Source organism: Brucella sp. H1_1004, assembly GCF_047308065.1.
Taxonomy (GTDB): Bacteria; Pseudomonadota; Alphaproteobacteria; order Rhizobiales; family Rhizobiaceae; genus Brucella; species Brucella pseudogrignonensis_B.
Genome location: NZ_JAYKZA010000002.1, coordinates 1,325,132 through 1,382,802, shown reverse-complemented (window position 1 = coordinate 1,382,802; position 57,671 = coordinate 1,325,132). Strand labels below are relative to the sequence as shown.

Here is a 57,671-nt window from a genome sequence, read left to right as displayed (position 1 = left end):
ATCAAAAATTTATCAGCAGCAATTCTGGAATAAGATTGATGGTGACAATCTACCATCCGGTGTTGATTACGCTGTTTTCGATTTTGCTGTTAATTCAGGGCCGGGTCGTGCAGCGAAGACACTGCAAGCGAGGGTCAATCAGCATGAGGATGGCGTCATAGGCGCTCAAACAATTGAGGCCATCTCTGCGCGTTCACCCGTGGAGGTCATCAACGCACTTTGTGATGCACGGGCCTCTTGGCTCAAAGGCCTGTCTACGGCATCAACATTCGGAAAAGGCTGGCTGGCCCGAGTGGAACGTGTGCGATCACGAGCACTTGCAATGGCTTTGACGCTGCCATTCGTCGAGCCAATGGAACCAAAAATCCAAGGGCTTCCGAAAGCACGTCAGCAAGACACTGCTGTGACGACAGCTCTTAAACATCCACCCGCGCTTAGCGCCTTAGCAAGTGTAACATCAGGCCTCGCAGCCATCGTGTCAGACCACCATTTTGTGCGATATGCGCTGGCGATTATGATGATTGGGTTTTGTATAATTGGGCTTTGGCATTTGGTTCAGAGGGTAAGAGGTGAACCTTAGCCGAGGCAACTTTGCTACTATTTCAAAATTTTGTAATCCGCTTTATGTTGCGCTTCGCATAGCAGACACCTTATATGCGCGATCAAAGCTCTGGCTATTGTGAAAGCAATATGACTTTCCCTATCGCCGGAAACACGCTAGATACGCGCAGATACTCAGACGCATGCCTGTTGAGGCATCGCAGGAATAAAGGAATCGAAACTTGTCCTCTACTTTTGACAAAGTCGCCGACATCATCGCAGAAACCAGCGAAATCGACCGTGACACCATCACGCCGGATAGCCACACTATTGATGATCTTGGTATCGACAGCCTCGACTTCCTCGACATCGTATTTGCGATCGACAAAGAATTCGGCATCAAAATTCCGCTTGAACAGTGGACGCAGGAAGTGAACGAAGGCAAGGCACCGACCGAAGAATACTTCGTACTCAAAAACCTTTGCGCCAAGATCGACGAGCTGGTTGCAGCCAAAAAAGGCTGAACCGCCACGAAAGCTGACGGTATGAGAGGGTGAACATCCGTGTTCGCCCTGATTCCGTTTCTGGATCAGCATTTACGGGTAGACCGAACCATGCAGAGCAATAAAGTCGTCATCACTGGTATTGGCATCATCTCATCGCTGGGCGAAGGGCTAGATGCGCATTGGAACGCTTTTTCAAAGGCTGGTTCTGAACCCCGCCTCGAAAAAGAAGCCTTTGCGCCTTACACAGTTCATCCGCTGGGCGAAGTCGATTGGGGTTTACAGATCCCCAAGCGTGGCGACCAGCGCCAGATGGAGACATGGCAGCGGCTTGGCACCTATGCGGCAGGTCTCGCGCTCGACGATGCTGGCATGAAGGACGACGAAGCGCTCTGCGCCAGCATGGATATGATTGTGGGCGCTGGTGGCGGCGAACGCGATATCACCGTCGATATGCAGATTCTCGAGGAAGGACGCACCAGTAACAATCGCGGTGTGATGCTCAATGAGAAACTTTCGACCGAGCTGCGCCCTACCCTGTTTCTGGCCCAGCTTTCCAATTTGCTCGCTGGTAATATCTCCATCGTACACAAGGTGACTGGCTCATCGCGTACTTTCATGGGCGAAGAAGGTTCGGGCATTTCAGCGATTGAAACCGCGGCAGCGCGTATTCGCTCAGGTCAGAGCACACATGCGCTGGTTGGCGGATCATATAATTCCGAACATTTCGACATGATTCTTGGTCATGAGCTTGGTGGATTGCTCAAGCATGACGGCTGGACATCGCTTTGGGACCGTGAAGGCTCAGCAGGTGGCGGCATGATTTCCGGCTCAGGCGGCGTATTCCTTGTGCTTGAAAGCGCAGAACATGCACAAAAGCGCGGTGCGCGCGCCTATGCAGAAATCGCGAATATCGAAAGCGCGCAGGTTCGCCGCGATGCAGCCGATCTCGCAAAGACGGTGCGTGAACTCGTTCTCGCTGCCAATGGCGGGAAAGAGCCTGTATATGTAGTTTCGGGTGCCTCTGGCGCACATGAAGCGACGGCTGCCGAAAAAGCTGCTCTTGAAGATATTTCCGCAGCCTATCGCGGCATTTCCGGTCTGACCGGTCATTTACGCGAGGCACAGTTCCCGCTCGCACTCGCACTCGCAGCCATTTCCGTCTGGAAAGGCGAAGCTTTTGCGCCGTGCAACGCCTCGGAAAAGGCTGTTGACGGGACTGTAAGCGAGGCCATTGTCACGACCATCGGCGCAACACGCGCTGAAGGTGCCGCAAAGCTGGTGAGAGCATAAGATGACCAAATATACAGACCATCTCGGCCGTCCAATCGTTGCCATCACAGGTGCTGGCGTTGTGTCTTCGCTCGGACAGGGCAAGAAGGACAACTGGGCGGCGCTTACCAGCGGACGTTCTGGCATTCATGAAATCACCCGTTTTCCAACTGATAGCCTGAAAACACGCTTCTCTGGCACAGTCGATTTTCTGCCTGAAAGCAATGTCGGCTCTTCCGCTCTGTCTGAGGCGCTCGCGCGTCTTGCAGGTGAAGAAGCGCTTGCACAGTCCGGCTTTTCGGTCAGCGATTTTGGTGGTCCGCTTTTCCTCGCCGCCCCTCCGGTTGAACTCGACTGGAAAAGCCGCTTTGCGCTCGATGCAAGCATCAAGGATGAAGGCCCGGCCAGCTATCAGCTTCTGCTGGAAGCATGCCGTCGTGCGCGTCAGCAAGAACTCTTCAATACAACGCAGTTTGGCTATATCGCTGAACGGCTGTCGGAAGCCTTCGGCACACGCGGCCTGCCAGTAACGCTGTCAACGGCCTGTGCCTCTGGCGCAACGGCTATCCAGCTCGGTGTTGAAGCCATTCGCCGTGGCGAAAGCGACCGCGTTCTGTCGATTGGTACGGACGGTTCTGTATCGGCTGAATCGCTCATCCGCTTTTCACTACTCTCAGCGCTTTCAACGCAAAACGACAAGCCTGAAAAGGCTTCCAAACCCTTCTCAAAGGATCGCGATGGTTTTGCGATGGCTGAGGGTTCAGGCGCGCTGGTCATGGAATCGCTTGAAAGCGCCATCGCACGCGGTGCAAAGGTGCTCGGCATTCTCGCTGGTTGTGGTGAAAAGGCTGACGATTTCCATCGCACCCGCTCAAAGCCAGACGCGTCACCTGCGATTGGCACGGTGCGCGCAGCACTTGCCGATGCTGGCCTGACCGAAGATCAGCTTTCCTATGTCAATGCACATGGCACTTCGACGCCTGAAAATGACAAGATGGAATATCTTGCGCTTTCGACCGTATTTGGTGAGCAGCTTTCTTCGATCCCGGTTTCGTCCAACAAGTCGATGATTGGTCACACATTGACCGCAGCCGGTGCGATTGAAGCCGTGTTCTCGCTGCTAACGATTGAAACTGGCACTCTGCCTCCAACGATCAATTACGACCATGCGGACCCGGCAATTCCGCTGGATGTTGTGCCGAATGTGAAGCGCGAGCAACAAGTTTCTACAGTGATTTCCAACTCATTTGGTTTTGGTGGACAGAACACAAGCCTTGTCTTAACGGCAAATCCGAATTAATCGGACACAGACCTATAAACTCTTCGGTAATCCCGGTTAGCGAAATGCTCTCCGGGATTATGTCTTGAAAAGGATAATTTCATGCGCGCCTTGCAACTTCTCGACGATCGTCGTCTCGAAATGACCGACATTGCTCCGCCAGCTGCTCCCGGCAATGGCGAAGTGACAGTCCGGATCAAGGCCGTTGCACTCAACCATATCGACGTATGGGGCTGGCGCGGCATGGCATTTGCCAAGCGCAAAATGCCACTGGTGATCGGTGCGGAAGCTTCTGGCGTTGTCGATGCAATCGGCCCGGGCGTATCCAATGTTCTGCCGGGTCAGCTTGTTTCGATCTATGGTGCTCGCACCTGTGGTCTCTGCAAAGCCTGCCGTGAAGGTCGCGATAATCTCTGTGAACACGTCGGCGGCGTTCATGGCTTCCATCTTGATGGCTTTGCGTGTGAGGCTGTCAATCTGCCAGCTCGCTTGCTGGTTCCAGCACCTCCCGGCGTTGACGCAATTGGTGCAGCGGTTGCTCCTGTTACTTTTGGTACAGTCGAGCATATGCTGTTTGACAATGCGAAACTTCAGCCGGGCGAAACTGTTCTGGTTCAAGCCGGTGGTTCGGGTATCGGTACGGCCGCTATCCAGCTTGCCAAGAAAATGGGCTGCACGGTCATCACCACGGTTGGTTCTGACGACAAGATCGAAAAGGCCAAGGCACTCGGTGCCGATCATGTCATCAACTATCGTGTTGACCGCTTTGAAGGTGTTGTGCGTAAACTCACCAAGAAGAAGGGCGTTGACGTTGTGTTTGAGCATGTTGGCGCCGACACATGGGCCGGCTCGATGCTTTGCATGAAGCGCGGCGCGCGTCTCGTCACCTGTGGTTCGACTTCGGGTGTTTCAACCAACATGAACCTGATGCAGCTTTTCCAGCAGCAGCTTAAAATCCTCGGCTCTTTTGGTTGCCGCATGGAAAACATGGCTGACGCGATGCAGAAAATGGCGCAGGGCGTTGTTCATCCGGTCATCGATACTATCGTGGGCTTTGATGACATCGGCACTGCCTTGAAGCGCATGGAAGGCCGCGACGTGTTCGGTAAGATCGTGTTGCAGATCGACTAAGCATTCGATGTTCAAGTTCAAGCTTCTTCTCTTCAAATGGTCGCGTAAGCTCAAGCAGTTCAACTATTGGCTTTGGGCGCAGGCTGTGTTCGTGACGCTGGCGCTGTTGCGTCTGCTGCCAGCCAAAAGCGCGATCCGATTTTCGGCATGGTTTGCGCGCAAGGTCGGGCCACTTACTCCACGGCACAAAGTTGCAACCAACAATCTGCGTCATGCCTATCCAGAGAAGAGCGACGCCGAAATTGAAGCAATCGCCATAGAGATGTGGGATTCGATGGCGCGTCTTTTCGCGGAATATATTTTCCTTGATGCGATCTTCGATTTCGATCCACACGCGACGGAACCGGGCCTGATCGAAGTTGACGGCATTCCGATTTTCGAGCGCTTGCGTGATGAAACAAAGCCGCATATCTTCTTCACTGCACATACTGGAAATTTCGAGCTTCTGCCGATTTGTGCCGGTACGTTTGGCCTTGATGTAACTGCCCTCTTCCGCCCGCCGAACAATCCCTATATTGCGAAAACCGTTCTCAAAGCACGCAAGACCAATATGGGTCACCTGGTGCCTTCCAAGGCCGGAGCTGCATGGTCGCTGGCACGCGTTCTGGATAATGGTGGCAATGTTGGCATGCTGGTGGATCAGAAGTTCCAGCGCGGCGTGCCTTCAACCTTCTTTGATCGTCCGGTAAAGACCAATCCTCTGCTCGCCAAGCTTGCGCGTCAGTATGATTGCGATGTTTATCCGGCGCGCTGCATTCGCCTTCCCGGTGGTCGCTATCGGCTTGAGCTGAAAGAGCGCATGGAATTGCCGCGCGACGAAAAAGGCGAGATCGACATTGCCGCAACCGCGCAGCTTCTCAACGACACCGTTGAGGAATGGGTGCGCGAATATCCGGGCCAGTGGATGTGGTTCCACAAGCGCTGGGGTTAAACTCAATATCTGCGTTCGGTCAAAACTGGCCGGGCGCATTTTTATTTTATGATGTGAAAACATCCTGCCAGGGAGACAAACATGCGTCCTATCGCAATCGCCCCGTCCATTCTGTCCGCAGACTTTGCGCGTCTGGGTGAAGAAGTCGATGCCGTGCTCGAAGCCGGTGCTGACTGGGTTCATATCGACGTTATGGACGGCCATTTCGTGCCAAACATCACGTTTGGCCCGCAGGTCGTCAAAGCAATTCGTCCACGCACTCAGGCTTTCTTTGACACCCATCTGATGATTGCCCCATGCGATCTGTATCTGGAAGCTTTCGCCGATGCAGGCTGTGACCTGATAACGGTTCATGCAGAAGCTGGCGCACACACGCACCGTTCGCTGCAGAACATTCGCGCACTCGGCAAAAAATCCGGTCTGGCACTTAACCCGGCGACACCTGTTGAAGCACTGACCAACGTCATTGATGATGTTGATCTCGTGCTCGTCATGACAGTCAATCCGGGCTTTGGTGGCCAGAAATTCATCGCACCTATGCTTGATAAGATCAAACGCGTGCGCGAGATGATTGGCGACCGCCCGATTGACATTGAAGTGGATGGTGGCATTACGCCAGAAACTGCAGGTCTCGTTGTCGCCGCCGGTGCCAATATTCTCGTTGCGGGTTCTGCTGTTTACAAAGGCAACTCTGTTGAGAGCTATGCCGCCAACATCAAAGCTATTCGCGAAGCAGCAGAAGCTGCGCGATAATAGACTTTTTTCTAAGCATGTCTTTATCGGAAAACCGGTATCCACTTTTCCACGACATGCTTTTGTGCGTTGAGCAGAGCCTCAGGCTCTGCTAAACACCGCGCATTCCCTTTACCCAAGACCTGCAGCCCGGCAGACGGGCCGCCAAAACAGGATATGCCCATGATCCCGCGCTATTCCCGGCCAGAAATGGTCGCCATCTGGTCTCCCGAAACCAAGTTCCGCATCTGGTTTGAAATTGAGGCCTATGCATGTGAGGCGCTTGCCGAACTCGGCGTCATTCCAAAGGAAGCCGCAAAGACCATTTGGGAAAAGGGTGACGCTGCGAAATTCGACGTCGCGCGCATCGATGAAATCGAAGCTGTTACCAAGCATGACGTTATCGCGTTCCTGACCCATCTTGCCGAATTTATCGGCCCTGACAGCCGTTTCGTGCATCAGGGCATGACCTCGTCGGATGTGCTTGATACCACGCTCAATGTGCAGCTCGTTCGCGCCGCTGATCTGCTTCTTGCTGGTTTGGACCGCGTGCTTGCAGCGCTCAAAACACGTGCATTTGAACACAAGGACACAGTTCGCATTGGCCGCAGTCATGGCATCCATGCTGAACCAACCACAATGGGCCTGACCTTTGCGCGTTTCTACGCCGAAATGCTACGCAACCGCGCGCGTCTCATCGCAGCACGTGCAGAAATCGCAACCGGTGCCGTATCCGGTGCTGTTGGCACGTTCGCCAATATCGACCCACGCGTTGAAGAATATGTCTGCGAAAAGCTTGGTCTGGAAGCAGAGCCAGTTTCAACGCAGGTCATCCCGCGCGACCGCCATGCCATGTTCTTTGCGACGCTCGGCGTTATCGCTTCGTCGATTGAAAATGTTGCAATCGAAATCCGTCACATGCAGCGCACAGAAGTTCTGGAAGCAGAAGAATTCTTCTCGCCCGGACAGAAGGGCTCGTCGGCAATGCCACACAAGCGCAACCCTGTTTTGACCGAAAACCTGACCGGCCTCGCCCGTCTGGTTCGTATGTCGGTTGTGCCTGCAATGGAAAACGTCGCTCTCTGGCATGAACGCGACATTTCGCATTCAAGCGTTGAGCGCGCAATTGGACCAGACACCACCATCACGCTCGATTTCGCGCTTAACCGTCTTGCTGGCGTTGTCGAAAAGCTGGTTATTTACCCGGAAAATATGCTCAAGAACATGAACAAGTTCCGTGGTCTGGTGCATTCGCAGCGCGTTCTGCTGGCGCTTACACAGGCTGGTGTTTCGCGTGAAGATTCCTACCGCCTCGTGCAGCGCAATGCGATGAAGGTCTGGGAACAGGGTGCAGACTTCCTCGAAGAACTGCTGGCTGATCAGGAAGTGCGTGCTGCGCTTTCAGAAGAGCAGATCCGCGAGAAGTTCGACCTCGGCTATCACACGAAGCATGTGGATACGATTTTCAAGCGCGTCTTCGGTTGAGATTTAGGCTCTGGCGTTGATAAAATGAGTCCGAAAAAAGCCCCGTGTTTCTGTAAACATGGGGCTTTTTATTATTTCGGATTAGGCGCTCTTTTTGATCGTATTGATCACATTACCCCATGGGTCTTCAAAGACGTGGTTATTACCGCCACGCGTGTCTTCCATTTCAACCCATGCAAGGCCAGTTCGGTCCTTGTCACGCAAGCCAGCGCCTGAACTCTGCCACGCGTTAGCACCGATATGGTGGTGATAACCGCCGGTCGATAAGAACACAGCCTTATCGCCATAGGTCTGCACGGTATTAAAGCCCAGTTCCTTGTTCCAGAAAGCTTCCGCATCTTTGGCATTGCCAACGCGCAAGTGAACATGGCCGACTACCGTATTCTGCGGCGCGCCAGTCCACTCGCCACCTTCGCGCTTTCCGGTTTCGAGCAGATCGCCAACATCAAGCGCTTCTGTGCCCATGACCACGCGATCACCATTCCACTGCCATGTCTTATGTGGGCGATCAGAATAGATTTCGATGCCATTGCCTTCAGGATCGGTCAGATAAATCGCTTCGCTGACATTGTGGTCAGATGCACCAGCAACGGGTAGCTGCTTGTCGATGGCACGGCGCGACCAGCGCGCGAGATCTCCACGAGTCGGTAGCAAGAAAGCCGTGTGATAAAGACCAGCGCTGCGTGGATCATCTGCTTTAGCGGCAGAAAACTGCTCGATTTCCATTAGTTCGCGATCACCAGCGCCAAGCACAATCGAAGCGCCACGGCGGGTCATTTCGCGCAAGCCCACCACATCGCGATAATACTCAGCCAGCGTCTCCGCATCGCGCGCCTTCAAACCAATGCGCGCCACCCGGACAGGTGTCGTCATTGCAAAAGGTAAAGGAGCAGCTTTGGCTGACTGCTCGCCAGCAACTTTGTTTAATGTCTCGGTCATTTCATTCTCCTTCGACGGCGTCTCAGCGCGCGCGGAAAGCATACTGCTCATCACGGCAGCCCCTGCAGAACCCAATATCTTTCTTCTGCTCATGGCCATGGCCGGGTATCCTCTCCGTTGTTTTCTTCCCGCTAAAGATCACAATTTAGAGAGCATTCCACAAGACAGCGTTCAGCGAACAAGCTGTTCATCATTTGGATCATCTGCGTTGCGACATCAGCGCTATAGCCTAGCTTGAAGATGAGTTGAAACGGCTCTAAATAGGGATCATGAAAGTCAAAGATTCCGATATTCTCATCATTCCCGGTTACACCAATTCCGGCCCTGATCACTGGCAGACCCGCTGGGAGAGCAAGCTCTCGACGGCGCGACGTGTTGAACAGGCCGAATGGTCGAAGCCCGTCAAAGACGATTGGGTAGCGGAGCTGGTTAAAGCCGCTAATGAAGCGACAAAGCCAATCGTGCTTGTTGCGCATTCGCTTGGCGTTGCAACGGCACTCCATGCCATTCCGCACATTCAGCATAAGGTTGCGGGTGCATTCTTTGTTGCCCCGCCTGACGTCTCGAATGACAAAATCAGACCCAAGCACCTGATGACATTTGGCCCTTATCCGCGCGAACGTCTGCCGTTTCCAACCATTGCCGTTGTCAGTCGCAACGATCCGTTCTCAAGCTTTGAGGCCGCAGAAGAAGTGGTGAAGGATTGGGGGGCATTGCTGATTGATGCTGGTGATGCGGGGCATATCAACTCAGAATCAGGTCATGGGCCGTGGCCAGAAGGTTCTATGGTATTTGCTGAGTTTATGACTAAACTTGAACCGCCGAAATCACATTAAAACAATATGTTAGATAAGTTTCTGATGAAATAGATTCAGATCAGCTTAAGAAACGGCAGATAAAATATCTGCCGCTTTATTTTTTAAGCGCGAATTGCATCAACGAGCGTTTTGGCACCAAGGCGCATATAGCCGCCGTCACTAGCGAGAGTTAAAAACTGAAAGCCGAGCGGCATGTAGCGGCGTGCAAATTCTGCTGTCGGCGAGTAGATTCCAGCGAATTTACCTGCGGCAGCTGCCTTGCGTGCAATCTTGGTGATCGGCTCAATGATGGCGTCTGAATCCGGGTTGGCTTCGCGGCCGTTGCTCCATGCAATCGAGAAATCCGCAGGGCCAACAAAAACGCCATCAATGCCGCGGACATCGAGAATCGCATCCAGCGCATCATAGGCATCGCGTGTTTCAATCATCGCGAAAGCCAGCGTTTCCTGATTTGCGGTAACGAGATAATCGTTTGAGCCAGGCGTGCCGTAATCGGCATTGGCGCGGAAAACGCCCCATGAACGCTCGCCAATCGGCGGATACTTCATTGAAGCGGAAAATTTACGCGCATCTTCGACCGAATTGATCATGGGAGCAATGACTGCCTGTGCGCCAAAATCGAGTGCCCGGCTCGCCATATCGAAGCGTCCGACAGGAATGCGAACCACTGGTGGTTTGCCCGCATTCAGGATAAGCCCAAGGCTGCGCAGCACACTTTGCTCATCATGCCCGCCATGCTGCATATCAAGCGTTACCGCGTCAAAAGCGCTATGCGCCAACACTTCTACAGTAAGTGGTTCCGGCAATGACGACCATGCCGATAGAACAGTTTCTCCGGCACGAAGACGCGAAGACAATGACATGCTTATTCCCCTGCATTACAAAAACGAAGGGCGGAAACGCTGTCTGTTTATTTTAACGCGCATCTTATCCCGAAAACCGGTTCCCACTTTTCGGGATGCGCTATCAGCATTTCCGCTCTTTATTACCAGTTAGTCTTTCTGAACTTGCTGGATCGCTTCCTCAAGGAAAGCGAACATCTTTTCGCGAATGGTCTCATCCGTAACGCTCACGCTGGCGGCATCAAAATCGGCACGCAACTTGCGGAAAACGTCTTCATCGCCTGCTTCTTCAAAGTCAGCGGCAACAACTTCACGCGCATAGGCGTCTGCATCCGCATCGTGCTTACCGAGAAGCTCTGCTGCCCAAAGGCCAAGAATCTTATTGCGGCGGGCTTCGGCCTTGAAGCGCAGTTCAGCATCGAGTGCGAATTTGCTTTCAAAAGCGTTGCGGCGATCGTCCATGCCAGTGGCCATTCATAGAACTCCCAAGCTGTTAACTTATATGAGATCGTCAACCGTTCTCTTGCCTAAAGCTGGCAAGGGGCGCAAGATTATACAAGAGCCAAAAGTCACTTTCTTGATTTATCTGGCTCTGAAACGCTTAAAACGGGGGAACGGGTACAAAGCAGGATTGTTAAAAGCCCACAATTGCTATACGTAGCCCGCGAGAATAGCGGCAAATGCCGATCATCACATTTTTGGAAATCCGAGAAAAGCCATGAACCGTCGCCGCCGTATTTACGAGGGCAAGGCCAAGATTCTTTATGAAGGCCCTGAACCCGGTACTCTTGTCCAGTTCTTCAAAGATGACGCAACCGCGTTCAACGCGAAGAAGCATGAAGTTGTTGACGGAAAAGGCGTGTTGAACAACCGCATTTCTGAGCACATTTTCACGCAGCTCAACCGTATTGGTATTCCGACTCACTTTATCCGCCGCCTCAACATGCGAGAGCAGCTGATCAAGGAAGTCGAAATCATTCCGCTTGAAGTCGTTGTCCGTAACGTTGCGGCAGGTTCGCTGTCGACGCGCCTCGGCATCGAAGAAGGCACTGTCCTGCCGCGCTCGATCATCGAGTTCTATTACAAGGCAGATGCTCTCAACGACCCAATGGTCACGGAAGAACATATCACTGCTTTTGGCTGGGCCAGCCCTGCGGAAATCGACGACATTATGGCTCTCGCCATCCGCGTCAACGACTTCCTTACAGGCCTGTTCCTTGGCATCGGCATCCAGCTTGTTGATTTCAAGATGGAATGCGGACGTCTGTTTGAAGGCGACATGATGCGTATCGTTGTCGCTGACGAAATTTCGCCAGACTCAGCGCGGCTTTGGGATATCAACACCAATGACAAGCTCGATAAGGACCGCTTCCGCCGCGATATGGGCGGACTGGTTGAGGCCTATCAGGAAGTGGCACGTCGTCTCGGCATCATGAACGAGAACGAAACGCCCCGTCCTTCCGGCCCTACGCTTGTGAAGTAAAATCCGCACAGCCCGGAACGAAAGTTACCGGGCTGTTTTCATTTGGCTAAGTAAATCAGGAACTACTCAGTGATTAAGGCACGCGTCACCGTTACACTCAAAAACGGCGTTCTCGACCCGCAGGGCAAAGCTATTGTCGGCGCGCTCGGCAGCCTGAATTTCGAAGGCGTCAACTCTGTCCGTCAGGGCAAGGTCTTCGATCTCGAAATCGAAGGCTCGGACAAGGCTAAAGCTGAAGCCGAAATCAAAGCCATGTGCGAGAAGCTGCTCGCCAACACGGTTATTGAAGACTACGCAATCGTCATCGCCTGACGCGCTGCGCTCAGCGGGTATTTTTTGCGCGCTTTCAGATCGCACGACGCGCTCTGAAGCCCTCAGATTCAAAGAGACATAAAACGCCATGAAAGCAGCAGTCGTTCTTCTCCCCGGCCTCAACCGTGACCGCGACATGATTGCAGCCGTCACCAAGATTTCCGGTCAGGCACCAATCACCGTCTGGCAGACAGATACATCCATCCCTGATGATGTTGATCTTATTCTGATCCCCGGCGGCTTTTCCTATGGTGACTATCTGCGTTGCGGCGCGATTGCAGCACGTATGCCAATCATGCAGGCTATTCGTGAGAAAGCCGACAAAGGCGTGATGGTTATCGGCGTTTGCAACGGCTTCCAGATTCTCGTCGAAGCAGGAATGTTGCCGGGCGCGCTGATGCGCAATACTTCGCTGAAATTCGTCTGCCGCGAAGTGAAGCTCGAAGTGAGCAACGCCAACACGTCCTTCACCCGCAGCTATCAGCCGGGCCAGATCATTCGTTGCCCAGTCGCGCATCATGACGGCAATTACTTTGCCGATGCGGAAACATTGAAGCGCATCGAAGGTGAAGGTCAGGTTGTATTCCGCTATGCGGAAGGCACCAACCCGAACGGCTCGGTCAACGATATTGCCGGTATTGTCAATGCTCGCGGGAATGTTCTCGGCATGATGCCACATCCTGAAAACCTGATTGAAGGCGCGCATGGCGGCAATGATGGCCGTGCGCTTTTTGCAGGCGCATTGGGAATTGCCGCTTAAAAAGGCATACCCAAATTAATTTTTTAAAACGGCCTTTGTCAGAAAACGAAGGCCGTTTTTTATTACACCTCTAATGACCAATTCCATTTACGCACCAGATGCAAGCGACTAGCGCAACCTGTAGATTCGTGGCAGCTTGGGTATTGCATACTTCCTGCGGCAACCGAATCGGGGAACTATAACGATGCAATTATATTCACGCCCACTCTCCCCCTATTCCGCTTTTGTACGTGGTGTTCTTTATCTCAAGGAACTTCCGTTCAAACCGATCAGCCTTCCTTATCCGTTTCCGGCGGATTTCAGCCATGTGACGCCGCTTAAGCGCGTACCCGTGCTGATCACTGGTTCCGGCGAAAAGCTGTTTGAAGCAGCGGTCATTGCGGAATATCTTGAAGATCATTTCCCAGAAACGCCAATCCTGCCCGGAACCCCGCGCGAGCGTGCATTGATCCGGCTCTTGGCTCGCGTGGCTGAACTCGACGTACTCGGACCAGCCATGAAGTTGATGATTCTTCTCAGCAAGCCTGAAAGAGATGCGGCGTCCATTGATCGTCTTTTTGCCAAGCTGCACACGGGCTTGAGCGTTGTGGAGTCACGTCTAACGGATCATGATTTCGCGCTCTCGGATGCGCCAACCCTCGCCGACGCTTGGCTTGTACCAATTCGCTTCCTAATGGAGCCGCTCAAGAAGCTTTCCGGCAAGAGCGATTTGCTGGATGCTTACCCCAAATTTGACACATATGCGGTGAAAGCAAATCAGGATCCGGTCTTTGAGCTTGTCACGAATGAAATGAGTGACGGGCTAAAGGCATTCATGCCTCAACTCGCCTGAGTTAAAAAATTCAAAAAGCGTATCCGATGAGGATACGCTTTTAACATTCTTTCTATACGTTTTGAGCAAGATGCGCATTAGCTATCATCGTCAAAGCGTCCCCATGGAGTCCTCCTTGAAGAATAAGACCATCGCGCTTGCAGCACTGTCTGCGCTTGCATTTCTTGCGGCCTGTGCACCGAAGCCTTCGCCTCGCCCGGCTTCAGCAAATGTCAGCAAAGCAGCCCTTGCAACAATGGAGCGCATTGCTGTGGGTGCCAATAATTGCTGGTTTAAATCCAAGGATAAAGACTTCCGTGGCTATGCTTTTGCGCCAGAACTGAACTCTTTCACCGGACGCCCACGCATGTTGGTGGTGCCTGCACGTAATCTTGCGGAACGCCCGCTGCTTGTTGTGCAGGCAGAAGGCAATCCAGCGCGGATTGAAGCCTTTGGACCAATGATGCAGCAGGCGCACAGCAGCCGTATCAGCGCCGATATTAATCGCTGGGCATCTGGACAAAAAGACTGCGGCTAGGGCAAGTTATCGAATATGGAAGCGCACTTTACGCGCTTCCATATCGGCAGCACTGCGAGAAAGCCCAATATCCCTGAGCTGCTCGTCGGTCAGGTCCATCAACTGAATACGGCTGCGACGTAACATTGCGCGGTGAGAAAACCACGACGTAAATCTCTGCCAGACAGACCGCGTGTTCGCAGGAACCTCACGCTCAACAGCCTGAATTGTATCAATTGTATCGATTTCGTCGTACTTAATCGGGACGAATGTCATCGCAAAACGCCTTATTGCTGCGTGTATTCTTCGCTTTGCATCAATTCGATGCGCTGAAGCGTAAATACAATTGACTCAAATATCGATACAATGCTTATATTGTAACCATGACAAATTGGCTTCCCGATCTTTCCGGCAAATCTGGCCCGCTCTATCTTCAGCTTGCTGATGCGATTGAAGACGCGATCGCAAACAATTCATTGCCAGCGGGAGAGAAACTGCCACCACAGCGCAATCTCGCCTTCGATCTGAAGGTGACAATTGGTACAATCGGCCGAGCTTATGCGCTTGCGCACGAGCGCGGGCTCGTGACGGGTGAAGTCGGGCGCGGGACATATGTGCTTGGCAAGACTGGCAGCCAAACTGCAACAGCCCCTTATTCAAGCGACGGTATTGCGGGAACGCGCATTCAGGATGCTCCGGCAGACAAGGGGCGCTTTGACACGACTGCTGCGCCAGATGTCGGACAAAATGCTATCCTTGAGTCGCTGATTACATCGGTTATTCGCAAGTATCCGCATGAGGTCGTCAACTACACGCGACATTTCCCACAACATTGGCTCGAGGCCGGTCGGCAATGGCTTAATCAGGAAAATGCTCCTGCCGATGCCAGCAATATTGTCATCACCAATGGCGCACATGCCGGTGCCGTCGCTGCAATCACAGCCTTTACCTCGCCCGGCGATCGTATTGTTTTTGAAGAACTGACTTACACACAGATAAGCCGGTCCGTGAAAATTGCCGGACGACGCGTGGCAATCGCCGCGAGTGACGAATACGGCATGATCCCAGACGAATTCGAGCGGATTTGCAACCAGCAACACCCCACAATGGCATTTCTCATGCCAAGCATTCATAATCCAACGCTTACGACCATGCCATATGAACGCCGGGTGGCTATCGCCAATATCGCAGCACGGCACAATGTCTGGCTTATTGAAGACGACACCTATGGGGTTATGACGCGGTCAAATATCCCCAAAATTGCTGATATTGCGCCCGAACGCACATTTCTTTTGGGCAGCCTTTCAAAGGCTGTAACAGCTGGCTTGCGTTGCGGCTGGGCGGCCTGCCCGCCGCATTGCGCGCAGCGCTTACGTGTAACGCACAAACTCATGACTGGCGGCGTTTCATTTTTGCTAGCAGAAACAACGGCGCAGATGGTGCTTTCCGGTCAGGCAAGCGCTCTGCTGGATAAATGTTCCGCTGAAATTGAATGGCGCGAACAACTGGCCCGCAGAATCTTTGCAGGCTATGACTTTGTATCGTCACCCCACGTTCCAATCCTCTGGCTGAAACTGCCGGAGCCATGGCTAGCCAGCACTTTTAAAGCAGCAGCCTATGAAAACGGCTTACTGATTGATGATGAAGACGAGTTCAAAGCCGGGCGGATTGAGCGTAATTATCATCGCGTTCGCATTGCTTTTTCCTCACCGACAGACCGCAACGACATCGAAAATGGCTTCACAACTTTGCGGCAATTGCTGGAAAATGGTCAGGTGGGCTATGAGGGTAGCATTTGAGCCGGGAAATCGGCATTTTCCTGTCGCGCTTCGGGCAGAGTTAGGTTAAAGAGGCCCCTTGAAACCTTAGGTGTCCGCCCTTCGGCAGAAGTTTCCGGGTACCGCAGCCTGCGACGGGGTCCCTCATCTCGATGACTATTTCCAATAAGCGCGATATCACGCCTGAACTTATCCAAGCTCACGGCCTGAAGCCCGACGAATATCAGCGAATTCTCGACCTGATCGGGCGCGAACCAAGCTTCACCGAACTTGGCATTTTCTCGGCCATGTGGAACGAACATTGTTCCTACAAGTCGTCGAAGAAGTGGCTCCGTACACTTCCTACCACGGGCCCACGCGTCATTCAGGGACCGGGCGAAAATGCCGGTGTCGTGGACATTGGCGATGGCGACTGTGTCGTCTTCAAGATGGAAAGCCACAACCATCCGTCTTACATCGAGCCTTATCAGGGCGCTGCAACTGGTGTTGGCGGCATTCTGCGTGACGTATTCACGATGGGCGCACGTCCGATTGCGGCCATGAATGCACTGCGCTTTGGCGAGCCTGACCATCCAAAGACCCGTCATCTGGTATCTGGTGTTGTTTCCGGTGTTGGCGGTTATGGCAATGCTTTCGGCGTTCCGACCGTTGGCGGCGAAGTGAATTTCGACAAGCGCTACAATGGCAATATCCTCGTCAATGCATTTGCTGCGGGTCTTGCCAAGCATGACGGCATCTTCCTGTCTGAAGCCAAGGGCGTTGGTCTGCCGGTTGTCTATCTTGGCGCCAAGACCGGCCGTGACGGTGTTGGCGGTGCCACAATGGCATCGGCTGAATTCGACGAATCGATTGAAGAAAAGCGCCCGACCGTTCAGGTTGGCGATCCATTTACTGAAAAGTGCCTTCTTGAAGCCTGCCTTGAACTGATGGCTTCTGGTGCAGTTATCGCGATTCAGGACATGGGTGCAGCGGGTCTTACCTGTTCTGCAGTTGAAATGGGTGCCAAGGGCGATCTCGGTATCGAACTCATCCTCGACCATGTTCCGGTTCGCGAAGTGAACATGACAGCTTATGAAATGATGCTGTCAGAAAGCCAGGAGCGTATGCTCATGGTTCTTAAGCCTGAAATGGAAGAAGAAGCACAGGCAATCTTCCGCAAGTGGGGCCTTGATTTCGCAATCGTTGGTAAGACCACGGATGATCTCAGGTTCCGCGTCATTCATCAGGGCGAAGAAGTCGCCAATCTGCCGATCAAGGAACTCGGTGACGAGGCTCCTGAATATGATCGTCCGTGGATGGAACCGGGCAAGCACGCGCCGCTGCCAGCAGCCAATGTGCCGCAGGTTGAAGACTATTCGGATGCGCTGCTCAAGCTGATCGGCTCACCGGATGGCTCATCGCGCCGCTGGGTTTATGAGCAGTATGATACGCTCATTCAGGGCAATTCATTGCAGCTTCCGGGCGGTGATGCAGGTGTAGTCCGCGTTGAAGGCCATGCAACCAAGGCACTCGCTTTCTCGTCGGACGTAACGCCGCGCTATTGCGAAGCGGATCCTTTCGAAGGTGGCAAGCAGGCAGTTGCCGAATGCTGGCGCAACATTACTGCAACCGGTGCTGAGCCACTTGCTTCCACTGACAATCTGAACTTCGGCAATCCTGAAAAGCCGGAAATCATGGGGCAGCTTGTCAAAGCTATCGAAGGTATCGGCGAAGCCTGCCGTGCGCTCGACTTCCCAATCGTTTCGGGCAACGTCTCGCTTTACAACGAAACCAATGGTCAGGCGATCTTGCCAACTCCGACCATTGCAGGCGTTGGCCTCATCCCTGACTGGTCGCAGATGGCCAAAATCGGCGGCATGCAGGATGGCGATACGCTGGTTCTGCTCGGTGGCGACGGCTCACATCTTGGCCAGTCGGTCTATCTGCGCGATCTGTTTGACCGTGCTGACGGCCCTGCTCCGACGGTTGATCTTGCGCTTGAAAAGCGTAACGGCGAATTCGTTCGTTCGGCGATCCGCAATGGTCAGGTCACTGCCTGTCACGATCTTTCCGATGGCGGCCTTGCAGTTGCGATTGCTGAAATGGCAATCAAGTCCGGCAAGGGTGCAACGCTTGATGCAGGCGATGGCCTGCCGCATGCAGTGTTGTTTGGTGAAGATCAGGCGCGTTACGTGGTTGCTGCGACGCCAGAAATGGCAAACCTGATTGCTTTGAATGCAGAAGGCGCAGGAATCGCTTTCCGCAAACTGGGAACAGTAGGCGGTGACCGTCTGAAATTCGGTGCCATTGTTGATGTTGCAGTCAGCGACCTCAACAACGCTTTTGAAGGATGGTTCCCGGGCTTCATGAGTGCCGAGGCTGCCGTCGACAACTAATCGTTTTCGGTTAAAACGGCTATCAAAAGACGCCCGAACAGTAATCCTGCTTCGGGCGTTTGCTTGTCGGCGATTTAAAAGTTAGACAGTTGAAGATTGACGTATCAGGATGATGCGTTACGATTCTATAATATTAAAAAGCCTAAAAACGGCAGGAGACTTTGCATGGCTATGGACGCTCATGAGATCGAAAAACTGATACGCGAAGGTATTCCCGGCGCAAAGGTTACGATCCGCGACCTTGCCGGAGACGGAGATCATTATGCCGCCGAAGTGGTTGCGGAAAGCTTCCGCGGCAAGTCGCGCGTGCAGCAGCACCAGATGGTTTATGATGCGCTGAAGGGCAACATGGGCGGCGTACTTCATGCGCTCGCACTCCAAACCAGCGTGCCTGAGTAAATAAACAATGCAGCCTGTGTTTGTCTGACATATTTGAATACAGGCTGCGGCAAGATGCTACCCCCGATATAGCGCGGTCTCTCGCTAATTTGTCTTGATTTCACCTTGAGAGGGTGATTACCAAAGCTCAGCTTACTATATTGGGGCAGAAGCTCTCCCTACGCGGGCCGGGATTTGAACCGGCATCCTGAAAGGAATTGAAATGACCGGAATCAACGATTTCATCGACAATGAAGTAAAGACCAACGACGTCGTGCTGTTCATGAAAGGCACACCAGGTTTCCCACAGTGTGGTTTCTCCGGTCAGGTCGTGCAGATTCTCGATTATCTCGGCGTGGATTATAAGGGCGTCAACGTTTTGGCTTCCGATGAAATCCGTCAGGGCATCAAGGATTACTCCAACTGGCCAACCGTTCCTCAGCTCTACGTAAAGGGCGAGTTCATTGGCGGTTGCGACATCGTGCGCGAAATGTTCCAGTCGAACGAATTACAGACACTTTTTAGCGATAAAGGTATTGCTACTAAGGCAGCTTAAAGATTAATTACCGTAGTTCGGCTTTTGCCTCAGCATTTTTCGAAAGGCGCCGTAAAATGGCGCCTTTTATATTGCGCGAAATATCACACATAACTGGCTATTTTAATTGTCTGGCCTATTTTCAAAGCTCTGTCTACGGCAACGCCTGCATTTTTACCTGTGCGTTGCTTGATCAAGGAATAAACAATGCCGCTCGATATTCATAAGAGTTCGTCCAACCAACAGACGTCTGTACGTCCGCGTGGCGAATTCATTGCGCTTATTGCAGCAATCATGGCAATCAACGCACTTGCCGTGGACATTATGTTGCCCGGCTTGCCGCAAATCGGTGCGAGCCTTGGTGTTCTTTCCGAAAATCATGCGCAATATGTGATTACCGCATATTTGCTGGGATTTGGCGTATCGCAGCTATTTTACGGTCCATTGAGCGACCGTTTTGGCCGTCGTGCACCTCTTTTTGTCGGTTTGGCAATCTACATTCTGGCGGCAATTGGCGCTGCTTTTGTGACCGATTTTACAACGCTGATCATCCTGCGTGTGCTGCAAGGTCTGGGGGCGGCAGCGACGCGCGTAATTGCGGTTTCGGTTGTACGTGATCGCTTTGCAGGTCGCCAAATGGCAGAAGTCATGTCGCTTGTCATGATGATTTTCATGATCCTGCCGGTGATCGCACCTGCCACGGGTCAGCTAATCATGCTGTTTGGCGAATGGCACCTGATCTTCCTATCGATGGCCATTATGGCGGCGGTTGTTGCAGTCTGGGCTTATATCCGCTTGCCAGAAACCCTGCCCGTTGACCATCGGCGTCCATTGACCGTGAAAAGCATCATCGGTGGTTTTGGCATCGTCTTGTCTAACCGCGTTGCCCTTTTCTACATGCTCGGAACATCGTTCATTCTCGGCGCTCTGTTTGGTTACATCAATTCAGCGCAGCAGATTTTTGTCGATATTTATAAGCTGGGCACAATGTTCCCGCTGGCTTTTGCAGCGGTTGCGATGACACTTGCACTCGCATCTTTCCTTAATTCGCGCCTTGTCGGTCGCTATGGGATGCGTCGCATATCGCAGACAATGCTGCTGGTATTTGTCAGCTTCAGCCTGCTTTGGGTTGTCTTATCTCTGAGTTTTACCGGCCCTGTACCATTCTGGCTGCTCATGATCATCTACATGACGATCATGTTCTCGTTCAGCTTGATAACATCAAACTTCAATTCGCTGGCCATGGAGCCACTTGGTGAAGTCGCAGGCACTGCATCGTCCGTTCTGGGTTTTGCACAGACAGTTATCGGCGCAGCATTGGGTGCTGCAATTGGTCAGGCCTTTGACGGAACAACAACACCCGTTGCAGCGGGTTATTGCGTGCTAGGGTTCATTTCCTTCATCTGCGTGATCATCGCCGAGCGCGGTAAATTATTCAAACCGCACAACAAACCAGTCTGATAAAAAAGCCCACAAAAAATGCCGCATTATAAAATGCGGCATTTTTTAATTTTTCTTTTCAGCATGTCGTTATCGGATCGAAGCGGGATCAGAAATCAGTCCTGTGGACTGATTTCCCCGCGAAGGCGGTTCCCACTTTTCCGCGACATGCTTTAGCGGGCTTCTTTCTATTCTGCAAAGAGCGTTTGATGAATTGCTTTCCAGCTTTCTTTGTCCGGAGCTACCAGCAAACCGCCACCTACATGCGAAGGCAGGTACGGGCTTTCATCCCAGCGGGCGAGATAGCCACCAGCTTCCTGATGAATGAGTGCACCCGGGAGATGATCCCAAGGCATCAACTTGTTGTAGCAAGCGAAATGCGCGCCCCCAGTCGCGATGATGCGATATTCATGCGCCGCACAGCGATAGCCGATCTGCGACAGAAATTTCGTGTGATTGCGTGCGAGGCGCGAGCGGATTGGCTCCTGCGTATATTGCCATGACACAGAACCCGTCATCTGCGAAATATCCGCAGGTGCCGCGACCTTCACAGAACTTGTCGAGCCATTGGCATAACGAATGTGCGCGCCGCCGCCCTTAGAAGCGAGTATCCAGTCCTTGCCGACGGGATCATAGATAATACCGGCAACAGTCTCGCCTTTTACGACAACCGCCAGCATCACGCCAAAAAGTGGAACGCCTGAAGCAAAATTGAAGGTGCCGTCGACGGGATCGATGGTGAATGCGAGGTCTGCTTCACCCAAACCGTTGAGCAAAGTTTCATCATCGGAACAAGCTTCTTCGCCGACGATCAGCGCAGTGGGAAAACGTTCTTTAAGATGCGCAGTGATAAAGCGCTCCGCATTCACATCGGCTTCGGTAACCAAATCAGCAGCGGAAGTCTTTTGACGAATATCGCCCTGGCCCAATTGCCGAAACCGCGGCATGATTTCCGCATTGGCGGCTTCTGCCAAAAGCTCAGCCAGCCAATCAATCTGTTTTTCTTCAAACTGCACGATCAGTCTCCACCTCAGAATTGGTCATCAAACCAGCAAAATCAAACAAATTACGATCAAGCAGATGGCTTGGGCGCACATTGGTCATGGCGCGGATCATCGTATCTTTACGACCCGGCATCCGCTTTTCAATGTCGGAAAGCATCGCCTTCATCGCATTGCGCTGCAAACCTTCCTGACTGCCGCACAGATCGCACGGAATGATCGGAAATTGCATAGCGTTTGCGAATTTTTCCATATCGTCCTCCGCTACGTAGGCAAGCGGGCGGAAAAGCATAAGATCGCCTTCATCGTTCAGAAGCTTTGGCGGCATGGCAGCCAAACGGCCACCATGGAACAGGTTCATGAAGAAGGTTTCGAGAATATCTTCGCGGTGATGGCCAAGTACGATTGCCGAGCAGCCTTCCTCACGCGCGATCCGGTAAAGGTTGCCTCGACGCAGACGTGAGCAGAGCGAGCAGTATGTGCTGTTTTCAGGAAGCTTTTCAGTGACGATCGAATAGGTATCCTTATATTCGATGCGATGCTCGATCCCATAACGGCTCAGGAATTCTGGCAGAATATGCTTCGGGAAATTCGGCTGCCCCTGATCGAGATTGACGGCCAGCAATTCCACCGGCAGCAGACCGCGCCACTTGAGATCAAGCAGCAGTGCCAGAAGCCCATAAGAATCTTTGCCACCAGACAAGCAAACCATCCAGCGCTCCCGAGGCAAACCTTCATTGGGTTTCACCATGGCAAAGTCGTCTATCGCCTGACGTGTCAGTCGCAGCAAGCGCTTGCGCAGCTTATTGAATTCAACCGTTGCCGGAACATCGCGGAAAAGCGGATGGCAACCATCAAGACTGGCATCTTCTGCGATATTAAGATCGATAGCGTTCATGATGCTTCCCGCGAACATGAGAGAAAGTATGTCTACATACAAAAAAGCCGCCCTTGGGGAAACCAAGGGCGGCCATTTATTTGTCGTTCGTAAGCCAGAAGCTCAGAATTAACGCGAATAATATTCGACGACGAGGTTTGGTTCCATCTGAACAGCGTATGGAACGTCGCCGAGAACTGGAACGCGTGCGAAGGTCGCAACCATCTTGTTGTGATCAACTTCAACGTAGTCAGGAACATCGCGTTCTGCGAGCGCAACAGCTTCGAGAACGATCACGAGCTGCTTCGACTTTTCGCGAACTTCAACAACGTCACCAGCCTTGAGGCGGAACGACTGAATGTTGACGCGACGGCCGTTTACATTAACGTGGCCGTGGTTGATGAACTGGCGTGCAGCGAAGATCGTTGGAACGAACTTTGCGCGGTACACAACAGCATCCAGACGCGATTCGAGCAGGCCGATGAGGTTTTCACCGGTATCGCCCTTGCGGCGAGCTGCTTCGTCGTATGTCTTACGGAACTGCTTTTCCGAGATATCGCCGTAGAAGCCCTTGAGCTTCTGCTTTGCGCGGAGCTGTACACCGAAGTCGGAAAGCTTGCCCTTACGGCGCTGACCGTGCTGGCCTGGGCCATATTCACGACGGTTTACAGGGGACTTTGGGCGACCCCAGATATTTTCACCAAGACGGCGGTCAATTTTGTACTTGGAAGATTCGCGCTTGCTCATCACATTTCCTAAAGAGTTAAAGCGCCTTGCGGCGCAGACAGGAAACGCGCCCTCCTCTGCCTCTGATTCAGGGACTGACAGAATGAAGCGCGCAGCTGCGATCTACATTCACGGGACACGTCAAATGAAACGCCGGAACGATTAAGCTCCAGCGATGGCGGCTTTTAGTCATTGGAGTGTCGTCTTGTCAAGACAAAAGCCCACTTTTGAGCCATTTGGCTATATATAACGCTGTGCCATCAAGCGTGAAGGAACGGCAGGCGATGCTTAAACATTAGACAATGCGGCTTGCTGACAAAAGAGGTAAATATGGCCATTTCCTTCGCTTTCCCTCAAAGGGCGTTCATTATTGGAGCTCTCACCGCGGCCATCATACTGCTACCCGGCGAAAGTTTTAGGGAGGCGAAAGCTGAAAGCTTCATTGAAAGAGTATTGAGCGGGAGTAACAAGCACACGCATGCACAAAAACGCTTTACGAAAAAACGTACGAACCGGAAGGCTCAGCCCAAAACCTCTCCCGTAATAAGCGCAGTTCCGATTCCTACCCCGTCGCCTCGACGGGAAGAAGGAAAAGAACCGGTTGAGGCACAGTCTACACCTACGCAAACTGAAACTACGCCTCTGCCAGAAAAAAAACCGGAGAAGCCGGCCGGGATAACCAACCCAGAGAGCGCTAAACCTGAGCCCAAAAAGCCTGAACGCATCTATCAGGTGTCGTGTCCGGCACTGATGACCGAAGATGTGAAAGGGAAACTTCTGCCACCCATTGAAGATGGATCGCAATGCAGTGCACGCTCGCCGCTTTCACTCACAGCAATTGGTAAAGTCGAACCTTTAAAGTTTGCAAATCCCATTACAACCAATTGCGCCATGGCGGTCACACTGGCTCAATGGGCTGGTGACGTCAAAAGTGCCGCTCAAAACGTCTATGGAAATGACATTAAAATAACAGAAATCGGCACCGGGTCAGATTATCAGTGCCGCAACGTCAATGGCGCATCAGAAGGCCGCGTTTCAGAACATGCTTTCGCCAATGCGCTTGATATTATGTCGTTCACATTTTCTGATGGTTCCAAAACCGAACTCGAAAGTGGCTGGAACGGGTCGGAAAAAGAAAAGAAATTCTGGCGTGCTGTGCATGGCGCAAGCTGCAAGCTGTTCATGACAGTTATCGGCCCAGAGGGCGATGCAGCTCACCTAACCAACATGCATCTTGATCAAGGTTGCCACGGCAAATCCTGCCTTGCTCGAATCTGCCAGTGAGTTATTCTGTGCCTACAACGATAAGACATAATTCGTCCCAACGACATTAATAATATTGCCATTATCGATTTTGCTCATCGCATTTTGCGCAGAGCCTTTTAAAGGAACGATCCATGAAATCGACCAGAATAATACTTTTTGCAATTTTAACACTTGGCGTCACAGGTGCCGCCTGTGCTGATACAGTACCGAAGCGCTCCAAGGACTTCACAGGCAATTATCAAACACTGGTGAAAGACCAACAGGCATCACCCCAAATTGCGGGCTGCATTGCATCTGCTTACGATTATGTGAAAAATAGCAAAAAGTATGATCGTCTCGGCTTCACGAAAGACGATATTGCCAACGCAACCACAAACGAAAAATCATCGAAATTCAGTGCTAAAGACGGCCGGAAAGTATCAGCCATTATTTCAGTGCCAGGTGAAGCACGCAACAAAGCTGGAGGCTGGGACGGTATTTCAGTTCGTTGCGGCATTACTTCCGGCAAGCTGAAAGCGATTGAGATTGTGGCGACCAAAGCCATAAAATAGAACTATTGTGGAGCGACTGACTTTTATCAGTCGCTTTTCTTATCATCTACATGTTCCGGAAGACCTTTGTGCTTCGTCTCCGCAAAGTCTTCCAATTCCTTTTCGCTCATGGATTCGTACATCTCTTTGGAAGCGCCGATTAACTCGCTCTTTTTGATTTCACCGCGTTTGGCGGAAAGTGCGGCACCAGCTGCTTTTTGCTGAGCTTTCGATTTGGCTGGCATGTTCCTTCTCCTATATTGGCAAGAAGAACGAAAAACGGCTTATCTGGTTCCCTAAAAGTTCACAGCTTTGTCGAAACGCGAACGGGCATCGCGCATCTGCTCGCGGTTTCTCACGGCCCACTGCCCCAACACATCTATCGGCACCGCCAGCGAATGGCCGAGGTCGGTAAGCGAATACTCGACTTCAGGCGGCGATGTTGGGCGGACGTGACGTGCCACGAGCCCGTCACGCTCAAGCGAACGCAAAGTGACTGTTAGCATCCTTTGAGAAATGCCTTCAATCGAGCGCCGCAAGGCGTTGAAACGCATTGATCCCACCTGCAAATTGAAAACAACCAGAATGCTCCATGTGTCGCCCACGCGGTCCAGCACTTCGCGGATAGGGCATGATCCATACCCGTCTGAATCAGGCCGAAAGGCGGCGGTAGATGATAATAACGGCGCGATGGCATTTGGTTCGTTTGTATTCTTCATTTTGATCTTCAGCTAAGCGCAATGCTTTTTCCCTTGGCGGCCCTGCCCAAAGCGCGGTTACTTCCATGTAACTTGAACATGAATAAGTGCGTTCTTCACAAGACTTTTCAATTCGGCTACTCAGTTACCATAAAGAACCTGATTATGAAATATAACTTTATGGTTACAATTAAAAGGAACATATCATGTCTAAAATCGCATTGATCGGCGCAACAGGTTTTGTAGGCGCTGCCGTCCTCAAAGAAGCCGTTTCACGCGGCCACACTGTTACAGCTCTTGTCCGCAACACTGACAAAGTTGCAAAACTCGACAATGTTACGGCCGTAAAAACTGATATATTCGACACCGACGCTCTTGCGAGCCAGCTGGCTGGTCATGACATTGTCATTTCAGCGTATAATCCAGGTTGGACAGATGCCAATATTCGCGAAAACCACATCAAGGGTAGCCGTTCTATCAATACCGCAGCAAAGAAAGCTGGCGTAAAGCGTCTGATTGCCGTCGGTGGTGCTGGTAGCCTCGAAATCAATGGCCAACAGCTTGTAGATTCGCCTGAGTTTCCGGCAGATTGGAAAGAAGGCGCTTTGGGCGCACGTCAAGCGCTCAACGAACTGCGCGAAGAAAATGAACTCGACTGGACCTTCGTTTCGCCAGCTATCATGCTGGAACCGGGTGAACGAACTGGCAAGTATCGCCTTGGCGCAGATCAGCCTGTCTTTGACGAAAAAGGCGAAAGTAAAATTTCTGTCGATGATCTGGCGGTTGCAATTATCGACGAGGCCGAACAGGGAAAGCATATCGGTAAGCGTTTTACTGCTGCTTATTAAAATCACTGTATACCGGGTGGGCGACTGCCCGGTATCCTCAAGGTAACCCGATCACCTTTCAGTGCGTTCTTAACAAGAGGCATGAAGCAGCTTAACTAAGCTTCAACTGCCAACAGATTGATGGAACGCCATGGAACTCGGTATTTACACATTCGGCGATATTGGGCCTGATCCTGAAACCAATCGCCCCCTTTCGCCACAGCAACGGTTAACAAATCTTATTGAAGAGATTGAACTTGCTGATCAGGTTGGCCTTGATGTGTTCGGGGTCGGTGAGCATCATCGCCCAGACTACGCAGTTTCTGCGCCACCGATTGTGCTGGCTGCAGCAGCGACACGCACAAAAAACATCAAGCTAACGAGTGCTGTGACGGTTCTGTCTTCGGATGATCCTGTTCGGGTCTATCAGCAATTTTCCACGTTAGATCTTCTCTCCAATGGTCGTGCAGAAATCATGGTAGGACGTGGTTCGTTCATCGAGTCATTCCCGCTCTTTGGCTATGATCTCGATGATTACGATACGCTCTTTGCTGAGAAGCTTGATCTTCTTCTCAACATTCGTCAACATGAGCAGGTGAGCTGGACAGGAAAGACGCGTGCGCCGATTGACGGGCGTAGTGTCTATCCCCGCGCCTTGCCAGATTCTTTGCCTATATGGCTCGCAGTTGGTGGAACGCCGGCATCGGTTGGACGTGCGGCACTTCTCGGTCTGCCATTAGCTATTGCCATCATCGGCGGGTATCCGGAGCGTTTTTCACAGCTGACAGATTTCTATCGTGAAGCTGGCCTCAAAGCTGGACACGCGCCAGAACAGCTCAAAGTTGGAATCAACTCCCACGGCTATATCGCTGAAAACTCTCAACAAGCAGGTGATGAGTTCTACACGTCATATGCTTATGTGATGAGCAAACTCGGACATGAGCGCGGTTGGCCGCCAACCACCCGAGAACAATTTGACGCTATGTGCCAACCGCGAGGATCATTGCTCGTCGGAAGCCCGCAGCAGGTTATCGACAAGATCCTCGATCAACAGAGCTATTTTAAACATGATCGATTTTTGTTGCAGACGGCTTTGGGCAATCTGTCTCATAAACATACGATGAAATCGATTGAGCTGTTTGGCACCAAGGTTGCGCCAGAGCTTCGCAAATCGCTAAACCAAAAAGCGTCCGCATAAGTAAAAAGGCCGACCAATCAAAATTGGCCGGCCTTTTTTATTAAACAAGTTCAACGTCTACGACGCCGGGAATTGCTTTCATTGCGCTGGCAATTTGTGGACTGACCCGATAGCGGTGCGGCAGTTCAATCTCGACCTCACGCTGTCCGTCCTCTTTGATCACGATAAAGCTCACCTCCCCGTCGCCGCGCGTATTGAAATGCGGAATAATCGATTTCAGCGATTGAGCTGAACGAAGGTATAGCCGAAGCGCCTTCTGCATCGCACAGGCACGATCTTCCAGCGATTGCACGGTCTGAATGCGCAAGCCAATGCCTTCTGGACGGTTTTCAGCGGACACTGTGATCACTACAGATTTACCGCTCTCCAACAGATCACGATATTGGGCAAGACCTTCGGAGAAAAGTACCGCTTCAAATTGGCCACTGGCATCGGATAATTGGACAATGCCCATCTTGTTGCCCGTACGCGTCTTACGCTCCTGCCGAGTTGTCACCGTTCCGGCAAGACGACCCGCATTCGCGCCGCGCTTCACGGCTGCGGAGAAATCGGCCCAGCTTTGCACGCGCATGCGATCAAGTACCTGACGATATTCATCGAGCGGATGCGCAGAAAGATAGAAACCGACCGCCTGAAATTCGCGATGCAGTTTTTCTGATGGCAACCATGGAGCAGCTTGCGGCAGGATCAACTGTTCTTTCGGTGCGCCCGAAAGACCGAAAATATCGGACTGGCCGCTTGCTGCATTTTCCTGCGTGCGCTGCGCAAAGCCCATGATCCGATCCATGCCAGCGCTCATCGCAGCACGATCACGACCAAAACAATCAAGTGCACCTGCATTAATCAAGCTATCCAAAACGCGACGGTTGACAATTTTCGGATCAATCCGCTCGCAGAAATCTTCCAGGCTTTCAAACGGCTTTTCTGCCCGCACATCGACTATATGATCAACTGCAGCTTCACCGACGCCCTTGATGGCTGCAAGTGAATAGAAAATTTTCTTCTCACCAACTTCAAACGAACGATAGGAGGTCATGACAGAAGGCGTCACAACATCAATTGCCAAACGATTTGCATCACGCCGGAAATCATTGAGCTTATCGGCGTTCGACATATCATAAGTCATAGACGCAGCGAGGAATTCGACTGGATAATGCGCCTTCATATAGGCTGTCTGATAGGACACGATCGCATAGGCGGCAGCATGCGACTTGTTGAAGCCGTAATCGGCGAACTTTGCCAGCAGGTCGAAAATCATATTCGCCTGCGCTTTATCGACACCGCCCTTAATTGCACCATCAACAAAACGGACACGCTGCTTGTCCATTTCCTCACGGATTTTCTTACCCATTGCGCGGCGCAGAAGATCAGCTTCACCGAGCGAATAGCCGGAAAGCACCTGCGCGATCTGCATCACCTGTTCCTGATAAACGATAACGCCTTGCGTTTCTTTGATCAGGTCATCGATTTTCGGGTGAATGGAAGCAATCTCTTCCTCGCCGTTCTTGCGCGCATTGTAGGTCGGGATGTTCTCCATAGGACCCGGACGATAAAGCGCGACGAGCGCGATGATGTCCTCGATGCGATCCGGGCGCATGCCAAGCAGCGCCTTACGCATGCCAGCACTTTCCACCTGAAACACGCCAACAGTTTCGCCGCGTGAAAGCATTTCATAGGTCAGTTCATCATCAAGCGGCAGACGCGACAAATCGATGTCTATGCCTTTACGGGCAACCAGCTTAACCGCTGTTTGGAGAACTGTCAGAGTTTTCAGACCAAGAAAGTCGAACTTGACCAGTCCTGCCTGCTCAACCCATTTCATGTTAAACTGCGTGACCGGCATATCGGAACGCGGATCACGATACATCGGAACGAGTTCTGAGAGCGGTCGGTCGCCGATGACTATACCGGCAGCGTGCGTGGAGGCGTGACGGTAAAGCCCCTCAAGCTTGAGCGCCATATCGAGCAGACGACCGACAACTGGTTCCTTCTCGCGCTCTTCATTGATTTTTGGCTCGGTCTCAATGGCCTGTGCCAGCGATACCGGGTTTGCCGGGTTTTGCGGCACCAGCTTACACAGCCGATCTACCTGTCCGTACGGCATTTCGAGAACGCGGCCCACATCGCGCAATACAGCGCGCGCCTGCAATGTACCGAAAGTAATAATCTGCGCGACCTGATCGCGACCATATTTTCCCTGCACATAACGAATAACTTCTTCGCGACGATCCTGACAAAAATCGATATCGAAGTCGGGCATCGATACGCGGTCGGGATTGAGGAAGCGTTCGAATAGCAGCGAAAAGCGCAACGGATCAACGTCGGTGATTGTCAATGCATAAGCAACAAGCGAACCCGCACCAGAACCACGACCCGGGCCTACCGGAATACCCTGCTGCTTCGCCCATTTGATAAAGTCCGCAACGATCAGGAAGTAACCCGGGAACTTCATGCGGGTGATAATGCCGATCTCATAGTCGAGACGCTCTGCATATTGTTCTTCGGTATAGCCTTCAGCAAGACCGGCTGTTTCCAACCGCATCTTCAGGCCTTCACGCGCCTGACGCGCAAGCTCATTGGCTTCTGCCTCAAGACCTTTTTCGGGATCGTCGGACTCGCCCGTAAAGCGCGGCAGAATAGGGTTGCGGGTTTGTGTAAACCAGCTGCAACGCTCGGCAATTTCAATCGTATTTTCGAGGGCTTCCGGCAAATCCTCAAAAAGCACGGCCATTTCGGCACGGCTTCTCAAATAATGATCAGGCGTCAAACGGCGACGATCATCGTTGGAAAGGATTTGGCCTTCGGCGATCGCAAGAAGCGCATCGTGAGCCTCGAAATCCTCGGCCTTAAGGAAAAACGCTTCATTGGTCGCGACCAAGGGTAGTTCCATTGCATAGGCAAGTTCAACGGTCTTCACTTCAAGCGCACGGTCGTAACCAGCCTGACGCTGCAACTCGACATACAGACGGTCACCAAATGCATTTTTGAGGAAAGCCAGACGGCTTTCTGCGCGATCAGCACGGTCAGCAGCAAATGCACGCCCAATTGGGCCAAGCGGACCACCGGAAAGAACAATGACATCCTCTGAAAGATCAGACAGCCAGCTTGCATCGACATGGACGGGATCACCCGAAGGCGTATCCATAAATGCGCGGCTAACGAGCCTGACTATATTTGCGTAGCCCTCCTCGGTCGAAGCGAGAAAAACCAAAGGCGCCAAATCAAGAACAAGCCTGCGATTCACGCTGCGGCTATTATCATTATGGTCACCAAAAGCGACGTCCAGCTGACAGCCAATGATCGGCTGCAAACCATCCTTTGAAGCCTTCTGAGCAAATTCCAGAGCGCCAAAGAGATTGTTACTGTCCGTTATCGCGATGGCCGGTGCTTCATCGGCAATCGCCTGTTTGATGATCTTGCCGACAGGCAACGCGCCTTCCAGCAAGGAATAAGCAGAGTGCACCCGCAGATGAACGAAACGAGGTGACGACTTACCCGCGCCCGCGCCAATGCTTGCTGTATCACTCATACTTTTCCCCGATCTTTACAGGCCAATGCACTTGCAACACGATCATAGCGAAATCATGTTTTTTAGCACCAGCCAAGTGCAGCTCATGTTTTTAAGACTTTTACATCTTAAGATTGGCACACGTTAACGGGCGACTCTTAACGCCCATCAGCGTAGTTTCGGGGAATACGGTAACGATGTCCAGAGTTGCTTCGTTACTATCAATCGGGTTCACAGAAGAACCCGTTTCACATTTTCAGATTGCACTCACCCAAATAGCGAAAGTCGCAACGAACAGGCTGACGGAGACGAAAGATAAAACGTCGTAGACGAGATCGGTCATATGGATAACTCCTCTTTGTTCACGTATGTTTATTTTTTGTTCCATTTTTGTTCTAAAGTCAACACTGTTATTGAGGCCGACCGCTATTTAAGGTTTATGAAATATAAACAACAAACGCCGGTGGGATGACCACCGGCGTTGTATAAATAACAAGCAGACAAAGCTTTCAGCTGTATCAGAGCGCCGATTATAAGCGCCTAACGATACGACCCTTAGAGGTCTACGACCTTGCCGTCTTTCAAGGTTACACGCCGGTCCATGCGACGAGCCAACTCATGATTATGCGTTGCAATCATCGCGGCCAATCCAGACTGACGAACCAGTGCTTCAAGTGCGCCGAAAACATACGACGATGTTGTCGGATCGAGATTGCCTGTCGGCTCATCAGCCAACAATACGAGCGGCGCATTGGCCACCGCACGCGCAATGGCCACGCGCTGTTGCTCACCACCAGAAAGCTCTGACGGGCGGTGCGAAGCACGCTTACCGATCTTCATGTAATCAAGCAACTGCTGTGCGCGAACGGTTGCGGCCTTCTGTGCCAGGCCACGGATCATCTGCGGCATCATCACGTTTTCCAAAGCGGAAAACTCCGGCAGGAGATGGTGGAACTGATAGACAAAGCCGACATCATTGCGACGAACTGCCGTGCGCTCGTCCTCCGACAAGGATCCGCATGAACGGCCATCAAGAATGACATCGCCACTGTCCGGGCGTTCAAGCAACCCAGCAGTATGAAGCAGTGTTGACTTACCTGCACCCGATGGGGCGACGAGGGCCACCATTTCGCCGCGATGCAGCGTGAAGTTCGCCTCGTTCAGAATAACGAGTTCACGATCAGCTTCTTTATAAGCACGGCTAACATTTTCCAGACGCAGAATGACTTCAGCCGCCATTATTCATACCTCAGTGCTTCGACCGGATCGAGCTTGGCAGCGCGCCATGCTGGCAAAATGGTGGCGATAAAAGAAAGAACCAATGCCATCGCAATGACAGACAATGTTTCACCAACATCCATTTTCGCAGGCAGCGTGCTCAGGAAATAAAGTTCCGGATTGAACAGGGTTGTTCCCGAAAGCCATGAGAAGAACTGGCGAATGCGCTCGACATTGAGGCAAACGACAACACCGAGAACGACACCAGCCAATGTGCCAGTCACACCAATGGCGGCACCTGTCATCAGGAATATACGCATGACGGCGCCACGCGTTGCGCCCATGGTTCGCAGGATCGCGATATCGCGCCCTTTATCCTTCACCAGCATGATAAGACCGGATATGATGTTGAGCGCTGCCACAAGCACAATCAACGTCAGGATCATAAACATGACGTTGCGCTCGACTTGCAAGGCAGAGAAAAACGTTTGATTACGCTGACGCCAATCGACCATAGAAATCTGGCGAGCTGCGACCTCCTCCACAGGCGCGCGCATGGCGTCAACCTTGTCTGGATTATCGACAAAGATTTCTAGCGATTGCACCTTGTCTTCCTGATTGAAGAAAAGCTGCGCCTCGGTCAGCGGCATCATAACAATAGATGCGTCATATTCCGACATGCCGATCTCGAAGATTGCAACAATCGGATAGGCCTTGACGCGCGGATTAACACCAAAGGGCGTCACATCGCCATCAGGGGAGATAACGCGCAGCGTATCGCCGATGGAAAGGCCAAGATTTTCAGCCATACGTGTGCCAATGGCCACGCCACCGCTCTGATCAAACCCCTGCAGGGTGCCCTGCTTGATATTATCGGAAACCAGCTTGAGCTTGGCGAGATCTTCCTCACGAAGACCGCGAACAAGAGCACCGGTTCCAGCACCGATATTGCCCTGCACCAGAGCCTGACCTTCCACCACAGGAATGGCGAATTTCACACCCGAAATGCCATCGATGCGTGTGATCAGGCTTGCATAATCATCGAGCGGCCGATCTATTGGCTGCATAATGAGATGACCGTTGATCCCAAGAATTCTGTTCAGAAGCTCAGCGCGAAAACCGTTCATCACCGCCATAACGATGATGAGCGTAGCCACGCCGAGCATTATCCCAGTGAAGGAAAAACCAGCAATAACCGAAATAAACGTTTCGCGGCGGCGCGCACGCAGATAGCGCCATGCGATCATCCGCTCATAAGCTGAAAATGGGCCCGATGAAGGCGCTTTATTAGGTGCCTTCTGCTTGCCGTCAGATTTTACTGCCGCCGCACTGCTCATATTTAAGCCGTCAATAGGTTGATTGCTGCTTCGATGGTAAGGTTCTGACGTTCACCAGTCTTGCGGTCTTTAACTTCAACTTCGCCAGCAGCAACGCCACGTGGACCAACGATCACCTGATAAGGCAAACCAATCAGATCCATGGTCGCAAACTTGGAACCAGCACGGTTGTCTGTATCGTCCAGCAGCGGATCAAGGCCAGCATTTGTAAAGGCGGTGTAGAGCTGTTCGCTCACGCCATCACAAGCTTCATCGCCTGCCTTCATGTTGATAATGCCCACACCGAATGGCGCAATCGACTTTGGCCAGATGATGCCAGCTTCGTCATGGAAAGCTTCAATCGCAGCGGCGACCAGACGCGATGGCCCAATCCCATAAGAACCCATCGAAACAAAATGGTCTTTGCCATCCGGTCCCTGCACCTTTGCACCCATGGCTTCCGAATATTTTGTGCCAAAATGGAAGATATGACCAACTTCAATACCGCGCGCCGAAACCTGATCATCGGCTTTCACCGCTGACCAATCGGCTTCGTCGTGCATTTCGTCGGTTGCCGCATAAGGCGTCGTCCAGCGATTGACGATGTCCGTAAGCTGCTCGTCATTGCGGAAATCGGTGTCTGCGCCCGGGACGGCCAAATTGAGATAGGCTTTATCGCAATAGACCTGGCTTTCGCCTGTTTCAGCAAGAATGATGAATTCGTGCGAAAGATCACCGCCAATTGGGCCAGTATCAGCGCGCATAGGGATCGCCTGCAGACCAACGCGGGCGAACGTGCGCAGATAAGACACGAACATGCGGTAGTAAGCCATCTTCGCGCCCTTGTAATCGAGGTCGAACGAATAGGCATCTTTCATCAAGAATTCACGTGAGCGCATCACGCCGAAACGCGGACGCACTTCATCGCGGAACTTCCACTGAATATGGTAGAGGTTGAGCGGCAGGTCTTTGTAAGAGCGCACATAAGAACGGAAAATATCCGTGACCATTTCCTCATTAGTCGGTCCGAAGAGCATTTCGCGCTCCTGACGGTCCTGAATGCGTAGCATTTCCTTGCCATATGCATCATAGCGACCGCTTTCACGCCACAGTTCGGCGGACTGGATCGTTGGCATAAGGATTTCATTTGCGCCAGCGCGGTTCTGCTCTTCACGAATGATGTCACAGACCTTGTTGAGCACTTTCAGACCAAGCGGAAGCCATGAATAGATGCCTGCCGACTGCTGACGGATCATGCCCGCGCGCAGCATCAACCTGTGAGAGACAATTTCAGCCTCTTTTGGGGTTTCCTTCAGAATGGGCAAAAAATACTGCGACAGACGCATCGTGACCACCGATCAAGAGAGAGATTACCTGAACAACAACCAAATGCATGGAGAATCAGGCAAAAATTAAGCAAATCTGTCGGTTTCATAACGGGTTATACCGCGGTTGAAAACCCGCCCCTTTACTGTTTGCTAACCAAGTTTTTTTATGGCCCACAACAATCATCCATCGAGCCCTGAAATAGACATCAAAACAGTAGGGTTTAGATTCATATTAAATTTCAATGTTTTATATAGTTGGCATATCATTCGAGTAAAAATTGCGAAGGAAATATGACGTACTGAAAGATTTTTGGTGACAAAAGCTGTGCAGTCCGCTATTTTTTTCATCAATAAGCATGACAGCGGAAATAACCGTTGTTTAACGCGGTCAAAGTCTTGGGAGGATGGATCCAGGCGCGATATGTCGCTGCCGCCGGTAAAATGGAAACGGGTCGAACGCGTATTCGACTAGCAAGGCGAAAGCCTTGCTTTTTTTTTGGCTTTACCAATAGCAAGCGACAACTTCCAAACAGTTCATTGATATTATTATATTTTTTGATTGTGCGTATTTTTTGCGATGACCGTGCCAGCATTACATTATGGTCGTGAAATAGCGTTCCGAATTTCACATCGAAATCCGATATATCGAATCTCTAATTTTAAATAGATTCAAATAGTTATACTGAATTGATCAGTTTTAGATTCACGCAAGATCAAGCGTTTTTCTTATAGAAATGCCCCCTATCAATCTGGCGCCTAAAAATTAGGCACGAGATTAGAATTCAATAAAATGAAGAGGGAGGTTTCTGCTGTTATTTCAGATCGGGAAAGAAATGCGGAATATCATCAAGACCAAAGCCTTGCACCTGCGTCAGATAATAATAGAGGCCGAAAATGGCGGACGCTACGACAGTTGTGCGAAGAAAAGCGCGTCCGATGCGTGGTTTTGCTGGCGCACTGGCGACGGTGCCCAATGTCACATCATTTTCCTCCGCTTGTGTGCGTAGTCCCACGGGCAACAGCGCAAACAATGTGACCCACCAGAATATAAAATACATCGCGATGCCGGAAACGATGGTCATCTCACGCCTCCTCAAGCTCGATCAATGTTCCGTTGAAATCCTTAGGGTGCAGAAAAAGGACCGGCTTTCCATGTGCGCCGATCTTCGGTTCGCCATTACCAAGAACACGCGCGCCTTCCGCCTTCAGGTGATCACGCGCAGCAATGATATCTGAGACCTCGTAGCAAAGATGATGCATCCCGCCCGAAGGGTTCTTTTCAAGGAAACTTGCAATGGGCGACCCCTCGCCCAATGGTTCCAGCAGTTCGATCTTGGTGTTTCCAACATCGATAAAAACCACCGTAACGCCATGATCCGGCAAAGCCTCGGGTGCTGTTACTTTTGCACCCAACTGGCCGCTGTAAAGCGCAGAAGCGACCCGAATATCAGGAACCGCAATTGCAACATGGTTCAGGCGTTCAAGCATCTATTTCCTCCTCCAGAAAACAGATTTACTTTATCCGGTTGATGAACACCGTCACTACCGGCTTTTTGCCCCATGCTTCATTTGTCGCAGCGCGAACAGCACGACGAACGGACTCACGAACCACTTCGAGGTCTTTACGGCGCGCGCGCGGAATGCTGTCGATGGCCTCAATAGCGGCATCAAGCAGAATATCTTCCATGAGATCACCCTGCCCGTCTTCTTCCGGCAAGCCAAAAGCGACCAGATCAGGTTCGTCCATGATCTTGAAATCACGGTCGAGTAGAACGGAAACGGCAACGTGGCCGACATAGGCAAGCTTACGACGCTCAACCATGCCGATTTCGTCTTCGTCACCGATCAGCTTGCCGTCTTTGTAGATACGGCCAACCGGAGCTTCATCGATAATTTCAGCCTTGCCGGGAGCAAGACGCAGCATATCGCCATCGCGCACCTGTGCGATCTCTTCGATGCCTTCCATAGCGCCAAGCGAACCCTGAGCGACAAGATGCGCTGCTTCGCCATGAACAGGCACGAGAATGCGCGGACGCACCCATGAATACATGCGCTTCAATTCACTGCGGCGCGGATGGCCCGAAACATGCACAAGCGCATCATCATCGCTGATCAGCTTGATGCCCTGATCGATCAGCTTGTTCTTGATATCAAGAATGGCCTTCTCGTTGCCCGGAATTGGACGCGATGAGAAAATGACCGTGTCACCAGCTGAAAGCGCAATGCTTCGCATTTCATCACGCGCAAGTTTGGCGAGTGCGGCTCGCGGTTCACCCTGACTGCCCGTGAGGATCATCACGACATTTTCTCGCGGAATATAGCCGTAATCATCTTCGCTCAGGAATTCTGGTAGTCCTTCCATGTAGCCAAGCTCAGCCGCAACAGCGATTGTGCGCTTCATCGAGCGCCCAACCACCAGCACCTGGCGGCCCGCATCGCGTGCGGCTTCGGCGATCGAGCGAATACGACCAACATTGGACGAGAAGGTTGTGATCGCCACGCGACCGCGAGCCTTCTCGATAAGTTCGCGCAGACTTTCGCCCACTTCACGCTCAGAAGGCGATTCACCTTCGCGCATCGCATTGGTGGAGTCACAGACGAGCGCCAGAACGCCCTGATCGCCGATTGCGCGGAAGCGTGCTTCGTCAATCAGCGGCCCCATCGACGGATCGGGGTCCATCTTCCAATCGCCTGTATGAACAACTGTGCCAAGCGGCGTGGTAATCGCCAGCGAAACAGGTTCGGGGATCGAGTGCGTAACGGCAATCGCCTCAAGCTTGAAAGGACCGACTTCGAAAGTCTCGCCCGCCTTGAAAACTGTAATCGGAATTTCAGGGGCGCGAATTTCTGAATGGCACTTGGCTTCAAGCAAGCCAGCAGTAAATGGAGTTGCGTAAACAGGCGCTTTGAGACGCGGCCAAAGATCAAGCAGCGCACCATAGTGGTCTTCATGCGCGTGGGTAATAATAATACCGCGCAGATTATGTTTTTCAGCTTCCAGAAAGCGGATGTCCGGCAGGATAAGATCAGCGCCGGGATGTTCAGGACCAGCAAAGCTCACGCCCATATCAACCACGATCCATTCGCGATTGTTTTCCGGACCATAGCCATACATGGCGAGGTTCATGCCGATTTCGCCGACACCACCCAATGGCAGGAAGACAAATTGCGTCTGTGTTGAGCGGGGCATAATGCCTCCCTGTTATTTAAAGCGCATCTTAATCTGACGCGATCAGATCGGCGCTCCAAAAGGTTTTTCAACACGCATCTTATCCGAAAGCCGTTTCACACCTTTCGGGATGCGCTCCAATTAGAATTTATTATGCCCCTGTTGGACCTACTATCGATAGTTTGCAAGCCCGTAACAGCAGATTGAAAGGCCGATTGTTCACATATATTCGATCAAGAACCAGCTTTGACCGATGCAGCCGTTCCAAAATAGACGTCGCCCGCCGTCACCGGCACGCGTGTTCCATCATCCTCGCGGATGACGAGACGGCAATCCGAATCGATAGTTTCAAACACGCCTTCAACGATCCTGCCATTCAACTGCATAGCTACAGGCTGCCCCAAACCATGGGCGCGCTTCAGCCAAAACTCGCGGATCGTGTTGAGGCCTCGCCCCTGATCCCAGATACGGTGATAGTGGCACCATGCATCGGACAGCGCCAGAAATAGCGTGGCTGCATCCGTATTACCGCCCAATCCATTGATTGAGGTTGCGGCATATGGCAGGCCTTCGGGTGCGGCTACGACATTGGTGCCCATTCCGACCGCTATTCCAAAGCGTCCATCAGACAGCAATGTGGATTCGAGAAGAATGCCGGAAAGCTTTGCACCATCGACCAGAACATCATTCGGCCATTTGAGTGCAACATTGACTTTTGAAGCAACGGCCGGCGGCAAAACCGCGTCAACAGCGTCAGCAAGTGCTAAACCCGCGACAAAACCTAAAGTAGCGGCAGTTTTGGGATCAAAACGATCAACCAGCAGCAGGGTTGCTGCAAGATTACCTTCAGGCGCGGACCATGCACGGCCACGTCGCCCTCGTCCGCTCTCCTGCTTGGGAGAAACGGTCCAGAGGCGCCCAGCATCACCGGCATTAGCCTGTGAAAGCGCCTCTGCATTGGTAGAACCAACAACTGGCAAAAACTCCAGTCGATATCCGTCTGCTAAAGCCGCAGGTGCCAGCGTGAAACGATTGCCATCACCTGCGGCCTTATTCATTGTCATGCTCAGAAGAATGTCTTGGCTGCAGTTTCAGCCAAACCACCGAGCCAGCCGCCGATCAGTCCATAGAACAGAACGAAGGCACCAGAAACGAGCAGTACGAGACGCAGCTCAATTGCTGCCGGAACGAACGTCGTTACCGGCTCATCGAACCACATGATCTTGATCATGCGCAGGTAATAGAACGCGCCCACAACCGATGCCACAATACCGATGATTGCCAGCGGATAAAGACCCACTTCAACGGCTGCAACGAAGGTGTACCACTTACCGAAGAAGCCAGCGAGCGGCGGAATACCAGCAAGCGAGAACAGCATGATCGTCATGATAACGGCCATTACCGGATTGCTGCGCGACAGGCCTGCGAGATCATCGATCTTCTCGACATTGCCTTCCTTGGTCCGCATGGACAGGATGAAGGCAAAGCTACCGAGCGTCATGACAAGATAGATCGCCATGTAAAGAGCAACACCCTTGACGCCGACAACCGTACCGGCAGCCAGACCGACAAGGGCATAGCCCATGTGGCTGATCGACGAGTATGCCATCAGGCGCTTGATATTACGCTGGCCGATGGCGGCAAAGGCACCCAGCACCATCGAAGCGATTGCAACGAAAGTGATGATCTGCTGCCAGTCTTGCGTGACAGGAGCGAATGCACCTTCCACGACACGAACGATCAGAGCCATTGCAGCCATCTTAGGAGCGGCAGCAAAGAACGCGGTTACTGGCGTTGGCGAACCTTCATAGACGTCTGGCGTCCACATATGGAATGGGACAGCAGAAATCTTGAAGCAGAGGCCGGCCAGAATGAAGACCAGACCGAACACCAGACCAAGCTGACGCTCACCACCGGAAACAGCGGTTGCGATTTCGGCAAAGCCGATGTGGCCGGTGTAGCCATAAACAAGGCTGATACCATAGAGCAGCATACCCGACGACAAAGCGCCAAGAACGAAGTATTTCAGACCAGCTTCTGTCGAACGAACGCTGTCACGATTGAAGGCTGCAAGCACGTAGAGTGCGAGCGACTGCAATTCGAGGCCCATATAGAGTGTCAGCATGTTCGATGCCGACACCATGATGAGCATGCCAAGCGTGGACAACACGATCAGTACAGGGAATTCGAACTTGTCGAATTTCTCTTCACGCGCAAAGCCAACCGACATGATCAGCGCCACGATGGAGCCGATCAGTGTCAGCACCTTCATAAAGCGTGCAAACGCATCGTTGACAAAGGCGCCGCCAAAAGCGCTGCCATTGTGGGGGAAGATAACGATCAATGCGAGTGCTGCAATCAAAACAGCAACAGCAAGGCCATTGACGATGGTTGAGGCGCGCTCTCCGGAGAACACGCCGATCATGAGCAATGCCAGTCCGCTCAGCGCGAGGAGAACCTCGGGAGCTGCGAGAGACAGGGAAGCAATCAGGTCGGTTTGCATCAAGCCTACGCCTTTACTTACTGCGCCAGCGTAGCGCTAGCGGCATTTGCCAGCGCTGCGTCATAATTGGTAACCAGTGCATGCACGGCGCTCGCGGTCGCATCGAAGACCGGAACCGGATACACACCGAAGAAGATAGTGAGAGCCACAAGCGGATACAGGATCACCTTCTCACGCGGGGTGAGATCAAGAATGCTCTTGAGGCTTTCCTTGGTCAGCGCACCAAACACCACGTTGCGATAGAGCCAGAGCGCATAGGCTGCCGACAGGATCACACCCGATGTTGCGAACAGCGCTACCCACGTATTGACGCGGAAGACACCGAACAGCGTGAGGAATTCACCGATAAAGCCAGACGTACCCGGAAGACCGACATTCGCCATCGTCAGGATGAGGAAAGCCACGGCATATTTCGGCATCCGGTTTACGAGACCGCCAAAGGCCGAAATTTCACGGGTATGCATGCGATCATAGATCACGCCAACGCAAAGGAAGAGTGCGCCCGAAACAATACCATGTGAGAGCATCTGGAAGATTGCACCCTGCACGCCCTGTTCGTTGGCGGCAAAAATACCCATGGTCACATAGCCCATATGCGCAACCGACGAATAAGCAATCAGCTTCTTGATATCTTCCTGCACCAACGCAACAAGCGAGGTGTAGACGATAGCAATTGCTGAGAGTGCAAAGACGAACGGAGCGAAATCGGCAGAAGCGAGTGGGAACATCGGCAGCGAGAAGCGCAGGAAGCCATAGCCACCGAGCTTTAGAAGAATACCCGCCAGAATGACCGAACCTGCTGTCGGTGCTTCAACGTGCGCATCCGGCAACCATGTATGCACTGGCCACATTGGCATCTTCACGGCAAAGGACGCGAAGAATGCCAGCCATAGCCACGTTTGCATACCTGCTGGGAAGTCGTATTTTAGCAGTTCGACGATGTTAAGCGTACCGGCCTGCCAGTACATTGCCATGATCGCGATCAGCATCAGCACAGAGCCGAGCAGCGTGTAAAGGAAGAACTTGAAGCTCGCATAAACGCGGCGCTTGCCACCCCATACGCCGATGATGATGAACATCGGAATAAGGCTTGCTTCAAAGAACACGTAGAACAGGAACAGATCGAGCGCACAGAACACGCCGATCATGAGCGTTTCCAGAATAAGGAACGCAATCATGTATTCCTTGACGCGCTTCTCGATAGCCAGCCAGCTCGCAAGTATGCAGAATGGCATCAGGAAAGCAGACAGCACGACAAACAGCATGGAAATGCCGTCAACGCCCATGTGGTAGGAAATGCCTCCACCGAGCCAGCCGACCTGTTCGACCATCTGGAAGCCCGGATTTGAATTGTCAAACCCGGCCCAGATAACCAGTGACAGAATGAAAACGAAAACCGTGGTCAGCAACGCAACATTCTTAATGTTGCGACGCGAGGCTTCGCTGTCATCCTTGATGAGAAGGATCAACAAGGCGCCGACGAGCGGCAGAAATGTGACCGTAGAAAGAATTGGCCAATCGGTCATCAGAAAGAGCTCCCGAGCATCATCCAGGTGACGAGCGCGGCGACGCCGATAAGCATCGCGAATGCGTAATGATAAAGGTAACCCGACTGCATCTTCACAACGCGATCTGTAACATCGAGAACGCGTGCAGCGACACCATTAGGACCGTAACCGTCGATAATCTTGCCGTCGCCAACCTTCCAGAAGAAGCGGCCGAGCCAACGTGCAGGACGAACGAAGATGAAGTCGTAAAGTTCGTCGAAATACCACTTGTTGAGAAGGAACTGGTACAGACCGCGATGACGCTCTGCGAGTGCCTTCGGAATGTGTGGTGCGCGGATATAGAAAATCCAAGCGATTACCAGACCGATCAGCATAGCGATGAACGGCGACAACTTAACCCACAGCGGAACATGGTGATAATGTTCCAGGATTTCGTTGCTTGGCAACGTGAAGAGCGCGCCCTTCCAAAATTCAGCATATTCGTGGCCGAAGAAGTATTCCTTGAACACGACACCTGCAAACAGTGCGCCGACAGCAAGGATGAACAACGGCACGAGCATGACCGGAGGCGATTCATGAACGTGATGCATGACTTCAGCAGAAGCGCGTGGCTTGCCATAGAATGTCATGAAAATCAGACGCCATGAGTAGAAGCTCGTAAACAGAGCTGCAACCACCAGAAGCGTGAACGCGTAACCCGAAGCAAGGCTGTGCGATGCGAAGACCGACTCGATGATGGCATCTTTCGAGAAGAAGCCAGCAGTACCGATGATCGTGCCCGGAACGCCGAGACCTGTAATAGCAACAGTACCGATCATCATCATCCAGTAGGTGATTGGGATCAGCTTACGCAGCCCCCCCATACGACGCATATCCTGCTCGTCAGAAACGGCATGGATAACCGAGCCTGCGCAAAGGAACAGAAGCGCCTTGAAGAAAGCGTGCGTGAAGAGGTGGAATACAGCAGCACCGTAAGCGCCAACACCAAGCGCCGCAAACATGTAACCAAGCTGCGAACAGGTCGAGTAAGCGATAACGCGCTTGATGTCGTTCTGAACAAGCGCAACGGTTGCAGCGAAGAACGCTGTCGTTGCACCGATGATCGTCACGATAAGAAGTGCGGTGTGCGAAAGTTCAAAGACCGGCGACATACGCGCAACCAGGAACACACCCGCGGTCACCATCGTTGCCGCATGAATAAGTGCGGAAACAGGTGTCGGGCCTTCCATAGCGTCTGGCAACCATGTGTGCAGCAGGAACTGAGCCGACTTACCCATCGCGCCCATGAACAAGAGCAGGCAGACAACCGTCAGAGCGGTTTCTTTGTGCAGTTCATAGCCGAGGAAGTTGAGAACGACTGCACCAGTATCAGCAGCACCTTCTGCTGGCAGGTAGTTTGCTGCGGCTGCAAAAAGCGTGTTGTAATCAACCGTCTGGAACAGCGCAAACAGACCAAAGATACCGAGCAGAAAGCCAAAGTCACCAACACGGTTGACAACGAAGGCCTTCATTGCAGCGGCATTTGCCGATGGCTTCTGGAACCAGAAGCCGATCAGAAGGTAAGAAGCAAGACCCACGCCTTCCCAGCCGAAGAACATCTGGATCAGGTTGTCCGACGTAACCAGCATAAGCATGGCAAAGGTGAAGAGCGAAAGATAAGCGAAGAAGCGCGGACGATGCGGATCGTGATGCATATATCCGATCGAATATATATGCACCAAAGCCGACACCGAGTTGACCACGACAAGCATAACGCCAGTCAGCGTATCAACGCGCAAAGCCCAATCAAACGACAGCGAACCAGACGTGACCCAGTGAAGAACAGGGATACGAACCGTTTCGGCATCGTGGCCGAGCGGAATTTTGAAGAACACGACCCATGACAGGATCGCAACGATCACCATCAGGCCGGAAGTCACATATTCACTCGCCTTTGCACCGATCTTATTGCCGAAAAGTCCGGCAATAAGAAAGCCAATAAGCGGAAGGAAGACGATCGCGTTATAGAGCATTTGCCCGTCAACCTTTCATAACATTGACGTCTTCCACCGCGATGGAACCGCGATTACGGAAGAAAACAACGAGGATTGCGAGACCGATAGCTGCTTCCGCAGCCGCAACGGTCAGAACGAACAGCGCGAAAACCTGCCCGACCATATCGCCAAGCACAGAAGAAAACGCCACAAAATTGAGATTGACCGAGAGAAGGATCAATTCGACAGACATCAGGATAACGATGACGTTCTTACGGTTTAAGAAGATACCGAAGACGCCAAGGGTGAACAGGATGGCTGATACGGTCAGATAATGAGAAATACCGATTTCCATATTCTTTTCCTCAGATGCCCTTGCCTGTTTCGACCTGCTTGATCTCGATCGCCGTTTCAGGCGTACGAGCAACCTGATCCGAAATCGACTGGCGCTTGACATTCGGCTTGTGCCGCAGCGTCAGAACAATCGCACCGATCATGGCGACCAGAAGGACCAACCCAGCAATCTGGAAGTGGAAGACAAAGTCAGTGTAAAGAATGTCGCCGAGGGCAGCAGTGTTGGTGCGTTCAGCAACGTCAGGGATTGGAACCGCACCCTGCCCCAGTTTAGGCGTGAACATCGAACCCGCAAATACAACAATCAGCTCGCCCAGCAGGATCAGACCAACCAGAGCACCAACCGGCGCATATTGCAGCGCACCGCGCTTCAATTCGGAGAAGTCAACATCCAGCATCATGACGACGAAGAGGAAGAGAACCGCCACAGCACCGACATAAACGACGAGCAGAATCATGGCGAGGAACTCGGCCCCCGTCAGCAGGAACAGCGCCGCTGCATTGAAGAAAGCGAGGATGAGAAACAGTACCGAATGCACGGGGTTGCGTGCCGCAATTACCATGAACGCACTGGCGATCATGATAAAGGCGAACAGATAGAAGAACGCTGCCGCAATACCTGTCAGCATGGGGATCCCCCAACACCTTTCCGTGGACAAAGCCTGATTGCTTCATCCGCTTTAGTCTTTGTTTGCCGCGAATAATCGCGAAACTTAAATTCCAGCAACAAGATGGGCCGCCCCTTCTTGTTGCCGCTTTTCAAACCGGATGCTGAAACCGCGTTTCAGCAATACCAATCAGCGATATGGCGCATCCATTGCGATGTTGCGCGCAATTTCGCGTTCCCAGCGATCGCCATTGGCAAGGAGCTTGTCCTTGTCATAGTAAAGCTCTTCGCGGGTTTCGGTCGCAAACTCGAAATTTGGACCTTCAACGATTGCATCCACCGGACAGGCTTCCTGACAGAAACCGCAATAGATGCACTTCACCATATCAATGTCGTAACGAACCGTGCGGCGCGTACCGTCATTGCGGCGTGGACCCGCTTCAATGGTGATAGCCTGTGCCGGGCAGATCGCTTCGCAAAGCTTACAAGCGATGCAGCGTTCTTCACCGTTTGGGTAACGGCGCAGTGCATGCTCGCCACGAAAACGAGGCGAAATCGGACCCTTTTCATGCGGGTAGTTCAGCGTCGCTTTTGGCGCGAAGAACTGGCGCATGGAGAGGAAGAAAGCCGCAACGAATTCCTTGAGAAGGAGGGATTTCGCGGCCTGTGCGAATGAAGCCATTTATCTTTCTCCTTACACCAGATCGAAGACTTTGATGACGGTTGCGGTCAGAACAACCATACCAAGCGAAATTGGCAGGAACACTTTCCAACCCAGACGCATCAGCTGGTCATAACGATAACGCGGTACAAAAGCCTTCACCATTGCGAACAGGAAGAAGCAGAAGCAGAGCTTGAGCATGAACCAGATGATGCCCGGAACCCAGTTGAGGAACCATACGTCAACCGGAGGCAACCAGCCGCCAAGGAAGAGTGTGGTCATCAGGGCGCACATCAGCGTGATCGCCACATACTCGCCGAGGAAGAACAGAAGGAACGGCGTGGACGAATATTCGATCATATGACCGGCCACGAGTTCGGATTCAGCTTCGACAAGATCGAATGGCGGACGGTTCGTTTCAGCAAGCGCCGAAATGAAGAAGATCACGAACATCGGGAACAGAACCAGCCAGTTCCAATCGAGGAACGAAGCAGGCAGACCTAGCGATGTGCCAAGACCCGTATTCTGCGAAAGCACAATGTCTGTCATGTTGAGTGAGCCAACTGTGAGCAGAACCGTAACGATCACAAAGCCAATCGACACTTCATAAGAGACCATCTGCGCTGCCGAACGAAGTGCACCCAGGAACGGATACTTCGAGTTCGAAGCCCAGCCGCCCATAATCACGCCATAAACTTCAAGCGAAGAAATAGCGAAGATATAGAGAATGCCGACATTGATGTTTGCAATCGCCCAGCCTTCATTGACCGGGATGACTGCCCATGTTGCCATCGCCAGAACCGCCGAAATGAAAGGTGCGAGAAGAAACACACCCTTATTCGCGCCCGAAGGAATGATCGGCTCTTTAACGACGAACTTCAAAAGATCGGCGAAAGCCTGAAACAGACCCCAAGGACCAACAACGTTTGGTCCACGGCGAAGCTGCACGGCTGCCCAGATCTTACGATCCGCATAAAGCAGGTAAGCCACGACGATCAGCAATACGACAAGCAGAACGACCGACTTCAGCGCTATGATCAGCGCAGGCAAGACGTAAGCTGCAAAAATTCCGTCCATTATTCCGTCTCTCTCTCGCTTACTCAGCTGCCTGTTGGAAGCTGCCGGCCGCAAGCGCCGAGCACTCGGCCATGACAGCGGAAGCACGCGCGATTGGGTTCGTCAGATAGAAATCCTTGACCGGCGAAACGAACGCAGCGCCGCCAGAAAGGTTAGATGCTTTTGCTGCAAGCGCCGACAGATCGTCTGCATTTGCAGGAGCAATCGTGTCAATCGCCATCATATGCGGGAAGTCTGCATAGAGCTTGGCGCGAAGCTGCGAAAGACTGTCAAACGGCAAACGCTTGCCGAGCGTGTCAGAAAGAGCGCGCAAGATTGCCCAATCTTCCTTAGCTTCGCCCGGAGCAAAGCCAGCACGGTTGCCAAGCTGAACGCGACCTTCCGTGTTGAGCCATGTACCCGACTTTTCGGTATAGGCTGCACCCGGAAGAATAACGTCAGCGGCATGTGCACCGGCATCGCCGTGTGTGCCGATATAGACAACGAAGCTCGATGCTTTCTTGGTCATGTCGAGTTCGTCTGCACCAAGCAGGAACACAAGATCAAGATTGCCAAGCATGTCGTTCGCAGCCTTGCCGCCCTCACCCGGAACAACACCGAGATCAAGAGCACCAACGCGGGAAGCGGCTGTGTGCAAAACCGAGAAACCGTTCCACTCGGCGCTGATCGCGCCAACATCCTGTGCAAGCTTTGCAGCTTGAGCGAGAACAGCTGCACCGTTTTCGCCGGTCAATGCACCCTGACCAACGATGATCAGCGGACGCTCTGCCTTAGCCAATACGTCACGGAATGCATTCTTGCCAGCAGCAACAGCCGCCAGTGTATCTGCGCCAGCGCCAAGATATTCGTAGTCGTAACGCAGTTCAGCCTGTTCACCGATCATAGCAATCGGGAAATGGCCCATACGCTGACGCTTACGAATACGCGCATTCAGAACAGCAGCTTCAACGCGTGGGTTGGAACCGATAATCAGAAGAGCGTCAGCATTTTCAATGCCTTCGATCGTTGTGTTAAAGAGATAGCTTGCACGACCGAGAGCCGGATCAAGTGCTGCGCCATCCTGACGGCTGTCGATATTCTTCGAGCCGAGCGATCCGATGAGGTTTTTCAGAGCGTAGAGTTCTTCAACCGAAGCCAGATCACCAGCAACTGCGCCGATCTTATCAGCTGAAGTCGAAGAAACCTTTGCAGCGATTGTTGCAAAAGCTTCTGGCCACGTGACAGCAACCAGACGGCCACCCTTGCGAACATATGGGCGATCAAGGCGCTGTGTGCGCAGACCATCCCAGATGAAGCGGGTCTTGTCGGAAATCCACTCTTCGTTCACCTGCTCATTGACGCGCGGCATGATACGCATCACTTCACGGCCACGAGTGTCAACGCGGATGTTTGAACCAACAGCGTCCATCACGTCGATGGTTTCTGTCTTGTTCAGTTCCCACGGACGTGCCTGAAATTCATATGGACGCGAGGTCAGAGCACCAACCGGGCAAAGGTCAATCACGTTGCCCTGCAGTTCCGAGGTCATTGCGCGTTCAAGATAGGTGGTGATTTCAGCATCTTCACCGCGACCAATGAGGCCCAATTCAGAAATGCCAGCCACTTCGGTTGTGAAACGAACGCAGCGCGTGCAGTGAATGCAGCGCGTCATAACCGTCTTGACGAGTGGGCCGATATACTTGTTTTCAACCGCACGCTTGTTTTCGCGATAGCGCGAGCCATCAGTACCAAACGCCATGGCCTGATCCTGCAGATCGCACTCACCAGCCTGATCGCAAATCGGGCAATCGAGCGGATGGTTGATGAGCAAGAATTCCATCACGCCTTCGCGGGCCTTCTTGACCATAGGCGTGTTGGTGAAAATTTCAGGTGCTTCGCCGTTCGGGCCAGGACGCAAATCGCGAACACCCATAGCGCAGGATGCGGCCGGCTTTGGCGGTCCGCCCTTCACTTCAACAAGGCACATGCGGCAGTTTCCAGCGATGGAAAGCCGTTCGTGGAAACAAAAACGCGGGACTTCAGCCCCCGCGGCTTCGGCAGCCTGAAGGAGCGTATAGTGATCGGGTACTTCGATCTCTGTGCCGTCAACCTTAATATTTGCCATCGCTTATCCAAACCTGCGGCTCTTGCCGCATCTTCCAGATGTCAAACTCACTTGCAGCCCATGGGAGGTGGGCTGCACTACACAATGCCTAAGCCCTATTCCGCTGCTTCCAGACGGATATTGCGGCTCTGAACGGCGTTGCGTGTATAATCATCAATGCGCTTTTCAATTTCCGGACGGAAGTTGCGGATCAGACCCTGAATAGGCCATGCAGCAGCATCACCAAGCGCGCAGATCGTATGACCTTCAATCTGCTTGGTAACGTCGAGCAGCATGTCGATTTCGCGCTTCTGCGCGTTACCCTTGACCATGCGTTCCATGACGCGCCACATCCAACCGGTGCCTTCACGGCAAGGCGTGCACTGGCCGCAGCTTTCATGCTTGAAGAAAGCTGACAGACGCGCAATTGCCTTGATGACGTCGGTGGACTTGTCCATGACGATCACGCCGCCGGTGCCGAACGAAGATTTCTTTTCGCGCATGCCATCAAAGTCCATGATGGCGTCCATCATGTCTTCGCCCTTGATGATAGGGCAGGATGCACCGCCGGGAATAACACCGAGCAGATTGTCCCAGCCACCACGAATACCGCCAGCGTGCTTTTCGATCAGCTCGCGGAAGGTGATGCCGAGGCTTTCTTCAACTGTGCAAGGCGTGTTCACATGACCAGAAATCTGGAACAGCTTGGTGCCGACATTGTTCGGACGGCCAATCGACGAGAACCATGCACCACCACGACGTAAGATTGTCGGAGCAACAGCAATCGATTCAACGTTGTTAACAGTCGTCGGGCAGCCATAAAGACCCATATTCGCAGGGAACGGAGGCTTCAGACGTGGCTGGCCCTTCTTGCCTTCAAGGCTTTCGAGCAGAGCGGTTTCTTCGCCGCAGATATAAGCGCCAGCGCCGTGATGAAGGAATATATCCATATCCCAGCCGCACTTATTGTTCTTACCCAGAAGGCCAGCATCATAGCACTCATCAATTGCTGCCTGCAGCGCTTCACGCTCACGCATGAATTCGCCGCGCAAATAGATGTAAGCGGTGTGCGCACTCATTGCACAACCGGCGATAACGCAGCCTTCGATCAGCGTGTGCGGATCGTGGCGCAGAATTTCGCGGTCCTTACAGGTGCCTGGCTCGGATTCATCGGCATTCACGACGAGGTAATGCGGACGATCCGTCACTTCCTTCGGCATGAACGACCATTTCAGGCCAGTCGGAAAGCCTGCACCACCACGTCCACGAAGGTTTGATGCCTTCATTTCGTTGATGATCCAGTCACGGCCCTTTTCGATGAAGCCCTTGGTGTTATCCCAATGGCCACGTGACATTGCGCCTTTCAGCGACTGGTCTTTAAAGCCATAGATATTGGTGAAGATGCGATCTTTATCAGCCAGCATGTCTCACCTGCTTCCGTCTTTGGTTGCGGCTTCTGCTTCAGCCTTTGCCTTTGCTTCGGCTTCTGCCTTGGCTTTAGCAACTGCGGCATCAGATGCCTTACGGGTTTCCAGACCAACCTGTTTGTAGTCGAGATCTTCGGTCAGAGCCGTCAGTCCACCCATGGGTTCAGACGTGATACGGCCATCCTGTGGACCCGGCTTAACTGTGTCGCCCTTGCCTGCTTCAAACGTATCGATGATTTCAGCAAGACGTTCAGGCGTCAGGTCTTCATAAGCATCCTTGAAGATCATGACCATCGGCGCATTGACGCAAGCGCCCTGACACTCAACTTCTTCCCACGACAGCGTGCCTTCGGCATTCAGCTCGAAAGGATCGTGGTGGATTTTATGACGGCAAACATCCATCAGCGCTTCCGAGCCACGCAACATGCATGGTGTAGTGCCGCAAACCTGAATGTGGGCGCGGGTTCCAACTGGCTTCAGCTGGAACTGCGTATAGAAGGTTGCAACTTCCAGAACGCGGATCAGCGGCATGTCGAGCATGTGAGCTACATATTCGATTGCAGCTTTTGTAACCCATCCCTCTTGCTCTTGCGCACGCATGAGCAGCGGAATAACAGCCGACTGCTGACGGCCTTCCGGGTATTTTGCGATCGTCTTGTGCGCCCAAGCCTGGTTTTCCGCGTTGAAAGCGAAACCAGCCGGCTGGACGGCATCATCTGCGAGACGGCGAACGGACATCAGCGGTCAACCTCACCAAACACGATATCGAGCGAGCCAAGGATTGCCGACACGTCAGCCAGCATGTGGCCGCGGCACAGGAAATCCATAGCCTGAAGATGGGCAAAGCCCGGCGCGCGCAGCTTGCAGCGGTATGGCTTGTTGGAGCCATCCGACACGAGGAAGACGCCAAATTCACCTTTTGGCGCTTCTACTGCTGCGTAAACTTCACCGGCAGGCACATGGTAGCCTTCCGTGTAAAGCTTGAAGTGATGGATGAGCGCTTCCATCGAGCGCTTCATCTCGCCGCGCTTTGGCGGCACAATTTTGTTGTCGGTGTGCGAAACAGGACCAACACGTTCCTTGCCAAGCAGAAGATCAACGCACTGGCGCATGATGCGCGCCGACTGGCGCATTTCTTCCATACGGATCAGGTAACGGTCATAGCAGTCGCCGTTCTTACCGATTGGAATATCAAATTCCATTTCGTTGTAGCACTCATATGGCTGCGACTTACGCAGATCCCATGCTGCACCCGAACCGCGAACCATGACGCCCGAGAAGCCCCAAGCCCATGCATCTTCGAGCGAAACAACGCCGATGTCGACGTTACGCTGCTTGAAAATACGGTTTGGCGTAATAAGATTGTCGAGGTTCGTCAGCGTCGTTGCGAGAAACGGATCAATCCATTTGCCGATGTCTTCAACGAGCTGATCAGGAATATCCTGATGAACACCACCCGGACGGAAGTAAGCAGCATGCATACGTGCGCCACAAGCGCGCTCGTAGAACACCATTAGCTTTTCGCGCTCTTCAAAGCCCCAGAGCGGCGGCGTCAGTGCACCAACGTCCATAGCCTGAGTGGTCACGTTCAGAAGATGGTTCAGAATACGACCGATTTCCGAGAAAAGAACACGGATCAGCTGACCACGCTTCGGCACTGTAATGCCAAGCAGACGCTCTACAGCCAAAGCATAGGCGTGTTCCTGATTCATCGGCGCCACGTAGTCGAGGCGGTCGAGATAAGGCAAAGCCTGAAGATAGGTCTTCGTTTCCATCAGCTTTTCGGTGCCGCGATGCAGCAGACCAATATGCGGATCGACGCGTTCCACGACTTCGCCGTCGAGTTCAAGAACAAGACGCAAAACGCCGTGCGCAGCAGGGTGCTGCGGACCAAAGTTAATATTAAAGTTGCGGACCTGAGTCTCAGCCATGTTTAGCTTCCTGTCGCTCAGTTCGTCTTGGCTTTTTCATCGCCCGGCAGGACGTAATCCGTCCCTTCCCATGGCGAGAGAAAGTCAAAATTGCGGAATTCCTGTCTCAGCATGACAGGCTCATAAATGACGCGCTTGGCTTCATCGCTGTAACGAACTTCGACAAAACCAGTGGTCGGGAAGTCTTTACGCAGCGGATGACCTTCAAAACCGTAATCGGTCAGAATGCGGCGCAGATCAGGGTGACCGGAGAACAGAATGCCATACATGTCGTAAGCTTCGCGCTCAAACCACTCGGCGCCGACAAACACCGACACAGCAGAAGGAACCAGCGTGTCCTCATCAGCCTGAACCTTCACACGAATGCGCAGGTTCTGGCGTGGTGAAAGGAACTGATAAACAACGTCAAAACGCTTGGCGCGCTGTGGATAATCAACGCCGGAAATATCCGTCAAATTAATGAACTGGCACTGCACGTCATCGCGCAGGAATGTCAGAACATTAATCAGGCTTGCAACCGGAATAGACAGCGTCAGCTCGCCATAGGCCAGCTTCGCCTCTTCGATCGCATCGCCGAGACGTTCTTTAATATAGCCGGAAAGTTCACCAAGAGCTTCTTCGCTCATATCTCTAACTTCCTTTTTTAGACCCCGATCCATCCTTGGGAAAACAGATCGAGTTCTAACAAACCTTATTGCACCATTGAGACCAAAAGGTCCGCTTAGCGCTCGATCGTACCTGTGCGGCGGATCTTCTTCTGAAGCATAAGAATGCCATAAAGCAGCGCCTCAGCCGTCGGAGGACAGCCCGGCACATAGATATCGACCGGAACAACACGGTCACAGCCTCGCACTACGGAATACGAGTAGTGGTAGTAGCCGCCACCATTTGCGCACGAACCCATCGAAATGACATAGCGTGGCTCTGGCATCTGGTCATAGACCTTGCGCAGAGCCGGAGCCATCTTGTTGGTCAGCGTGCCTGCAACGATCATAACGTCAGACTGACGCGGTGACGCACGCGGCGCGATACCAAAGCGCTCAGCATCATAACGCGGCATGGAAATATGCATCATTTCCACAGCGCAACATGCGAGACCAAAGGTCATCCACATCAGCGATCCAGTACGTGCCCAGGTAATCAGAGCGTCAGCAGATGTGACGATGAAACCCTTATCGGACAGTTCGCTGTTCAGATCGTTGAAAAACGCATCATCGGAACCAACAGGCTTGCCCGTGCGTGGGTCAAGAATGCCTTTTGGTTGCGGAGCAATGAGTGTCGATCCAGACGCTTGATTTGTTCCGGTCAATCCCATTCGAGGGCTCCCTTCTTCCATTCATAGATGAAGCCGATGGTCAGAACGCCAAGGAAAAGCATCATCGACAGGAAACCGAACCAGCCGATTTCACCAAAGGACACAGCCCATGGGAACAGGAAGGCGACTTCGAGATCGAAGATGATGAAGAGAATCGACACCAGATAGAAACGGATGTCGAATTTCATGCGAGCATCATCAAAAGCATTGAAGCCGCACTCGTAAGCTGAAAGCTTTTCCGGGTCTGGCTGTCTGTACGCGACAAGAAACGGCGCAACCAGAAGGGCTACACCAATTACCATCGCAATGCCGAGAAAGATGACAATCGGCAAATAGGAACTTAAAAGCTCGTTCATGGTCCTTATCCGGCTTGAATACGAGGCGACGCCGCCTGTAATAAGCTTTTTAGAGCTTACCACCATGCGACACATTGCATCTCTTGCGACCTCGTCGCCTCAAGCAGCTTCAAGGGCATGCCGTGCGAACTTAAGTATTTGGCTGGACGGTTAGCGCAGCATGCACGCGAGCGCAAGCCCTCCAGCGCGATCAAGCGGGTATAGTGCGCTCAAGATGCTTAATAAGCACCATCCGCAAGCCCATATATGCTACCCAAATTTGATATAGCATGAAATCATCATAATTTCGTGAGGAAATAGAGATGAACGATCTTTCGCCATTTTAAGGCGAATAGAATCAATCGATTTAAAATCGACTGATCTCGTTGAAGATATTTTCGATGGCGCCGCCCAGAAACCAGCGCCGTCATCTCTGATTCATATCCTGCATCGGCCGCCGTTCGTAACGCGTCAGACTTGGCGAGACTTCCGATAAATAACGCTGCTAAACACTCTTTATATATAGGGCGCCATTTGCAGTTATATATAGAGTTTAAAACTCCTTCATTTCGTCGTCGCAATGCCATGATGTGACCAGAAGAAAAATCCCGTCGCCGTCGGTACGATTCTTAAAATAAATTAGCCCCAGAGATTCGCGGTCAGGATTCAATTGCCTTCAGCAATTCGACAGCAGCTTTTAGGATTGTGCCTCAGACATAATCGCGTTCTGCGGGGGCATTTGGAATCAAACCCTGAATATGCCGTCAGCGCAGAATAACAAAGAACACCGATACAAAATCCCAGGAGGGCGATATGAGCACATATTTGCTCACCAGCGGCGACATTTTAGTTGTTTTGGCCGGGATATTCTCTGTAGCTTATCTTTCCTGGAAGCGGAAAACAAAATAGCCCTGCCCCACACAAGCGACGATGAAGCTGAGAGCGAGCTTATTAAGCGCCACAGCATCTGTTCTAACTCTTTTCACGCATGCCCTTATCGGAAAAGCGATTCACACGTTTCAACGACAAGCTTTAATCGCGCACGCAATAAAGATGCCCGACGCGTAAGCGCTGTGTTTCAAGCAGCAGGCCACATCAGAAATCATTTGTATATCCAAAGGAAATAAATTTGCGATGTGCGCCATTTTCTTCAGAAATTTAAGATTTGTTTTCTGAATGAAAATGGCGCGAGTGACGGGGCTCGAACCCGCGACCTCCGGCGTGACAGGCCGGCACTCTAACCAACTGAGCTACACCCGCGCATTTCATTTTCAGCCATTTGGCTGGATAGTCACCGGCGTTTCCGTTCGGTGTGAGCGGTCGTTTAAGATGTTCTCTCACCAGTGTCAAGCGAGTGATCTGAAGAAAAAAGAAGAATTTTGATTTTATTCTAAAAGAGCCGATTTTACGCGCTTGTATATATGGGAACTCACCCTCAACGCGCTTCATTCAATCGGAAGGCATTCAAATTAAACAGAAAAAGGGATCGCATTTTTGATGCTACCCACGAGTCACCTCATTTTAGGCTCGCCGAATTATAGCTTTCATAGGAGTTATCCCCAGAGAGCTCATATTTTTTAGCCGGAGAATTAAAAAAATGCATTTTTCTAATTTTTACGCTTGCACTATCCAAACGAACAGCCTAAACGGCTCTCACAGCGGCTGACAAGTTAGCCGGGCGATTAGCTCAGTTGGTAGAGCGCTTCGTTTACACCGAAGATGTCGGGAGTTCGAGTCTCTCATCGCCCACCATTTATCCTATTGAAATCATTATATCCCCTTGCACTATATGGTCTTTTCCCCATATTGACGTCACAAAACGCGTCACAAAATGGGGTTTGGCGATGGCTGGCAATATTCGTCACTGGAAAGAGCGCAACGGTCGTTATTCGGCTCGAATCGTTGTTCCGGTGAACCTCCGGCCTTTTCTCGAAAACAAATCAGAACTTGAGATTCAGTTAGGCGGCGACAGGCGCACCGCTCTAAGAAATCATGCTGCTGCCGTCGCTTCACTGCAAAAGCAGATTGGGATTGCCCGGCAAAAGCATGAGGCAGCAACCGGACAAGTTAGCAATCCGCTCCCCTACCCCATGACAGCGCAGCAGATAGCACTTCGCGATTATCAAAGTCAGATCGCTTTTGATGGCGAGATACGCGCCCATGATCACCGATATGCTCAAATCGATCCCGATCCGGTTTATGATGCACACCCTTACCGCGATGGCTTCGCAGGGAAACTATCAGACGATGAATTAGAACGGCTTGTAGGCGCTCAGATCGAAAGCGCTCGAATATCCGGCAATATGAATGCAGTTAAAGGGACAACGGAATGGCGCACTATCGCGCAAGCCCTTTGCGTAGCATCCTATGAGGCTGTTGCGCGGCGATACGAGCGCAACGAAGGTGATTTTAGCGGCGCACCTACGCACCCTATCCTTGTGAAAGCTGAAGCTGAAGCAGACTCAGAGACTGAAATCCTCACATTCGATTCCATTATTGACGACGAAGCGAAACGCCGCGCCCGTGGCAGAGACGCAAAACCCCTTCCAGATCGCACAGCAAAGAAATATCGCGATGATTGCAAAGCCTTTTGCAAATGGCGAAAGAACAAGAATGCTCTAACCGTGACCGCCGCTGAAGGCAAAGCATGGATTGAAGCCATGCAAGATACTGGCGAATTAGCAAATCGGACCGTAAAAGCCCGTTTCCAAAATGTGCGCACCGTCATGAATTGGGGCAGATCGAACGATCCGGCTAATTTCTTTCCCGCTGGCAATCCCCTAACTGGCGTGAAACTACCAGACTATCAAACAACCCCCTCCCACTTACGCGCATACACGATGGATGAGGCAAGCCGCGTTCTCGCAGCCGCCCGTAAGGAAACACGCCCTTTGTTCCGTTGGCTACCTTGGCTATGCGCCTACTCGGGTATGCGTGTGAGCGAAGCCGGTGCCTTGCTTAAAGAGGACTTTTTCAAAGTTGGCGACCGCTGGTTTTGGAAAGTGACAACAGCAGGTGGCCGTAAGCTGAAGAACGCGAGCAGCGAGCGGCGTATTCCGGTTCACCCTGCCCTAGTCGCTGAAGGCTTGATCAAGTTTGTTGAAACTGCCCCGGCTGGCCGTCTCTTTAAAGGCGAGACGAAAGACGAAATTGACGTGCAACCCCGCATGTCATCATGGGTGCGTGGAATCATAACCTTAGAAGAACACCCGGAACTTTCACCTAACCATGGCTGGCGTCATTTGTTTGAAGACCTTTGCCGCCGCGACAGGGTGCCGGAAGAAGCACGGCATTATATGACAGGCCGAACAGACGGTAACAGCCAAGAGCTTTATGGCCGCTCTGAAGTTATGCTGCCCGGATTGGCCGACGCG

General features: G+C 52.3%; 55 protein-coding genes and 2 tRNA genes (2 of these 57 running past the window's edge). 25 read left to right on the top strand and 32 right to left on the bottom strand.

What is annotated here, in order from left to right; translation table 11 throughout:
• The 8 genes from U2P60_RS13980 to purB all read left to right on the top strand — a co-directional run.
• Positions 1-580, top strand: the 3' portion of a protein-coding gene (locus U2P60_RS13980; RefSeq protein WP_413573062.1) for a glycoside hydrolase family 108 protein. The gene continues 179 nt to the left of window position 1, outside the view; 580 of the gene's 759 nt are visible here — the last part of the coding sequence; its start codon lies off the left edge, out of view; its stop codon occupies positions 578-580.
• Positions 581-782: 202 nt separating this feature from the next.
• Entirely contained in the window at positions 783-1,064 is a 282-nt protein-coding gene (locus U2P60_RS13975) for an acyl carrier protein (protein ID WP_024897522.1), read from the top strand.
• Between the two features lie 90 nt (positions 1,065-1,154).
• Entirely contained in the window at positions 1,155-2,336 is a 1,182-nt protein-coding gene (locus U2P60_RS13970; protein ID WP_313828631.1) for a beta-ketoacyl-ACP synthase, read from the top strand.
• Position 2,337: 1 nt separating this feature from the next.
• A complete protein-coding gene (locus U2P60_RS13965; RefSeq protein WP_413573061.1) occupies positions 2,338-3,615 on the top strand; it encodes a beta-ketoacyl-ACP synthase in 1,278 nt (425 codons plus the stop codon).
• A gap of 81 nt (positions 3,616-3,696) precedes the next feature.
• Complete coding sequence (locus U2P60_RS13960) at positions 3,697-4,725, top strand: zinc-binding dehydrogenase (protein ID WP_064320495.1); 1,029 nt, start codon at positions 3,697-3,699, stop codon at positions 4,723-4,725.
• A 7-nt stretch (positions 4,726-4,732) separates the two neighbouring features.
• A complete protein-coding gene (locus tag U2P60_RS13955; protein WP_313828403.1) occupies positions 4,733-5,656 on the top strand; it encodes a lipid A biosynthesis lauroyl acyltransferase in 924 nt (307 codons plus the stop codon).
• Between the two features lie 81 nt (positions 5,657-5,737).
• Positions 5,738-6,409 carry a ribulose-phosphate 3-epimerase gene (rpe, locus tag U2P60_RS13950; protein WP_413573060.1) on the top strand — a complete coding sequence of 224 codons (672 nt, stop codon included), beginning with the start codon at positions 5,738-5,740 and terminating at the stop codon, positions 6,407-6,409.
• Between the two features lie 162 nt (positions 6,410-6,571).
• A complete protein-coding gene (gene purB, locus U2P60_RS13945) occupies positions 6,572-7,873 on the top strand; it encodes an adenylosuccinate lyase (protein WP_313828401.1) in 1,302 nt (433 codons plus the stop codon).
• Positions 7,874-7,954: 81 nt separating this feature from the next.
• On the opposite strand, the gene U2P60_RS13940 is transcribed toward purB, so the two are convergent.
• The gene (locus U2P60_RS13940) at positions 7,955-8,911 is read right to left on the bottom strand and encodes a VOC family protein (protein WP_413573059.1); all 957 of its coding nucleotides are present in this window, start codon (positions 8,909-8,911) and stop codon (positions 7,955-7,957) included.
• A 170-nt stretch (positions 8,912-9,081) separates the two neighbouring features.
• Here U2P60_RS13940 and U2P60_RS13935 point away from each other — a divergent pair, with 170 nt between their 5' ends.
• Positions 9,082-9,648, top strand: a complete 567-nt coding sequence (locus U2P60_RS13935; protein WP_313828399.1) for an alpha/beta hydrolase — start codon at positions 9,082-9,084, stop codon at positions 9,646-9,648.
• Between the two features lie 83 nt (positions 9,649-9,731).
• Here the strand turns inward: U2P60_RS13935 and U2P60_RS13930 are convergent, their stop codons facing one another.
• Positions 9,732-10,499: an HpcH/HpaI aldolase/citrate lyase family protein gene (locus tag U2P60_RS13930; RefSeq protein WP_313828630.1), complete on the bottom strand. Its 768-nt coding sequence runs from the start codon at positions 10,497-10,499 to the stop codon at positions 9,732-9,734.
• A gap of 123 nt (positions 10,500-10,622) precedes the next feature.
• Complete coding sequence (locus U2P60_RS13925; RefSeq protein WP_250039684.1) at positions 10,623-10,946, bottom strand: DUF1476 domain-containing protein; 324 nt, start codon at positions 10,944-10,946, stop codon at positions 10,623-10,625.
• A gap of 244 nt (positions 10,947-11,190) precedes the next feature.
• Here U2P60_RS13925 and purC point away from each other — a divergent pair, with 244 nt between their 5' ends.
• The 5 genes from purC (at position 11,191) to U2P60_RS13900 (ending at position 14,376) form a co-directional block, all read left to right on the top strand.
• Positions 11,191-11,955, top strand: coding sequence for a phosphoribosylaminoimidazolesuccinocarboxamide synthase (gene purC, locus U2P60_RS13920; RefSeq protein WP_250039682.1), 765 nt, complete (start codon positions 11,191-11,193; stop codon positions 11,953-11,955).
• 69 nt (positions 11,956-12,024) lie between these two features.
• Positions 12,025-12,267, top strand: a complete 243-nt coding sequence (gene purS / locus U2P60_RS13915; RefSeq protein WP_413573058.1) for a phosphoribosylformylglycinamidine synthase subunit PurS — start codon at positions 12,025-12,027, stop codon at positions 12,265-12,267.
• Between the two features lie 88 nt (positions 12,268-12,355).
• Positions 12,356-13,027: a phosphoribosylformylglycinamidine synthase subunit PurQ gene (purQ, locus tag U2P60_RS13910; protein WP_250039680.1), complete on the top strand. Its 672-nt coding sequence runs from the start codon at positions 12,356-12,358 to the stop codon at positions 13,025-13,027.
• A 184-nt stretch (positions 13,028-13,211) separates the two neighbouring features.
• Positions 13,212-13,859 carry a glutathione S-transferase family protein gene (locus tag U2P60_RS13905; protein ID WP_413573057.1) on the top strand — a complete coding sequence of 216 codons (648 nt, stop codon included), beginning with the start codon at positions 13,212-13,214 and terminating at the stop codon, positions 13,857-13,859.
• A 115-nt stretch (positions 13,860-13,974) separates the two neighbouring features.
• Positions 13,975-14,376 (top strand): hypothetical protein, encoded by a 402-nt coding sequence (locus U2P60_RS13900; RefSeq protein ID WP_413573056.1) that lies wholly within the window; start codon positions 13,975-13,977, stop codon positions 14,374-14,376.
• 6 nt (positions 14,377-14,382) lie between these two features.
• On the opposite strand, the gene U2P60_RS13895 is transcribed toward U2P60_RS13900, so the two are convergent.
• Positions 14,383-14,631: a DUF1127 domain-containing protein gene (locus U2P60_RS13895; RefSeq protein WP_413573055.1), complete on the bottom strand. Its 249-nt coding sequence runs from the start codon at positions 14,629-14,631 to the stop codon at positions 14,383-14,385.
• Between the two features lie 107 nt (positions 14,632-14,738).
• Between U2P60_RS13895 and U2P60_RS13890 the strand changes: the two genes are divergently transcribed.
• The 5 genes from U2P60_RS13890 to U2P60_RS13870 all read left to right on the top strand — a co-directional run bounded on the left by U2P60_RS13890 (position 14,739) and on the right by U2P60_RS13870 (position 20,882).
• Complete coding sequence (locus tag U2P60_RS13890) at positions 14,739-16,154, top strand: PLP-dependent aminotransferase family protein (protein WP_413573054.1); 1,416 nt, start codon at positions 14,739-14,741, stop codon at positions 16,152-16,154.
• Between the two features lie 131 nt (positions 16,155-16,285).
• Positions 16,286-18,508, top strand: a complete 2,223-nt coding sequence (gene purL, locus U2P60_RS13885; protein ID WP_413573053.1) for a phosphoribosylformylglycinamidine synthase subunit PurL — start codon at positions 16,286-16,288, stop codon at positions 18,506-18,508.
• Between the two features lie 165 nt (positions 18,509-18,673).
• Positions 18,674-18,907, top strand: a complete 234-nt coding sequence (locus tag U2P60_RS13880) for a BolA/IbaG family iron-sulfur metabolism protein (RefSeq protein ID WP_007874594.1) — start codon at positions 18,674-18,676, stop codon at positions 18,905-18,907.
• Positions 18,908-19,109: 202 nt separating this feature from the next.
• Complete coding sequence (grxD, locus tag U2P60_RS13875) at positions 19,110-19,442, top strand: Grx4 family monothiol glutaredoxin (RefSeq protein WP_313828391.1); 333 nt, start codon at positions 19,110-19,112, stop codon at positions 19,440-19,442.
• Between the two features lie 186 nt (positions 19,443-19,628).
• Entirely contained in the window at positions 19,629-20,882 is a 1,254-nt protein-coding gene (locus U2P60_RS13870; protein ID WP_313828390.1) for a multidrug effflux MFS transporter, read from the top strand.
• Positions 20,883-21,049: 167 nt separating this feature from the next.
• Here U2P60_RS13870 and U2P60_RS13865 read toward each other — a convergent pair whose 3' ends face one another.
• The 3 genes from U2P60_RS13865 to rpsD all read right to left on the bottom strand — a co-directional run bounded on the left by U2P60_RS13865 (position 21,050) and on the right by rpsD (position 23,486).
• Positions 21,050-21,877 (bottom strand): inositol monophosphatase family protein, encoded by an 828-nt coding sequence (locus tag U2P60_RS13865; RefSeq protein ID WP_313828388.1) that lies wholly within the window; start codon positions 21,875-21,877, stop codon positions 21,050-21,052.
• Positions 21,867-22,760 carry a tRNA 2-thiocytidine(32) synthetase TtcA gene (gene ttcA / locus U2P60_RS13860; RefSeq protein WP_413573052.1) on the bottom strand — a complete coding sequence of 298 codons (894 nt, stop codon included), beginning with the start codon at positions 22,758-22,760 and terminating at the stop codon, positions 21,867-21,869. Before ttcA ends, U2P60_RS13865 begins: the two co-directional genes overlap by 11 nt.
• 108 nt (positions 22,761-22,868) lie before the next feature.
• Complete coding sequence (rpsD, locus tag U2P60_RS13855) at positions 22,869-23,486, bottom strand: 30S ribosomal protein S4 (protein ID WP_250039668.1); 618 nt, start codon at positions 23,484-23,486, stop codon at positions 22,869-22,871.
• 309 nt (positions 23,487-23,795) lie between these two features.
• On the opposite strand from rpsD, the gene U2P60_RS13850 reads away from it, so the two are divergent.
• Together U2P60_RS13850 and bspC are read left to right on the top strand one after the other, a co-directional pair.
• Complete coding sequence (locus U2P60_RS13850; protein WP_413573051.1) at positions 23,796-24,749, top strand: extensin family protein; 954 nt, start codon at positions 23,796-23,798, stop codon at positions 24,747-24,749.
• A 113-nt stretch (positions 24,750-24,862) separates the two neighbouring features.
• On the top strand, positions 24,863-25,282 hold the full coding sequence (bspC, locus tag U2P60_RS13845) for a type IV secretion system effector BspC (RefSeq protein ID WP_413573050.1): 420 nt from the start codon (positions 24,863-24,865) through the stop codon (positions 25,280-25,282).
• Positions 25,283-25,308: 26 nt separating this feature from the next.
• Here the strand turns inward: bspC and U2P60_RS13840 are convergent, their stop codons facing one another.
• Together U2P60_RS13840 and U2P60_RS13835 are read right to left on the bottom strand one after the other, a co-directional pair.
• Positions 25,309-25,506, bottom strand: coding sequence for a DUF3008 family protein (locus U2P60_RS13840; protein WP_313828381.1), 198 nt, complete (start codon positions 25,504-25,506; stop codon positions 25,309-25,311).
• A gap of 51 nt (positions 25,507-25,557) precedes the next feature.
• On the bottom strand, positions 25,558-25,980 hold the full coding sequence (locus U2P60_RS13835; RefSeq protein WP_413573049.1) for a winged helix-turn-helix transcriptional regulator: 423 nt from the start codon (positions 25,978-25,980) through the stop codon (positions 25,558-25,560).
• Between the two features lie 185 nt (positions 25,981-26,165).
• On the opposite strand from U2P60_RS13835, the gene U2P60_RS13830 reads away from it, so the two are divergent.
• Both U2P60_RS13830 and U2P60_RS13825 read left to right on the top strand, forming a co-directional pair.
• A complete protein-coding gene (locus tag U2P60_RS13830; protein WP_413573048.1) occupies positions 26,166-26,807 on the top strand; it encodes an NAD(P)-dependent oxidoreductase in 642 nt (213 codons plus the stop codon).
• Between the two features lie 130 nt (positions 26,808-26,937).
• A complete protein-coding gene (locus U2P60_RS13825) occupies positions 26,938-27,984 on the top strand; it encodes an LLM class flavin-dependent oxidoreductase (RefSeq protein ID WP_413573047.1) in 1,047 nt (348 codons plus the stop codon).
• A gap of 40 nt (positions 27,985-28,024) precedes the next feature.
• Here the strand turns inward: U2P60_RS13825 and dnaE are convergent, their stop codons facing one another.
• The 23 genes from dnaE to U2P60_RS13710 all read right to left on the bottom strand — a co-directional run bounded on the left by dnaE (position 28,025) and on the right by U2P60_RS13710 (position 55,557).
• Complete coding sequence (dnaE, locus tag U2P60_RS13820; RefSeq protein ID WP_413573046.1) at positions 28,025-31,513, bottom strand: DNA polymerase III subunit alpha; 3,489 nt, start codon at positions 31,511-31,513, stop codon at positions 28,025-28,027.
• Between the two features lie 534 nt (positions 31,514-32,047).
• On the bottom strand, positions 32,048-32,731 hold the full coding sequence (locus U2P60_RS13815) for an ABC transporter ATP-binding protein (RefSeq protein WP_413573045.1): 684 nt from the start codon (positions 32,729-32,731) through the stop codon (positions 32,048-32,050).
• Positions 32,731-34,047 (bottom strand): lipoprotein-releasing ABC transporter permease subunit, encoded by a 1,317-nt coding sequence (locus tag U2P60_RS13810; protein ID WP_310010415.1) that lies wholly within the window; start codon positions 34,045-34,047, stop codon positions 32,731-32,733. The genes U2P60_RS13815 and U2P60_RS13810 overlap by 1 nt, the downstream gene beginning before the upstream one ends.
• A gap of 2 nt (positions 34,048-34,049) precedes the next feature.
• On the bottom strand, positions 34,050-35,372 hold the full coding sequence (gene proS / locus U2P60_RS13805; RefSeq protein WP_413573044.1) for a proline--tRNA ligase: 1,323 nt from the start codon (positions 35,370-35,372) through the stop codon (positions 34,050-34,052).
• Positions 35,373-36,166: 794 nt separating this feature from the next.
• Entirely contained in the window at positions 36,167-36,436 is a 270-nt protein-coding gene (locus tag U2P60_RS13800; protein ID WP_310010418.1) for a DUF1467 family protein, read from the bottom strand.
• 1 nt (position 36,437) lies between these two features.
• Positions 36,438-36,842 (bottom strand): methylmalonyl-CoA epimerase, encoded by a 405-nt coding sequence (gene mce, locus U2P60_RS13795; RefSeq protein WP_313828374.1) that lies wholly within the window; start codon positions 36,840-36,842, stop codon positions 36,438-36,440.
• Between the two features lie 25 nt (positions 36,843-36,867).
• Positions 36,868-38,544 carry a ribonuclease J gene (locus U2P60_RS13790; RefSeq protein WP_413573043.1) on the bottom strand — a complete coding sequence of 559 codons (1,677 nt, stop codon included), beginning with the start codon at positions 38,542-38,544 and terminating at the stop codon, positions 36,868-36,870.
• A 212-nt stretch (positions 38,545-38,756) separates the two neighbouring features.
• Positions 38,757-39,581 carry a biotin--[acetyl-CoA-carboxylase] ligase gene (locus U2P60_RS13785; protein ID WP_413573042.1) on the bottom strand — a complete coding sequence of 275 codons (825 nt, stop codon included), beginning with the start codon at positions 39,579-39,581 and terminating at the stop codon, positions 38,757-38,759.
• Positions 39,582-39,589: 8 nt separating this feature from the next.
• Positions 39,590-41,026, bottom strand: a complete 1,437-nt coding sequence (gene nuoN, locus U2P60_RS13780; RefSeq protein ID WP_413573041.1) for an NADH-quinone oxidoreductase subunit NuoN — start codon at positions 41,024-41,026, stop codon at positions 39,590-39,592.
• 17 nt (positions 41,027-41,043) lie between these two features.
• Complete coding sequence (locus tag U2P60_RS13775) at positions 41,044-42,552, bottom strand: NADH-quinone oxidoreductase subunit M (RefSeq protein ID WP_313828370.1); 1,509 nt, start codon at positions 42,550-42,552, stop codon at positions 41,044-41,046.
• Entirely contained in the window at positions 42,552-44,546 is a 1,995-nt protein-coding gene (nuoL, locus tag U2P60_RS13770) for an NADH-quinone oxidoreductase subunit L (RefSeq protein ID WP_413573040.1), read from the bottom strand. Before nuoL ends, U2P60_RS13775 begins: the two co-directional genes overlap by 1 nt.
• Before the next feature lie 7 nt (positions 44,547-44,553).
• The gene (nuoK, locus tag U2P60_RS13765) at positions 44,554-44,862 is read right to left on the bottom strand and encodes an NADH-quinone oxidoreductase subunit NuoK (RefSeq protein WP_007874552.1); all 309 of its coding nucleotides are present in this window, start codon (positions 44,860-44,862) and stop codon (positions 44,554-44,556) included.
• Between the two features lie 10 nt (positions 44,863-44,872).
• The gene (locus tag U2P60_RS13760; RefSeq protein ID WP_250039649.1) at positions 44,873-45,490 is read right to left on the bottom strand and encodes an NADH-quinone oxidoreductase subunit J; all 618 of its coding nucleotides are present in this window, start codon (positions 45,488-45,490) and stop codon (positions 44,873-44,875) included.
• A 168-nt stretch (positions 45,491-45,658) separates the two neighbouring features.
• Positions 45,659-46,150, bottom strand: coding sequence for an NADH-quinone oxidoreductase subunit NuoI (gene nuoI / locus U2P60_RS13755; RefSeq protein ID WP_094506964.1), 492 nt, complete (start codon positions 46,148-46,150; stop codon positions 45,659-45,661).
• A 12-nt stretch (positions 46,151-46,162) separates the two neighbouring features.
• Entirely contained in the window at positions 46,163-47,206 is a 1,044-nt protein-coding gene (gene nuoH / locus U2P60_RS13750) for an NADH-quinone oxidoreductase subunit NuoH (protein ID WP_310010423.1), read from the bottom strand.
• Positions 47,207-47,225: 19 nt separating this feature from the next.
• Entirely contained in the window at positions 47,226-49,310 is a 2,085-nt protein-coding gene (gene nuoG / locus U2P60_RS13745; RefSeq protein WP_413573039.1) for an NADH-quinone oxidoreductase subunit NuoG, read from the bottom strand.
• Between the two features lie 95 nt (positions 49,311-49,405).
• Entirely contained in the window at positions 49,406-50,713 is a 1,308-nt protein-coding gene (nuoF, locus tag U2P60_RS13740) for an NADH-quinone oxidoreductase subunit NuoF (RefSeq protein ID WP_007874542.1), read from the bottom strand.
• 3 nt (positions 50,714-50,716) lie between these two features.
• Entirely contained in the window at positions 50,717-51,454 is a 738-nt protein-coding gene (gene nuoE / locus U2P60_RS13735; protein WP_313828366.1) for an NADH-quinone oxidoreductase subunit NuoE, read from the bottom strand.
• Positions 51,454-52,647 (bottom strand): NADH-quinone oxidoreductase subunit D, encoded by a 1,194-nt coding sequence (locus U2P60_RS13730; protein ID WP_250039645.1) that lies wholly within the window; start codon positions 52,645-52,647, stop codon positions 51,454-51,456. Before U2P60_RS13730 ends, nuoE begins: the two co-directional genes overlap by 1 nt.
• 17 nt (positions 52,648-52,664) lie before the next feature.
• The gene (locus tag U2P60_RS13725; protein ID WP_413573038.1) at positions 52,665-53,273 is read right to left on the bottom strand and encodes an NADH-quinone oxidoreductase subunit C; all 609 of its coding nucleotides are present in this window, start codon (positions 53,271-53,273) and stop codon (positions 52,665-52,667) included.
• Positions 53,274-53,368: 95 nt separating this feature from the next.
• Positions 53,369-53,962, bottom strand: coding sequence for a NuoB/complex I 20 kDa subunit family protein (locus U2P60_RS13720; protein ID WP_024897475.1), 594 nt, complete (start codon positions 53,960-53,962; stop codon positions 53,369-53,371).
• The gene (locus U2P60_RS13715; RefSeq protein ID WP_094506957.1) at positions 53,953-54,318 is read right to left on the bottom strand and encodes an NADH-quinone oxidoreductase subunit A; all 366 of its coding nucleotides are present in this window, start codon (positions 54,316-54,318) and stop codon (positions 53,953-53,955) included. Before U2P60_RS13715 ends, U2P60_RS13720 begins: the two co-directional genes overlap by 10 nt.
• 1,162 nt (positions 54,319-55,480) lie before the next feature.
• Positions 55,481-55,557 (bottom strand) — tRNA-Asp (locus tag U2P60_RS13710).
• 416 nt (positions 55,558-55,973) lie between these two features.
• Between U2P60_RS13710 and U2P60_RS13705 the strand changes: the two genes are divergently transcribed.
• Positions 55,974-56,049, top strand: a tRNA-Val gene (locus U2P60_RS13705).
• 92 nt (positions 56,050-56,141) lie between these two features.
• On the top strand, positions 56,142-57,671 hold the 5' portion of the coding sequence (locus U2P60_RS13700; RefSeq protein WP_413573037.1) for an integrase. It continues 42 nt past the right edge of the window; the window shows 1,530 of its 1,572 coding nt (coding positions 1-1,530); it begins with the start codon at positions 56,142-56,144; its stop codon lies off the right edge, out of view.

What these genes read in the sequence shown, in the direction of transcription:
- U2P60_RS13970 (WP_313828631.1), top strand. Translation starts at nt 1,155, where the DNA reads ATGCAGAGCAATAAAGTCGTCATCACTGGTATTGGCATCATCTCATCG.
- U2P60_RS13965 (WP_413573061.1), top strand. Translation starts at nt 2,338, where the DNA reads ATGACCAAATATACAGACCATCTCGGCCGTCCAATCGTTGCCATCACA.
- U2P60_RS13960 (WP_064320495.1), top strand. Translation starts at nt 3,697, where the DNA reads ATGCGCGCCTTGCAACTTCTCGACGATCGTCGTCTCGAAATGACCGAC.
- U2P60_RS13955 (WP_313828403.1), top strand. Translation starts at nt 4,733, where the DNA reads ATGTTCAAGTTCAAGCTTCTTCTCTTCAAATGGTCGCGTAAGCTCAAG.
- rpe (WP_413573060.1), top strand. Translation starts at nt 5,738, where the DNA reads ATGCGTCCTATCGCAATCGCCCCGTCCATTCTGTCCGCAGACTTTGCG.
- purB (WP_313828401.1), top strand. Translation starts at nt 6,572, where the DNA reads ATGATCCCGCGCTATTCCCGGCCAGAAATGGTCGCCATCTGGTCTCCC.
- U2P60_RS13940 (WP_413573059.1), bottom strand. Translation starts at nt 8,911, where the DNA reads ATGGCCATGAGCAGAAGAAAGATATTGGGTTCTGCAGGGGCTGCCGTG.
- U2P60_RS13935 (WP_313828399.1), top strand. Translation starts at nt 9,082, where the DNA reads ATGAAAGTCAAAGATTCCGATATTCTCATCATTCCCGGTTACACCAAT.
- U2P60_RS13925 (WP_250039684.1), bottom strand. Translation starts at nt 10,946, where the DNA reads ATGGCCACTGGCATGGACGATCGCCGCAACGCTTTTGAAAGCAAATTC.
- purC (WP_250039682.1), top strand. Translation starts at nt 11,191, where the DNA reads ATGAACCGTCGCCGCCGTATTTACGAGGGCAAGGCCAAGATTCTTTAT.
- purQ (WP_250039680.1), top strand. Translation starts at nt 12,356, where the DNA reads ATGAAAGCAGCAGTCGTTCTTCTCCCCGGCCTCAACCGTGACCGCGAC.
- U2P60_RS13905 (WP_413573057.1), top strand. Translation starts at nt 13,212, where the DNA reads ATGCAATTATATTCACGCCCACTCTCCCCCTATTCCGCTTTTGTACGT.
- U2P60_RS13895 (WP_413573055.1), bottom strand. Translation starts at nt 14,631, where the DNA reads ATGACATTCGTCCCGATTAAGTACGACGAAATCGATACAATTGATACA.
- U2P60_RS13890 (WP_413573054.1), top strand. Translation starts at nt 14,739, where the DNA reads ATGACAAATTGGCTTCCCGATCTTTCCGGCAAATCTGGCCCGCTCTAT.
- purL (WP_413573053.1), top strand. Translation starts at nt 16,286, where the DNA reads ATGACTATTTCCAATAAGCGCGATATCACGCCTGAACTTATCCAAGCT.
- U2P60_RS13880 (WP_007874594.1), top strand. Translation starts at nt 18,674, where the DNA reads ATGGCTATGGACGCTCATGAGATCGAAAAACTGATACGCGAAGGTATT.
- grxD (WP_313828391.1), top strand. Translation starts at nt 19,110, where the DNA reads ATGACCGGAATCAACGATTTCATCGACAATGAAGTAAAGACCAACGAC.
- U2P60_RS13870 (WP_313828390.1), top strand. Translation starts at nt 19,629, where the DNA reads ATGCCGCTCGATATTCATAAGAGTTCGTCCAACCAACAGACGTCTGTA.
- ttcA (WP_413573052.1), bottom strand. Translation starts at nt 22,760, where the DNA reads ATGAACGCTATCGATCTTAATATCGCAGAAGATGCCAGTCTTGATGGT.
- rpsD (WP_250039668.1), bottom strand. Translation starts at nt 23,486, where the DNA reads ATGAGCAAGCGCGAATCTTCCAAGTACAAAATTGACCGCCGTCTTGGT.
- U2P60_RS13850 (WP_413573051.1), top strand. Translation starts at nt 23,796, where the DNA reads ATGGCCATTTCCTTCGCTTTCCCTCAAAGGGCGTTCATTATTGGAGCT.
- bspC (WP_413573050.1), top strand. Translation starts at nt 24,863, where the DNA reads ATGAAATCGACCAGAATAATACTTTTTGCAATTTTAACACTTGGCGTC.
- U2P60_RS13840 (WP_313828381.1), bottom strand. Translation starts at nt 25,506, where the DNA reads ATGCCAGCCAAATCGAAAGCTCAGCAAAAAGCAGCTGGTGCCGCACTT.
- U2P60_RS13835 (WP_413573049.1), bottom strand. Translation starts at nt 25,980, where the DNA reads ATGAAGAATACAAACGAACCAAATGCCATCGCGCCGTTATTATCATCT.
- U2P60_RS13830 (WP_413573048.1), top strand. Translation starts at nt 26,166, where the DNA reads ATGTCTAAAATCGCATTGATCGGCGCAACAGGTTTTGTAGGCGCTGCC.
- U2P60_RS13825 (WP_413573047.1), top strand. Translation starts at nt 26,938, where the DNA reads ATGGAACTCGGTATTTACACATTCGGCGATATTGGGCCTGATCCTGAA.
- dnaE (WP_413573046.1), bottom strand. Translation starts at nt 31,513, where the DNA reads ATGAGTGATACAGCAAGCATTGGCGCGGGCGCGGGTAAGTCGTCACCT.
- U2P60_RS13815 (WP_413573045.1), bottom strand. Translation starts at nt 32,731, where the DNA reads ATGGCGGCTGAAGTCATTCTGCGTCTGGAAAATGTTAGCCGTGCTTAT.
- U2P60_RS13810 (WP_310010415.1), bottom strand. Translation starts at nt 34,047, where the DNA reads ATGAGCAGTGCGGCGGCAGTAAAATCTGACGGCAAGCAGAAGGCACCT.
- proS (WP_413573044.1), bottom strand. Translation starts at nt 35,372, where the DNA reads ATGCGTCTGTCGCAGTATTTTTTGCCCATTCTGAAGGAAACCCCAAAA.
- U2P60_RS13800 (WP_310010418.1), bottom strand. Translation starts at nt 36,436, where the DNA reads ATGACCATCGTTTCCGGCATCGCGATGTATTTTATATTCTGGTGGGTC.
- mce (WP_313828374.1), bottom strand. Translation starts at nt 36,842, where the DNA reads ATGCTTGAACGCCTGAACCATGTTGCAATTGCGGTTCCTGATATTCGG.
- U2P60_RS13790 (WP_413573043.1), bottom strand. Translation starts at nt 38,544, where the DNA reads ATGCCCCGCTCAACACAGACGCAATTTGTCTTCCTGCCATTGGGTGGT.
- U2P60_RS13785 (WP_413573042.1), bottom strand. Translation starts at nt 39,581, where the DNA reads ATGAATAAGGCCGCAGGTGATGGCAATCGTTTCACGCTGGCACCTGCG.
- nuoN (WP_413573041.1), bottom strand. Translation starts at nt 41,026, where the DNA reads ATGCAAACCGACCTGATTGCTTCCCTGTCTCTCGCAGCTCCCGAGGTT.
- U2P60_RS13775 (WP_313828370.1), bottom strand. Translation starts at nt 42,552, where the DNA reads ATGACCGATTGGCCAATTCTTTCTACGGTCACATTTCTGCCGCTCGTC.
- nuoL (WP_413573040.1), bottom strand. Translation starts at nt 44,546, where the DNA reads ATGCTCTATAACGCGATCGTCTTCCTTCCGCTTATTGGCTTTCTTATT.
- nuoK (WP_007874552.1), bottom strand. Translation starts at nt 44,862, where the DNA reads ATGGAAATCGGTATTTCTCATTATCTGACCGTATCAGCCATCCTGTTC.
- U2P60_RS13760 (WP_250039649.1), bottom strand. Translation starts at nt 45,490, where the DNA reads ATGCTGACAGGTATTGCGGCAGCGTTCTTCTATCTGTTCGCCTTTATC.
- nuoI (WP_094506964.1), bottom strand. Translation starts at nt 46,150, where the DNA reads ATGGCTTCATTCGCACAGGCCGCGAAATCCCTCCTTCTCAAGGAATTC.
- nuoH (WP_310010423.1), bottom strand. Translation starts at nt 47,206, where the DNA reads ATGGACGGAATTTTTGCAGCTTACGTCTTGCCTGCGCTGATCATAGCG.
- nuoG (WP_413573039.1), bottom strand. Translation starts at nt 49,310, where the DNA reads ATGGCAAATATTAAGGTTGACGGCACAGAGATCGAAGTACCCGATCAC.
- nuoF (WP_007874542.1), bottom strand. Translation starts at nt 50,713, where the DNA reads ATGCTGGCTGATAAAGATCGCATCTTCACCAATATCTATGGCTTTAAA.
- nuoE (WP_313828366.1), bottom strand. Translation starts at nt 51,454, where the DNA reads ATGTCCGTTCGCCGTCTCGCAGATGATGCCGTCCAGCCGGCTGGTTTC.
- U2P60_RS13730 (WP_250039645.1), bottom strand. Translation starts at nt 52,647, where the DNA reads ATGGCTGAGACTCAGGTCCGCAACTTTAATATTAACTTTGGTCCGCAG.
- U2P60_RS13725 (WP_413573038.1), bottom strand. Translation starts at nt 53,273, where the DNA reads ATGAGCGAAGAAGCTCTTGGTGAACTTTCCGGCTATATTAAAGAACGT.
- U2P60_RS13720 (WP_024897475.1), bottom strand. Translation starts at nt 53,962, where the DNA reads ATGGGATTGACCGGAACAAATCAAGCGTCTGGATCGACACTCATTGCT.
- U2P60_RS13715 (WP_094506957.1), bottom strand. Translation starts at nt 54,318, where the DNA reads ATGAACGAGCTTTTAAGTTCCTATTTGCCGATTGTCATCTTTCTCGGC.